Source organism: Streptomyces sp. NPDC033845 (genome assembly GCF_055576225.1).
This window is the reverse complement of record NZ_JBVIRI010000005.1, coordinates 215,364-270,328: the sequence shown is the minus strand read 5'-3', so window position 1 is coordinate 270,328 and position 54,965 is coordinate 215,364. Positions and strand designations below refer to the sequence as shown.

The window sequence follows — 54,965 nt, the reverse complement described above, 5'->3', positions numbered from 1 at the left end:
GACCCAGCTGGAGAACACCCAGACCATCGTCGCCACCGAGGCCACGGACCTGGCGCTGGTGGTCCGCAGCGCCGAGGTGTTCCCGCCCGCCGACCGGGCCCGCATCGAGAAGGCCGTCGGCGACTACGCGCACGCCGTGGTCGACGTCCAGTGGCCCCTGATGCGGGCCGGCCGCCCCAGCTACGAGGCCACCGCCCCGCAGACCGAGGCCATGTACGCGGCCCTCCAGGCCTACGAGCCCACCACCGCCCGCGCCCAGACCTTCTACGAGGAGGCCGCCGCCCGGCTCAACGACGTGGCCGCCCAACGGCGGGCCCGCGTCACCATGGCGGAGACCGCCCTGCCGGTCCTCCTCCAGGTCCTCGTCTACGGCGGCGCGCTGGTGATCCTCCCGCTCACCTTCCTGTTCGGGCTGCGGAGCCTGAAGATGCAGCTGCTGTTCGTCTCGGCGGTGGCCGGCCTGATCGGCTTCAGCCTGCTGCTGGTCATGGCCCTGGACCGGCCCTTCGCGGGCGACCTGAGCGTCAGCCCGGCCCCGTACAAGGAGGCCGCCCTGGCGAAGTTCTGGCCCGCCGACCGACCGCACCCCACCGGCCACCGGATGTGACGCAGGTCACCCCCGCCGTGTCCGCCCGGACCGATGACTTCCCCGCCCACCCCCGGTCTTCACTACGTAGGTCAACGGGACGACGAGGACGACGAGAAGGAGCGGGTTCACATGCGCATCGTCATCAGTGAGTTCATCAGCCTGGATGGTGTCGTGCAGGCGCCCGGCGGTGCCGACGAGGACCGCGACGGCGGATTCGCGCACGGCGGCTGGTCGCACCCGTTCTTCGACCCGGAGGTCGTCGGCGGCGCCATCCAGGAGGCCTCCGAGAAGACCGGCGCCCTGCTCTTCGGCCGCCGCACCTGGAAGGTCATGGCCGACGCCTGGCCGGAGCGGGCCGGCGACCCGTTCGCCGACCGGATGAACTCCTTCGAGAAGTACGTGGTCTCCGACAGCCTCCGCGAGGAGGACCTGACCTGGAACACCCGCCTGATCCGCGGGGAGAAGGCCGTCGAGGAGATCCGCGCACTGCGCGAGGCCGAGGGCGGCGACCTGTCCGTGATGGGCAGCCCCACCCTCTCCCGGACCCTGCTGGCGGAAGGGCTGGTGGACGAACTCCGCCTCCTCACCATGCCGGTCCTGCTCGGCGGCGGAAAGTCCATCTTCCCCACCGACGGAACCAAGCACACCTTCGACCTGGTCTCCTCCACCGCCGGCCCGCTGGGCACGGTCGTCTCGATCTACCGCCCGAAGCCCTGACGCGGGGGCGGGCGGAGGCTCAGAGGGCGGGGGCGCGTCGCGACGCGGCCACGCCTCCGGCCCGTACCCCGCGGGTGTACGGGCCGGAGGCGGCTGCGGTCAGGTGCCCGCCTTGCACTTGAGCGTGAAGCTGAGGGTGTCGGAGGCGTCACCCGCGGTCAGGGAGACGGACACGGTCGGAGCCGGGTTCGCCGGCGCCGCCTTGGCCGGGGCCCGCACGGTGAAGGGAGCCGTGGCCGTCGAGGGTTCGGCGAACTTGACCGTGGGGGTGCTGGTCTTGCCCGCACCGGACCACCTGTACTTCACGTTCCCCGTGCCCGATCCGGTCAACTTCCCCTGGAAGGTGACGTTCTGCGGAACCGAGCAGTCGACATCGGTCGCGGGGGTGGTGGCCGCGCCCGTGACCTCCGCATCGGAGATGTCGGCGACCGGGGTGGCAGGAGTCCTGGGCGGCTTCCCACAGCCGACCGGTCCACCTCCGCCGCCTCCGCCCCCACCGCCTCCACCGGCCCTCGCGGTGTAGGAACCCTTCTTGACGTCCTCCTCGGTGAAGGCCCCCTGCTGGTTGACCGTGCGGGTGAAGTTCTCCGGCCCGGTGACCCGGACCTGCTGCCCCGGTTTGAAGTCGGTCAGGACGAGGTCGAATTCCACGGGATTGGTCCCGGGAGCCGCGACGAGCTTGCAGGTGGCCTGCGGAACCACGGTGGGCGCCGCCCCGGTCACGGCGTGCGCCGCCATCACGGGCGTCAGCGCGACCGCGGAGACCACGAGCGGGGTGAGCAGTGCGATACGAGCGTGCCGTTTCATGCGTTCCCTCCTAGCCGGGAAAGCATTGAAGAAGAGTTGAGTCCGGCCCACACGGGCCGACCGGACGACGCCCACGGCGACTCAGCGGGACCATGCTCCCCATGCCGCACACACACGCCCGTCCTCCTCCACCGTAACCCCACCCCTCCACCACGTCGCGCCGAACAAAACCCCAGGTGGCGGCCGGGATACGGCTCACCGGGAGGCGCGCAGCCGGCGGCCGTCGTGGCTGCGGACGTGCGGGCCGTTTCCGTCGAGGGCGTCCAGCAGCCTGATCGCGTAGACCTCGGACATCAGCTCCGACACCTCCTCGGGTGTGAGCCAACGGATCGCCTCGGTCTCCTCGGACGTACGCTCCGTGCCGCCCGAGGGCTCGCAGCGGAACACCAGCGCGACCACGCCCGCGGCGAGGTTCTTGTAGACGCCGGTCAGCCCGCCCACCTCGACGTGGATTCCGGTCTCTTCCAGAACCTCCCGCCGGACCCCGTCCGCGGGTGTCTCCGACAACTCCAGCACTCCGCCGGGCAACTCCCATGTCCCGTTGTCCGCCCGCCGGATCGCCAGCAGCCGTCCATCCTCCCGCACCACCACCCCGGCCACCGACACGGAGTGCCTGGGCGTGGCTTCCCGGCTCAACGGACGACGGGCCCGGCAGCAGCCCGCCAGTCGGCGAGGCGTTTGCGAATGCCGGCCACCATCGGCAGGGCGTCGATCTGGTCCGGGGTGAACCAGGCGACCTCCACGGACTCTTCGGAGACGCGCGGTGTCCCGCCGGTGGGGCGGGCGAGGAGACAGACGGAGAACTCCTGCCGGACTTCGCCGTCGTCGTAGGCGAAGACGTGACGCGGGTTGGTGTAGGTCCCGACGATGCCGGTGATCTCGACGGTGACGCCGGTCTCCTCGAACGTCTCCCGGACGGCGCAATCCCCGATGGACTCGCCCAGTTCCATCCTCCCGCCGGGCAGCGCCCACATCCCGTTGTCCGCCCGCCGTTGCAGCAGCACCCGGCCGGAGTCGTCCACGACGACCGCCGAAGCGGCCGGCACCAGACTGTTGGCGGCGGGCGCGGCCGGGTCGTCCTCGTAGTCGCGCCTAGGCATCGAACTCGTACTCCAGGACGTACGAGGCGGAGTCCAGGGTCATCTCGTTCACCTCGACGGCCAGTCCTTCGGCGGTGAACGCGGTGCGGACGATCCGGATGACGGGGGTGCCCAGCGCGAGCGCGAGCCGGTCGGCCTCGCCGGCCGACGGCATCCCCGAGCGGACCTCCTCCCGGAAACGCGCCGGCCCGTGGCCCAGTTCGGCCAGCCGCGCGTACGTCCCGCCGGGGCCCGTGCCGGGCCGGGTGATCGGGGAGTCCGCGACGAGGGCGGACGGCAGGCACGAGGTCGCGACCGCCACCGGCTTCCCGTCGAGCACGAACCGCCGCTCCCGGACCCAGACGCCCGAACCGGCTTCGATGCCGAGGGCGTCGGCGATCCGCCCGTCCGCCTCCGCCTCCGCCTCCCGGACCTCGACCTGGTCGACGACCAGCTCCCGTCCGTCGGTATCGGCGTCCCAGACGGACCGCCCCGCTCCCCACCCCTCACGCGCCAACCGCCGCACACCATGCCGCCGCAGCGGCTCGAAGTCACTTCCCGCACCGTCCACCGAACAGGGTCCTCCTCGCCGAGTCACGCGCACGGGCGGCCGTCGGCCGGGTTCAGTCCAGCGGAATGGCCTGGTGCGCGGCCACGATCTCGTCGATCCGGCGCGCGAGGTCGAAGTCCGCGAGGGTCAGGCGGTGGCCGGCGTCGTGGGTGGTGATGCTGGCCCGCAGGTGATCGATGCGCAGGTCCAGGTCGGCGTGGTGCTGGACCCGCCGGGACCGGTCGGCGATCGTCACGATCGCGGCCACCGCCGCGTGGTAGCGGATCGGGTACACGCGGGTGATCGCATCGCCCTCACGCACCCACCCCGGCAGCCCCGCCAGCGCCCGCGCGACGTCCTCGTCGCCCATCGGTTCAGGTACGCCCACGGTCAGGTCCCCTCGTGTACAGGCGCCAGCACCTCGGCAAGATCCCGGCCTACCGGGGCATCGTGCCACGGCCTCATGGCCTGCTCCAGATGGCCGAGTTCGCGGAGCAAGCGTGCGGAGCGGGTCTCCGAGGCGATGACGCAGGCTTCCCGAGCGATCTGCAGGGCCTGATCCGGTTCGCGCGCGGCTGCCGATGCGGTGGCGTGCCGTGCGAGGTACACCCCGAGGTCCCGCCGGGCTGTCGCCGGTGTCGACGCGAGTACCTGGCTCCAGAGGTCGCCGGCCTCACGGCCAAGACCGAGTCGGCCGTAGCAGGTGGCTCGTTGTACTTCCAGGTAGCCGGGTGTGCGGCGGCAGGCGTTTCCCCACGGCAGGCCGTCGTCGACCAGGCCCAGCAACCCGTCCGCGCCGTCGAGCAGTCGATCGACGGCGGACCGGTCCCCCGTCAGGCTGGCGCCGTGTGCCTGCTGCTGCATCGCCATGACCCGCACCTTCGGCAGGAGGCGTTTGGAGTCCTCCAAGGTCGCCTCGCACAAGTCGATGGCGCCGTGGCCGTCACCGAGGTCCGTCCGTACCTGTGCCAGATTGACGAGGCTGTATCCGATGAGGTGCGGATTTCGGGAGCGCACGGCGATCTCCTGGGTGATGCCCCGCCAGAACGAGGCCGCTCCGAGGTCACCCGCGTCCTGGTAGAGCCAGCCGACGAGCGCCGCGTATGCGGCGCCCACGCGGAGCAGGCCACTCCGTGTCTCGCCCTTCGCCGACCGGATGAGCTTGTCGATGAGCTGGTACTGGGCTGCCACGGTGGCGATCAGGTCATGAGGGCCGAGGAACATGTCAGCCCGGTAGTGGCCTTCCAACTGTTGCTCGAAATAGTCGATGAGGGCGGGATCGACGTGCTGCGGGACAGTAGGTCCGGGCACGAGCGCGGCAGCGGTCACGGAAACGAACGTCCTGCGTCTCATACTGTCCTCTCGGTGCAGCTGGGGCCGGATCCATCCTGCCGGTGCGGTGAATCCCAGGTCTTCCGGCCACAGGCCGAACGCATCGTGCAGCACGATCGCGGTCTCCTCCGCCGGCCAGCCGGGCCGAGTTCCTTCCCAGCGTCGCCACGTACGCGGGGACACGGTGAAGTGGCGGTCATCCAGGAGCTGGCGTCCATGGCGGGTGAGCTGCATCGCGGAAGTTTCCGCGCTGCGCCAGCCCTTGCGGAGCCGGGCAGCCCTGAGCGCGTCGTTTCGGTGGCTCATGAGGACACTCTGACGGATCGAGGGGACCGCTCCTGCCCGTGGCCGCTCAGTGGCCGCCCTTGGCCGCGCGATGACCTATCCGCCGGTTCGCCCCCCTACGCATCATCTCCCCATGAGCACAGATCACGGGTGGATTCCACCCGCTCGGGGCGGACTGGGCCGGGGAGTTCGCCTGACGGTGGACGCAGGACGGAACAGTGTGGCGGACGGGGGCGGGGGCCGGACAGGGGGGTTGGCGGTACTGGGGGCGTGTACGGGTCGTTGTGGTGCCGTCGGGGGTGGGGGGTGCGGGAGCGTGGCGGCATGAACCTGAATAGTCAGCTTGACCGGGTGCCGGTGCGGACCTTCGCGCAGCAGTTCAGCTCCACCCGGCGGGGTGCTCGGCTCGCCCGGCATCTGGCGGTGATCCAACTCGCGGACTGGGCACTGCCGATCGGCAGTGAGAGGTCCGACGCGGCGGCGCTGCTGGTGTCCGAGATGGTGACCAACGCGGTGACCCACGGGCGGGTCGACGGGCGGGACTTCGAACTGCGGATGGTCCTGCTGGAGGGAGTGCTGAGGGTGGAGGTGTCGGACGCGCGGCGGGAGCGGCGGCCGCAGGTGCTGGAGTGGGGTGGGGAGGGCGGCTACGGGATGCGGATCGTGGACGCGCTCACCTCCGGGTGGGGGGTGCACGACCGGCAGGTCGGGAAGACCGTGTGGGCCGAGCTGGCCGTCGTCCCGACCTGAGGCCACCTGAGGCGACCTGAGGCGACCTGAGCGCCCGCCATGCCCGGCCCCGGCCGCGCCCGCCTCCCGCCGCGGCCCTCCCCGCCGCGCCCGCCCCCGTCAGGGCCAGGTGCGGGAGCTGAGGACCAGGTGGTAGCCGTCGGGGTCGGTGATGGTGACGCCGAACTTGTCCCAGTAGGGGTTGTGGGCCGGGACGCGGGTGCCGCCGTGTTCGGTCAGGCGCTCGACGAGGGAGTCGTCGGGCGCCTGACCGAGGTAGATCACGAAGAGGTCCTCCGGCGTGGGCGCGGGGGTGACCGGGGCCGCCGGGTCCAGGGCGAGCTCGATGTGCCAGGCGCCGTCCTTCGGGCCGACCATCAGCAGGTCGTACTCTCCGGGAACGCGCTCCGTGGTGCGCCACAGGACGTCGAGGCCGAGGCCGTCCACGTAGAAGCGTTCGGCGGCGGCCAGGTCCAGGGAGGGGCGGGCGATGCGGACATGGGCATGGGGATCGATCATGGTCGGATCCTATGGCGGACCCCCCCCCGTGGGCCCCGGTGGGCCCCGGTGGACCCCCGATCAACCCCGGTGGCGCACGCTCAGAGATATTGGGCGTACTCGTCCAGGGTGCGCAGGACCTCCGGTTCGGCGGCCGAGGGGAGTTGCACCACGACCTCCTCCACGCCCAGGTCCGCGTAGTGGGCGAGCTTCCCCGGGGTGGGGTGCACCGCGTACGGGATCACCCGGAGGGCCTTCGGGTCGCGGCCCGCCCGCTCCCAGGAGGCGCGCAGCACCGGCAGGGACTCGGTCAGGCCGCGCCCGCCGATCGGCATCCAGCCGTCCGCGTACTCGGCGATGTGCGCGAACAGCTTGGGACCGGCCGCCCCGCCGATCATGGTGCGCGGGCCGTGCAGCGGTGCGCCGCCCGCCAGCTCCCGGGTCGGCTGCACCGGCTTGGGGTGCGCGTGGCTGGCCCGGACCGACCCGAACTCCCCGATGTACGCCTCGGGTTGCGGTGCCCACAGGGCCCGCATCAGGGCCATCCGGTCCCGGACCAGTTCGCGGCGGGTCCGCCAGTCGACCCCGTGGTCGGCGGCCTCCTCCACGTTCCAGCCGTAGCCGATGCCCAGGGTGAAGCGGCCGCCGGACAGCAGGTCCAGGGTGGCGATCTGCTTGGCGAGGTCCACCGGGTCGTGCTGGGCGACCAGGGTGATGCCGGTGCCCAGATGCAGCCGCTCGGTGACGGCCGAGGCCTGTCCGAGGGCCACGAAGGGGTCCAGGGTGCGCCCGTACTCCGCCGGCAGGTCGCCGCCCATCGGGGCGGGGGACTCCCGGGAGACCGGGATGTGGGTGTGCTCGGGCAGGTACAGGCCGCTGAAACCGCGCTGCTCCAGGGTCCGGGCGAGCCGGACGGGGGACACGGTCCGGTCCGTCAGGAAGATGGTGGCGGCGATCCTCATGTGATGGCACCTCCGTCGAGTGGGGGACCCAAGGTACGGTCTGGGCCTCCAATTGCCGAGGGGGCGCAGGCGGTTGTCCGCGCCTCCCCACCGGACGGGTCCCGGTCAGCCGCGCGGGTAGCGGGCCAGCCAGCCGGAGGAGGGGACCGCGGGGCCGTGCAGGGACGGGCCCTGGGTCATCTCCAGCGCGAAGTCGTCGGACAGCTCCAGGATCGTCGCCCGGCCCTCCAGCTCGGCCAGCCAGGGCGCCGGCAGCGCGGTCTCCCCGTGCAGCGCCCCCAGCAGCGCACCGCAGAGGGCGCCGGTTGCGGTGGAGTCGCCGCCGTGGTTCACGGCGAGCCGGAGGCCGTGCCGGACGTCCTCGGCGACCAACGCGCAGTAGACGGCCACCGCGAGGGCGTCCTCGGCGTCCCGGCCGTCACCCGGGGACAGGGACTCCACCACCTTCGGGGAGGGCGGTCCGGAGGTCACGGCCTGAAGGGCGCGCTGGAGGGCGTCGGTCACCGGCTGCTGGCCGGGCCGGGAACCGAGCAGCCCCAGCGCCCGCTGGACGGCCGAGTCCAGGGAGTCGCCGCGGGTCAGCCCGTGCACGATCACCGCGAAGGCGCCCGCCGACAGATAGGCGATGGGGTGGCCGTGGCTCTGGGCCGCGCACTCCACGGCCAGCTGGAGCACCAGGGCGGGCTCCCAGCCGACGAGCAGCCCGAACGGGGAGGAGCGGACCGTGGCGGCGGCGTCGCGGGCGGTCGGGTTCTTCGGCTTGTCCAGGGTGCCGAGCATCTCGTCCCCGAACCCGGTCAGGCAGGCCCGGTCCGGGCCGCGCCGGGCGTAGAGCCATTCCTCGTGGGCAAGCCAGCCGTTGTCCTCGCGGCGCTCGTCCGGGCCCCAGTCGTGCTGGGTGGCGGCCCACCGCAGATAGGCGCGGTGGATGTCGGTCGGCGGGTGCCAGGCCCCGGTGTCCCGGCGGACATGGGCGCGTATCAGCCCGTCCACGGTGAACAGGGTGAGCTGGGTGGAGGCGGTGACGGAGCCCCGGCGGCCGTAGGCCGGGGCGGGTTCGACCAGGCCCTCCAGGCCGTGGGTCTCCCGGATCCCGTCGAGGGAGAGCCCGGCGACGGGGGCGCCGAGGGCGTCGCCGATGGCCGCGCCCAGCAGGGTGCCGCGGACCCGGCTGCGGAAGTCCTGCTGCTCGGAGCGGCCCCAGAGCGCGGCGCCCGGTCCGGGGGCGGGGGCGGGGCCGGCGGCCGCGCCCGCGGTGCCCGTGGCGCCCGTTCCCGCGCCCGTAACGCCACCCGCACCGGCGCCCGTCGTGTCCCCCGCCGATGCCGTGGTTTCTGCCACCAGGTCCATCCGTCTCCCCGCCCGCCCCTTGTTCTGGCGCGCACTGTAGTGGACATGTTCGGTCGAAAACGGAAGCCAGGCGTCAAGTAGCCCGTAAGTAACCGGAGAAAGGCCGGAAACCGAACAGTTCAGGCCGCCTCCGCCCGGTGGCACGTTTTGCCACTTGACTTCGGGGCGGCCGGTTTCGGCCACGTCTCGTTCATGCGCGGTTCTCCCCGGCCGCCCAGCCTCGGGGGCATGAAGAAGGCAACCCTCGCCGCGACCGCCGTCGCCGCCGCTCTCACCCTCTCCGCGACCGTCGCCCCCGCCGCCCTCGCCCACCCCCACGACCACGGCCGCGGCCACGGCTCCGCCCGGGCCGTCCCCTTCACCGAGGCCACCGTCACGGCCGGCGCCGACGGCTCGTACACCCTGGCCTGGAAGGCGCGGGGCACCGAGCGGGTCACGATCAAGGCGAACGGCAAGGTGGTCGCCCGGGGCGGCGCCACCGGCCGGGCCGTGGTCACCGGGCTGCCCGCAGCCGACCGCCAGTGGTTCGACTTCGACCCGAGCCGCGGCCAGGGGCTGCGACTGGCCGACCGGCTGATCAAGCTGGAGGGCACCGCCAACTTCCGTGACGCGGGCGGCTACCGCACCACCGGCGGCCAGTGGGTCAAGATGGGCGAGATCTACCGCTCGGACGCGCTGAACAAGCTCACCGAGGCCGACCTCGCCAAGCTCCAGCGGCTCCGGTTCAGGACCGTGTTCGACCTCCGCATGGAGGACGAGCGCACCAAGGACGCGGACAAGGTCCCGGCCGGCGCCCGCTACGTGGTCGCCGACGTCTTCGCCGGCTCCGGCTCCTTCCAGACCCTGCCCAGGACCCCCGAGGAAGCCGTCAACAGCATGATCGAGGCCGAGAAGGCCATGGTCGGCGGGGACGGCGGCAAGAAGGCCTACACCCGGGTCTTCGAGGGCATCCAACAGGACCGCGGCCGGTCCGTCCTGTTCCACTGCACCGCCGGGAAGGACCGCACGGGCTGGGCCAACGCCACCCTGCTGACCGCCCTCGGCGTCCCCCGGGAGACCGTGCTCGCCGACTACCTGGCCAGCAACGACTACCGCAAGGCCGCCAACGACGCGATCCTCTCCCACCTCCCGGCCGCCCAGGCCGCCGTGTACAAGCCGCTCCTCGACGTCCGCCCCGAGTACCTCAACTCCGGCTACGCCGAGGTCGAGGCCCGGTTCGGCAGCTTCGACCGCTACCTGAAGCAGGGCCTCGGCATCGACTCCCGCGAGCTGCGCCAGCTGAAGGACGACCTGCTCGTCGGCTGACCCGGCGAACCGGCCGGTCGGCCGGGCGACCGGGTCACCCGGCCGACCGGGCCGGTCAGTCCAGGACCGGCAGCAGCGGCGGCAGGTGCCCGTCCGAGGCGGCCGCCGCCCGCTGCCGCTCCTCGGGCACCTCCCCGTACAGGGTGGTCCGCGCCCGGGCCGGACGGCCGGCCGACTCGGCCACCGCCACCAGGTCGCGGACCGACTTGTACGAGCCGTAACCCGACCCAGCCATCCGGGAGATGGTCTCCTCCATCAGGGTGCCGCCCAGGTCGTTGGCCCCCGACCGCAGCATCTCCGCCGCACCCTCCGAGCCCAGCTTCACCCAGCTGGTCTGGATGTTGGTGATGTGCGGGTGCAGCAGCAGCCGGGCCATCGCCGTCACCGCCCGGTTGTCCCGCACCGTGGGGCCGGGCCGGGCGATGCCCGCCAGGTACACCGGCGCGTTGGTGTGGATGAACGGGAGCGTCACGAACTCCGTGAACCCGCCGGTCTCCTGCTGGATCCGGGACAGCGTCCGGAAGTGCCCGAGCCAGTGCCGGGGCTGGTCCACGTGCCCGTACATCATGGTGGACGAGGAGCGGATGCCCAGCCGGTGGGCGGTGGTGACCACCTCGATCCAGTCGGCGGCCGGGAGCTTGCCCTTGGTGAGGACCCAGCGGACCTCGTCGTCCAGGATCTCCGCCGCCGTGCCCGGGATGGAGTCCAGCCCGGCCTCCTTGGCGGCGGTCAGCCAGTCCCGTACCGACATCCCGGTACGGGTGGCCCCGTTGACCACCTCCATCGGCGAGAACGCGTGCACGTGGATGCCCGGCACCCGCTCCTTCACCGCCCGCGCGATGTCGAAGTACGCCGTCCCCGGCAGGTCCGGGTGGATCCCGCCCTGCATGCACACCTCCACCGCGCCGACCTCCCAGGCCTGCTCGGCCCGGTCGGCCACCTGGTCCAGGGAGAGGGTGTAGGCGTCGGCGTCGGTGCGACGCTGCGCGAAGGCGCAGAACCGGCAGCCGGTGTAGCAGACATTGGTGAAATTGATGTTCCGGGTGACCACATATGTCACCTCGTCGCCCACCACGTCCCGGCGCAGCTCGTCGGCGATCCGGCACAGGGCGTCCAGCGCCGGGCCGTCCGCGTGCAGCAGCGCCAGCGCCTCGGCGTCGGTGAGCCGGGTGGGGTCGTCGGCTGCGGTGGCCAGCGCCGAGCGCACGTCGGTGTCGATCCGCTGCGGCACCATCCCGGGGGCGGCGGCCTCGCGGAGCGCCTCCCAGTCCCCGTAGACGTGGTCGAAGTCCTCCCGGCGGTCCCCGGTGCGGCCCTCGGTGTCGACGGCGGTGTGCAGATCGGTCCGCCCGTACGCCGTGAACGCCTCGTCGGGCTCCTGCCAGGGGCGGCCCTCGACCACCGCCTCCTCGTCGGCCAGTCCGGTCTCCGGATCGGCCAGCGCGCGGACGTGCGGGAGCAGCCGGGGGTCCAGCCAGGGTTCGCCGCGGCGGAGGAACTCGGGGTAGATGGTGAGGCGTTCGCGGAGCGTGAAGCCGGCGGCCGCGGTGCGGGCCGACAGCTCCTCGATGTGCGGCCAGGGCCGCTCCGGGTTGACGTGGTCCGGGGTCAGCGGGGAGACCCCGCCCCAGTCGTCGATGCCCGCGCCGATGAGCAGCGCGTACTCCTCGTCCACCAGGTTCGGCGGCGCCTGGATACGGGCCGAGGGCCCCAGCAGGTGCCGGGCGACCGCGATGGCGGCGGCCAGCTCCTCCAGCTCCGCGTCCGGCATGCCGCGCATGGCGGTGTCCGGCTTGGCGCGGAAGTTCTGGACGATGACCTCCTGCACGCCCTGGTAGGCGCGCTGGATCCGGCGGAGTTCGAAGAAGGCCTCGGCCCGTTCCTCGTGGGTCTCGCCGATGCCGATCAGCACCCCGGTGGTGAAGGGGACGTTGGAGCGCCCGGCGTCCTCCAGCACCCGGAGGCGGACCGCCGGCTCCTTGTCGGGCGAGCCGTGGTGCGGGCCGCCCGGCTCCGACCACAGCCGGGTGGCGGTGGTCTCCAGCATCATGCCCATGCTCGGCGCCACCGGCTTGAGCCGCTGGAGCTCGGACCAGCTCATCACCCCCGGGTTCAGGTGCGGCAGCAGGCCGGTCTCCTCCAGCACCCGGACGGCCATGGCCCGGACATAGGCGAGGGTGTCGTCGTATCCGTGCGCGTCCAGCCATTCGCGGGCCTCGGGCCAGCGGTCCTCGGGGCGGTCGCCGAGGGTGAACAGGGCTTCCTTGCAGCCGAGCGCGGCACCCTTGCGGGCGATGTCGAGGACCTCGTCGGGGGACAGGTACATCCCGTGGCCGTCCCGCCGCAGCTTGCCGGGGACGGTGACGAAGGTGCAGTAGTGGCACTTGTCCCGGCAGAGCCGGGTCAGCGGGATGAACACCTTGCGCGAATAGGTGATGACGCCCGGCCGGCCGGCCGCCGCGAGCCCGGCGTCCCGGACCCGGGCGGCGGAGGCGGCGAGGTCCTTGAGGTCCTCGCCGCGGGCCCGGAGCAGCACCGCGGCCTCGGTCACATCGAGCGCGACACCGTCGCGGGCCCGCCGCAACGCTCGGCGCATGGCGTTCTCGGTCGGAGCGGCGGCACTACCCGTAGTGGTCATGAGGGGAGCATACGATCCGAAGTTCGGCCGTCGTCCGCCCTCATCGCATCAGTTCACCGGCGTTGACCAGCAGCGATTGGCCGGTTATCGCCCGTGCCCGGTCGGAGGCGAGGAAGGCGGCGGCATCCGCCACGTCCCCGTCGGTGGCCAGCTCCGGCAGCGCCATCCGTTCGGTGAGCCGGCCCAGCACCTCCTCCTCGCTGGTCTGCTCCCCGTGCGCGGTGAAGGTGACGAAGGCCTGCACCGGCGGACCCCACATCCAGCCGGGCAGCACGGTGTTGACCCGGATCCGGTCCGGGCCCAGTTCCCGGGCCATGGAGTACATGGCGGAGGTCAGCGCGCCCTTGGAGGCGGCGTAGGCGGCCTGCTGCACCTGGGAGGGGGCCGCCACCGCGGACTGGGTGCCGATGATGACCACCGAGCCGCCGCGTTCCCTGAGCGCGGGCAGACAGGCCCGGGTCATCCGCAGGGTGCCGAGCAGGTTGACGTCCATGATCTGCTGCCAGGTCCCGAAGTCGGCGTCCTGGAGGCCCCCGAAGTAGGAGTCCCAGGCCGCGACGTGCACCACCGCGTCGATCCCGCCGAACCGCTCCACGGCGAGGGCGGCCAGCGCCTCGCACTGCGCCTCGTCGGTGATGTCGGTGGTGCGGTGGGCGGTGTGGGCGCCGTCGGGGTCGATCTCGGCGGCGGACTTGGCCAGGTTGGCGGCGGTCCGCGCGCCGAGCACGGCGTTCCCGCCGTCCCGTACGACGGTGGCGGCGACCTGGTGGCCGAGTCCGGCGCCGACGCCGGAGACGATGACGGTCTTCCCTTGCAGCAGCATGAGCGTGGCCTCCCGGAGGGCACCGAATCCCGACGCAGGTTTCCCGGCACCGGTTTCTTGACGGTGCGTCAGATTAGGCGGCCGGGCCCGGGAAGGAAAGGGCCGTGCGCGGGCTCAGGCGGCGGTCCCGGGGGTCCCGGCGACCGCGGCGGCCAGCCGGCTCAGGCCTTCGGTGATCTCGGCGGGGGTGTGGGTGGTGAACGACAGCCGCAGGGTGCGGTGGTCGGGGGTGCCGGTGAAGAACGGCGCACCCGGCACGAAGGCCACGTCGTGGGCGACCGCGGACTTCAGCAGCGCCCCGGCGTCCGCGCCCTCGGGGAGCCGCGCCCAGACGAACATCCCGCCCTCCGGCCGGTTCCAGGAGGACCCCTCCGGCAGCGCCCCGGCCAGCCCGTCGAGGAGGGCGTCCCGGCGGATCCGGTAGGCCGCCCGTATCCGGTCCAGGTGCCCGTCGAGGTCGGCCGTCGTCAGGTAGTGCGCGGCGGCCAGCTGGTCCACGGTGGAGGTGTGCAGATCGGCCGCCTGCTTGGCCACCACGGCGGCCCGGCGCAGGGCGGCCGGCGCCCGCAGCCAGCCCAGCCGCAGCCCCGGGGCCATGGTCTTGGAGAAGCTGCCGAGCAGCGCGGTGCGGTCCGCCGCCGCCGGGTGCGCGGCGATCCAGGGGACTTCGGCGCCCTCGTAGCGGAGCTCCCCGTAGGGGTCGTCCTCCACCAGCCACAGACCCAGCCGGGCCGCTGTCCCGGCGACGGCCGCCCGGCGGTCGGCCGGCAGGGTCCGGCCGGTGGGGTTCTGGAAGGTCGGCACCGAATAGAAGAGTTTGGGCCGCTCGCGGATTACGGCCGCCTCCAGGGCCTCCGGGAGCACCCCGTCCGCGTCGCAGTCCACCGGGACCACCCGTGCCCCGGCGAGTCCGAAGCACTGGAGGGCGGCGAGGTAGGTGGGGTTCTCCACCAGCACCACGTCGCCGGGCTCCACCAGGGTGGCGGTGACCAGGGCGAGTGCCTGCTGGGAGCCGGTGGTCACCAGGAGGTCCTCGGGGCCGGTGGCCGGTCCGCGGGCGGCCACCCGGGCGGCCACCGCGGCGCGCAGCTCGGGTGCGCCCTCGGTGGTGGAGTACTGGAGGGCGCGGCGGGGCGTGGCGGTGAGGGCGGCCTGGTAGGCGGTGCGCAGGCCCTCGGTGTCGAACAGCTCGGGTGCGGGGAGGCCGCCGGCGAAGGAGATCACCCCGGGGCGTTCGGTGAGCGCCAGGATCTCGCGTACCGGCGAACCGCCGACGGTGGTCGCGCGGGCGGCGAACGAGGGTGGCGGCTGGGTGCGCATGGGGGCTCCTCGGTGACGGGTGGCCGCCACCCTAGTGAAGGAACATGTATCCGCCAACTAGTTTCCCGGAACTCGGACTCCCGTCCCGCGGGCCATGGTCGGGGCCGCCGACCCCTCCCCATCTGATGCGCCATCAGTTACACCGGTGCCATGACCACTGACGGACAAGAGGACACCAGGGCCGGGGACTACGCGGAGCTGGCGGCGGTCGGCCCCTACGGGGTCCGGCCCGGCCACGCCCTGATCACCATGGTGGAGCCGCACCCGGGCCACGAGTACGCCTACAACCGCTGGTACGAGGACGACCACTACTACGCCGGGGCCATGGCCATGCCGTGGATGTACGCCGGCCGCCGCTGGGTGGCCACCCGGGACCTCCAGGAGCTGCGCTACCCCGAGAAGTCGGCGGTGGCCCAGCCGGTCACCGCGGGCTGCTACCTCTCCACCTACTGGGTGACCCGGGGCCGCTACGACGAGCACATGAAGTGGACCGTCGGCATCAACAAGCGGCTCAACCGGGACGGCCGGGTCTACCAGGACCGCACCCACGTGTTCACGGCCTTCCAGGACCACCAGGCCACCGTCTACCGGGACGGGGCCGCCGGCCCCCGCGACTTCCACGCCCTCGACCACCCCTACGCCGGGCTGGTCCTGACCGTCATCGACGCCGAGGGCCCCGAGCGGCGGGCCGAGCTCCTGGAGTGGCTGCGGTCCCGGTGCCTGCCCCAGCGGCTGGCGGGCGGCCCGGCCGCGCTGGTGACGGTGTTCCGGCCGACCCCGCTGCCCGGGGACCGGATGACCTATGTGAAGCAGGTCGAGGGGGTCGACACCCGGCTGACCCTGCTGTGGTTCCTGGAGGCCGACCCCCGGGACTGCTGGGACCGCTTCCGGGGCCTCGACGAGGAGGTCGCCGGGACCGGACTGGGCCGGGTGGAGCTGGTCGCCCCGTTCGTCCCCACCGTCCCCGGCACCGACCGGTACGTGGACCAGTTGCGCTGACGGGCGTGGCCGAGCCCCCTCGGCCGGGACGGCGGACCAGTCGAGAGGGCTCTTTCGATGTGCGGAACGAAATCGGGGTGTGCGCCTCGTGGTTCAGACGAGGCGTCCCAGCCCACCCTCGGTGACTCCGTTGACGAAGGAGGTCCAGGAGGCCGGCGCGAAGGCGACGGACGGGCCGTCCTGCACCTTCGAGTCGCGGACCGCGACGGTCTCCATGACGGGGGACTTGACTTCGATGCACGCACCGTTGCCGGTGGAGTAGGAGGACTTGGTCCAGTTGGTCGTGGCGCCCTGGCGAATGGCCATTGTTCTCTCCGGTTCAGCGAGTCCTGTCGGCACGTCAGATTGGGGTGACGTGTCGCCGGCCTTCTCTCGACCGACGTGATCGACGCTACTCGCCCCGCCCGATGGGTGAAGAGGTCATTCACTCGACCGGGTGGCATATTCCATTCAGGCCTTCTACGGCCGGGAGGTGACGGTGTACCGTACCGGCCCCCCGGCCGCCGGGGCCGCGAATCAGGCCTTGTGTTGGTATTGGTCGATGATGTCGGAAATGAAGTCCCGGGTCTGTTCCACATTGAGGGCCTGGGCGCGCAGATGCTCGTACATCACGCTGTACTTCTGCACGTCGTTGGCCTTTTCCAGGTACAGGTCGCTCGTCACGCCCTCGATGTAGACCACGGTCGAATCGGAGGTGTCCGGGAATTCGAGAATGGCGTACTGCCCGTTCACCCCCGGGTGGGCGCCCATCGAGAACGGCATCACCTGGACCGTGACATGCGGCAGTTCCGACTGGTCTATCAGGTGCTCCAGCTGCCGGACCATCACCTCCCGGTCGCCCACCTCCCGGCGCAGCGCCGCCTCGTCGATGACCGCCCACAGCCGCAGCGGGCCGAGCTCAGGATTGCTGTTCACGGCCGCCGACAGCCGGTCCTGGCGCCGCATCCGCACCTGCATCCGCTTGTCGATGTCCACCGGGGCGGTCTCCGGAAGCGCGCCGCGGATGATGGCCTGCGCGTACTCCGGGGTCTGCAACAGCCCCGGCACCACCTGCGGTTCGTAGACCCGCAGACTGGCCGCGTCGGTCTCCAGGCCGATGTAGACGCTGTACGGGATGTCGCCGAAGGCGTGCCACCAGCCCTGCTGGCGGGAGTCCTTGGCCATCTGCATCAGCGAGTCCACCAGCCGGCGGTCGTCGACCTCGTACACCTCGCAGAGGTCGCGGACGTCCCGCTGGCTGATCGAGCGGCGGCCGTTCTCCAGCCTGCTGATCTTCGACTGGGAGACCAGCAGGCGCTCGGCGACCTGCTCGGCAGTCATGCCCTTGTCCTCGCGGAGCTTGCGCAGCTCCATGCCGAGTCGGCGCCGTCGGACGGTCGGGTTGACATTGGACGCCACGGGATCGGCACCTCCGCCTTCTGTCTGTCTCTGTGCGCTACGTGTCTGGTAGGGAGCAGAGTGCCACCGAACAGCGTGTCACCGCTGGTGAATGGCAGGGAAAACAGATGCGCGCGGGGTGCCGGGGCCGGCGGACCGGCCTCGGCACCCCGCGCGCACTGGCGGCGGTGACGCTGCGATGGATCTGATGGATCTGCTGGTGCTGGGGTTGCTACGCCCACCGCCGGGGGCGGCGGGTCAGTGTGCGACCCCCACGCCGGCTCCGGCGCGGGCCATCGGCGCACCGCGCCGCGGCTGCGAGGGAACCCCGCCCGCCGTGGGGCGGGCACCCGGTACCGGCGCGGACGCCGGTGCCGCGGCACGCTCCCGGCGCGGCTGTGCGGCCACACCGTTCTGGACGTCCATCACGGCGTGCGCCACGAGTCCGCCCATGGGGTCGTGCCGGATCAGGTCCCGCAGCCGGGACCTGGAGGAACGACCCTCGTTGCCGGGGTACAGGTGCTTGCCGAGTCCGACCGCGTGGGCCAGTGCGGCGAGCGCCGCGGTCCGCGGGTCCGGGGGTACCCCGGTGCGGATCGCACTGTCGAGCCGGGCACGGATCTCCCGGCTGATCGCCGTATCGGTCGCCTGGTAGCGAGTCGTCGGCAGCACCCCGCACATCTGGCCCGCGACGGCATGGACCATGCCGCAGCGCTCCAGGTGCGCGAGGTAGATCTGACGGAGCCCCAGCCGGGGTCCGCCTATCCAGTGGACGGCCCGGACCGGGCTGCCGCGACGGCGCAGCAGCTCCAGTGCGGAGTCCAGAGTCGGATCTCCTGTCGGCCGTGGCATCACCACGGCGATACGATCCCCGTCAGGGGCTATCCGTCCTGCCAGAGCCAGCTCCACTAGCTGTGCCCCGGCCAGGCCGAGGTCGAGCGACTGCGGCTGCGCCGTGGTACCCGTCGTCGGGTCCAAGGCGAGCAGCAGAAGCTCCTCCGGAATTGTTCTGCGGCTCTTGCCCATCCATGCCTCCCCGCGTGGATGAGTGACAGGGTGACCCCTCTCACATTCATCTGTCGAGAGTGCGTGTCTTCTTTGTGGGGGAACCGGCGGCTATGTCGTTCTCGTCTAGCACGGGGGCGATGCCCCCTAGACGGGACACTGGTAGACGGTTCGGACAGCGATGGAGGAGGAACTGGTGGCGGGCGAGTCCCCCGACAAGTCGGTAGAGCAGGGTTCGTCGGGGGCGGCGGCCCCCCTGGACGACGAGCGCGACCCCAAGGGTCCCTCCACCCCGCCTGAACGCGACCCCCGCCTATCGGTCCTCCGCCCGCGCGACCCCGAACCCCAGGACCCCCTCCGCGCGGCCGTAGCCGCCTGGGTGGCCACCTCCGACCCGGACAGTGCCCCGGACTCCGGCACGGGCTCCGGTACGGCTTCCGGCGGCGCGGCCTCCGCAGCGCCGGCCCCGGCCCCGACGGGCCGCGACTCCTCCGACGCCTCCGGCTCCGGTTCTGGTTCTGGTTCCGATGGCCCCGACGCGGGCGCCCCCGCGTCGGGTTCGAGCCGCGCGGGCGCGGGCGCCGCCGGGTCGTCGCCTAAGGCGGAGCCCGCCGGCTCCGACGACTCGGCCGCGTCTGGGCGGGAGCGGGGCTCCACCGAGCCCGCCGACCCCGAGCGCACCGCGGTCTTCCGCGCCATCCGCCCGCCGGCGGCCGACGCACCCGCCCCGGCGGAGCCGAAGGGCGACGCGGGGGCGGAGCCGGCCGGGGCCGAAGGCTCCGCCGACGCGGCGGTGCGGGAGCGGAGCTCCGCGGAGCCCGCCGCCCCGGCCGACGCGGAACGTACGGCGGTCTTCCGCGCCATCCGCCCGCCGGCGGCCGACGCACCCGCCCCGGCGGAGCCGAAGGGCGACGCGGGGGCGGAGCCCGGCACCGGCACCGGCACCGGTTCTGCTTCCGGTTCGGGTTCCGGTTCGGGTTCCCGTTCGAGCGGAGGCGAGGGTGGCGACCCGGAGCGGACGGCTGTCTTCCGGGCGGTCCGGCCGCCCGTGGAGGGCGACCGCCCGGAGTCCGGCAAGGCCGGTTCCGGCGCGGGCGAAGCCCGCCGCGGGGAGCCCGCCGAGCCCGACGCTTCCGAGCGCACCGCCGTGTTCCGCACGGTCAAGCCGCCCGTCGCCCCGGCCTCGGCCGATGGCGCGGGGGACACCGAGCGCACCGCGGTGTTCCGGGCCGTCAAGCCGGGCCGTCCGGACGGTGACCCCGCGCTTCGCGGTGCCGTTCAGCCGGGCATGCGCGAGGACTCCGCACCCACCCCGAAGGATTCCGCTTCCGACTCCGCTCCGGCCGCCGAGGACAGCGAGCGGACGGCCGTCTTCCGCGCCGTACGCGCCGATGTCCCGGCCGCCCCCGCCCCCGCCGGGGACAAGGGCTGGTTCGGCCCGGCCGCCGACCCGAAGCCCGCCCGCCCCACCCCCGAGCGCGCGACCCCGCCCCCCGCCGCCGACGCCGGCCCCGCCAGTCGCGGTACGGACTCCGCGCCCGGTACCGAGCGTGCCCAGGCCGGCCCCGCCGCCGACGCCAAGCCCGCCGCGTCCGCCGAAGGCAAGCCCGCCGGCGCCACGGCCCCGCGCGAGCGCGCCAGTACCTTCGTACCGCTGCGCACCGACGAGGACCTGCCCAGGTCCACCCCGGCCCCCCGGCCCGCGGCCGACACCCGGACGGCCGGGGCGGCGGCGGCCGCCGCCAAGCCCGCCGCCGGACCCGGCAAGGTCCACGCGAGCGGAACGCCCCAGGGCCAGGGCCAGGGCCAGGCCCAGGGCCAGGGCAATGCCCAGCCCCGGGACCCGGACCGTTCCGGTCCCGTGCTGGAGCGGACCACGCAGCAGCCGCTGCCGCCCCGCCCGCCGCTGGACATGCTCGCCGAGCTGACCAACAACCCGCCGCCCCCGCCGAGCGCGCTCCGCACCACGGTCCGCCGGGTCAAGATCTACGCGCCGCTGCTGGTGCTGCTCGCCGTGATCCTCGGGATCGTCCAGCTGGTCCGCCCGCTGCCCGATCCGCGGCTGGTGATGACGGCCGAGGGCTCCTACACCTTCCCCGGCGGGAAGCCGGAGCTGCCCACCCCCTCCGAGGGCCAGTCCTTCATGGCGGCCGCCGGCATCGGCCCGGTCGGCTCCTCGGGCGAGCAGAAGCCCGTGCCGATCGCCAGCGTGACCAAGGCCATGACGGCGTACATCATCCTGCGCGACCACCCCATGAAGAAGGGGGAGGAGGGCCCGATGATCCCCATCGACCGGCTCGCGGAGGAAGAGGGCGGCAAGGACAAGTCCGACAACGAGTCCACCCTGAACACGGTGAAGGAGGGCGAGCAGATCTCCCAGTACGACGCCATCGCCGCCCTCATGATCCCGTCCGCGAACAACATCGCGCGGCTGCTGGCCCGCTGGGACAGCGGCGGCGACCAGGCGGCGTTCGTCAAGAAGATGAACGACACCGCCAAGGAACTCGGCATGACCAACACCACGTACACCGACCCGTCGGGTCTGGACGCGACCACGGTCAGCACCGCCGAGGACCAGGTCAAGCTCGGCCTCAAGATCGTCGAGATGGAAGCCCTGATCGCGATCACCAAGCTGCCGGAGTGGGTCGACGACTCGGGCAAGAAGTGGCGCAACTGGAACGACCTCGTTCCCTTCAACGGCTCGCTCGGCATCAAGACCGGCTCCACCACCAAGGGCGGCGGCAACCTGCTCTTCGCCGCCGAGAAGAAGGTCGGCAAGACCAACCAGCTGATCGTCGGAGCCGTCCTTGGCCAGCACAAGACGCCGATCCTGGGCACCGCCATCGCGGCCAGCAAGAAGATGATGCTGGCCACCCAGAAGATGCTGACGGACGCGCCGGTGGTGAAGAAGGGCGATGTCGTCGGCCATGTGGACGACGGGCTCGGCGGCCGGACCCCGGTGGTGGCCACCGCCGACGTCCAGGCAATCGGCTGGCCTTCGGTGACGGTGGACGTCAAGCTGGAGGACGGCGGCACCCTGCCTCAGTCGGCGAAGGCCGGCACCGAGGTCGGCGTGCTGACCGTCGGTGAGGGGGCCAGCCAGGTGAAGGTGCCGGTGGCCCTTCAGAACGACCTGGTCGCGCCCGGTATCGGGAGCAAGCTCACCCGGGTCGGCTGACCGCCGGACGGGACGCATATGACGATCGCCGGCGCCCCGGGCAACCCCGGGGCGCCGGTGCGCGTCTTCGGGGCCAGCACCCGGGACGCAGGCATGGGGAGTAGCACGCAGTGACCACCGCCGAGCAGAAGCAGGGGCCGCAGCCGCCGGCCGGCCCGGGCGCACCCGCTGCCCCGGAGATACGTCCCCCCGCGCCCCCGGCCGTCCCGACCCCTCCGGCGGAGGACGGCCACGCGCACACGGGCGTGACCGCGCACGCGACCGCGCACGCGACCGCGCACGCGGACGGGGTCACGGACGTGGTCCGGTGGCGGCCGCTGGCCTTCGCCCACCGGCACCCCATCCCGGTGGCCACCGCCGTCGCCGCCGTCCTCCACCTCGTCTGGTTCTTCGTCTTCGCCAACAGCGGCGGGGACCTCGCCGCCCAGGACGCCTGGGCCGAGTTCGTCGGCCGCCACCCGGACTCCGCGTACAACCTCGCCTGGTTCGGCGGCATGCACCCGGTGTCCTACAGCGTGGTCTCCCCGTACCTGATGCACGTCCTCGGCGTCCGGACCACGATGATGATCGCCGGCACCGTCTCGGCGGCCCTGTTCGCGCTGATCCTGACCCGCTGCCGGAACACCGTCCGCCGCCCGCTGTGGCCCGCCCTCGCCGGGGTGTACGGCCTCTTCTGCAACGCCCTCTCCGGCCGGGTCACCTTCGGTCTCGGCGCGATGTTCGCCCTCTGCGCCATCGCCGCCGTCTTCTGCTGGCCCCGCAAGTGGGCCGCCCGGCGCTGGGCCAAGGCGGCCGCCGCCGCACCCCTGGCCGGGCTGGCCACGGCGTGCAGCCCGGTGGCCGGGCTGTTCCTGGGGGTGACCGCGGCCGCGCTGTTCCTGAGCCGCCGCCGCCCCGGCGCGTACGCCCTGGGCCTGGCCCCGGTGGCCGTGGTCGGACTCTCCTCCTGGCTGTTCCCGTTCTCCGGCACCCAGCCGATGAACCTGAGCTCCACCGTGCTGCCGCTCGGCGTGGGGCTCTCCGTCCTCTTCCTGGTCCCGAAGCGCTGGAAGACGGTCCGGATCGCCGCGGCCGTCTACTCCCTCGGTGTGATCCTGACCTGGGCCGTCGACTCCCAGGTCGGCTCGAACGTGACCCGGCTGCCGATGCTGTTCGGCGCCGCGGTGCTGCTCACCGTCCTCCCCTTCACCGTCGTGCGCTCCCGCCGCTGGTACGCGGTGCTCCTCGCCTTCCTCGGCACCATCGCCTGGATCACCTCCAACAGCGTCCTGGACATCGTCCGCACCACCCCGGTCGCCGCCTGGAACCGCGAGCTCGCCCCGCTGGTCGACCAGCTGCAGAAGGCGGGCGCGGACCGGGGCCGGGTCGAGGTCGTGCCGGCCAGCAGCCACCGCGAGTCCTCCGCCTTCCCGGCGTACGTGAACCTGGCGCGCGGCTGGAACCGGCAGGCCGACCTGGAGCGCAACCCGCTGTTCTACGACGACACCCTCACCGCCGAGAACTACCGGGAGTGGCTGGACCGCTGGTCCGTGCACTACGTGGTGCTGCCCGCCGACAAACCCGACTCGGGCGGTGAGGACGAGGCGGTCCTGGTCCGCGAGGGTCTGCCGTACCTCCAGCAGGTGTGGGGGGACGCGAACTGGCAGCTCTTCAAGGTGGACCGGCCGGCCCAGCTGGTCAGCGGCCCCGCCGAGGTGGTGCGGGCCGGCGCCGACCAGATGGTGATCGAGGTGAAGGCGGCCGGCCGGGTGCTGGTGAAGGTCCCGCACTCGCCCTGGCTGGGCCTGGTCGACACGGCCGGCGAGCCGGTGGAGAACCCGCGCGAGACGGAGCTGTCGAAGAGCGGCGGGACCGTGGCCGAGGAGTACGAGAACCCGTCCGGGTGCCTGTTCAAGTCCGAGCCCGACCTCCAGGGCGACGTCTGGACGGAACTGCTCGCCCCGGCCCCCGGCGAGTACCGGCTGGCCGCCAAGTACCAGCTGCCCCGCGGCACCCCGTGCCCCGAGGAACTGGTCCGGCAGACCCTCGGCACCCCGGACCGCGACCAGGACGCGGAACCTTCCCGTCCCTAGCGGGTGCGTTCATCCGGGTTGTCTGCTTACGATCCCAGTAGTCCGATTGGGTGCTTTCCCGAAGGAGTGACCACGGGATGAGTGAAGAGCAGAAGCGGCGCGACCTTCCGGCAGCCGTCCGGAGCGGCGGGGACCAGGGCCCCGTGCCCCGGATGCCGGTGCACGGGCACGGTTTCGAGGGTCCGGTACGGACCAAGATCAAGGGCGGAGCGCACACGAAGGCGGCCCTCAAGCGGGCCGGCACTCCACAGGGTGACCGCATCGGCGAACGCAGCCCGGGCCTCAGCTGACCTGGCCCGGCCGGCCCCGGCCCTCCCGGGACGGGTGAGCGGAACACGGGAGAGGGGCCCCGACCGGATCCGGTCGGGGCCCCTCTCGCGCACCGTGCCCTCGGCAGGATTCGAACCTGCGACACCGGCTTTAGGAGAGCCGTGCTCTATCCCCTGAGCTACGAAGGCGGGGGGCTGTCGGAGCAGCCCAGGACAGGGTAGCGGATCAGGGCGGGTCCGGGTCAGTGCCGGGTGCGGGGGAGGGGTGGGCTCAGCGGTCCAGGGGGTTGGCGCGGACGCGTTCGGCGAGGCCGCCGCGGACGGAGGCGGCGGGGGAGCTGTCCGGCTTGCGGGCGGCCTGGTCCAGGAAGCAGGCCAGGAACTCCTTCGCGAGGCCTTCGCGCGGGTGGCGGGCCAGGACCTCGGCCCGGAAGGCGGGGGTGAAGTCCTCCGCGTTGCGCCCGGAGATGTCCACGCCGGTGGCCCGCTCCAGCAGGTGCCCCTCCGGGTCCTCCGTCACGTCCACGGTGTCCCACATGTGCCGCACGATGACCTCGGACAGCCGACGGCGGCGTGCCTCGGGCCAGCCGGCCCCGGCCGCGAACACCCAGGCCACGTGCCCGCCGGCCAGGTCGAAGGGGACGGTGTGGCTGTCGAACTCCGGGACCAGGCCGATGTCGTGCAGCACCGCCGCCACGTAGAGGAGCTCGGCGTCGTAGGCGATCCCCTGCTGCTCGGCGTACCCGACGGCCCAGACGTAGGACCGCAGGGAATGGTTCAGCAGGGCCGGGGTGCAGTACGCGGTCGCCACTTCGAGGGCGGCGGCGCAGGCGGCCGTGTCGGGGGCGGCGGGTACGGCCGGCGTCTGGTGCGAGGCGGGGAGGGTCATGGGGACGAGTATGCCGAAACCCCCTGGTCCGGACGGGGGATGACCGACCTGCGGACGCGGGGCCGGGGAGGCCCGGCGCCCGCGGGGGCCGGGCTACCGGGCCGGGACGGGGGCGGGGGCGGGCAGTTCGCCGGTGACCAGGAAGCGTTCCACCCGCTCCCGGTAGGGGGCGATGTCGATGCCCTGCTCCGCCAGCCAGTCGTCGGAGTAGTACTTGTCCAGGTAGCGCTCGCCCGGGTCGCAGAGCAGGGTGACCACGCTGCCCCGCTCCCCGCGCGCCCGCAGCTCGGACACCAGCTTGAACGCGGCCCACACCCCGGTGCCGGTGGACGCCCCGCACTTGCGGCCCAGCAGCCGCTCCAGCACCCGGATCGTGGCGATGGAGGCCGCGTCCGGGACCCGCATCATGCGGTCCACCGCGCCCATGATGAAGCTCGGCTCCACCCGCTGCCGGCCGATGCCCTCGATCCGCGAGCCGGTGGCGGTGGTCAGCGCCGGGTCCTGCTGCCGCCAGCCCTCCAGGAACGCCGAGTTCTCCGGGTCGGCCACGCAGATGCCGGTGGCCCGCTGGGTGTAGTGCACGTACCGGGCCAGGGTCGCGGAGGTGCCGCCGGTGCCCGCGGTGGCCACGATCCAGGCCGGTTCGGGGTGCGGCTCCTGCGCCAGCTGCCGGAAGATCGAGTCGGCGATGTTGTTGTTGCCGCGCCAGTCGGTGGCCCGCTCGGCGTAGGTGAACTGGTCCATGTAGTGGCCGCCGGTCTCGGCCGCCAGCCGCGCCGACACCTCGTAGACCTCGCAGGGGTCGTCGACCAGGTGACAGGTGCCGCCGTGGAAGCTGATCAGGTCGATCTTCGAGCGGGCCGTGGAGCGGGCCATCACGGCGATGAAGGGCACCCCGATGAGCTGGGCGAAGTACGCCTCGGACACGGCGGTGGAGCCGGAGGAGGACTCGATCACCGGGCGGCCGGGCCGGATCCAGCCGTTGCACAGGGCGTACAGGAACAGGGACCGGGCGAGCCGGTGCTTGAGCGAGCCGGTGGGGTGGGTGGACTCGTCCTTCAGATAGAGGTCGATGCCCCACTCGCGCGGCAGCGGCACGGTCAGCAGGTGCGTGTCCGCGGACCGGTTGCCGTCCGCCTGCACCTTGCGGACGGCTTCCCGCAGCCAGGCCCGGTAGGCGGGGTCGTGCCGGTCGATGTCCGTTTCCGCCGCGGTGTCCATTCGCTTCCTTTTCCTTGAATTCCTTGGTTCCCCGTCCTCTCATGCTCACATATAAGCGTTTCCGCTATTTCCCTAAAGGAATTCTTTGATCCGGGTTCAGGGGCGGGTGATGCGGACCTGGTAACTGCCGTTGCGGAGTTCGCCGACCACCGAGATGCTCAGCCCGGCCTCCTCGTCGTCGAAGGTCTCGCCGGGCGCGAACGGCGCGTCCGAGAGCTCCGCGTGCACGTTGGGTCGCCGGGTGCAGCCGCCGCTGGCCCGGGTGCTGTCGGACACGGTGACCGGCCCCTGGCCGGTGTCCACGGCCGAGTCCACCTTGTAGATGAGCACGCCCGGTTTGCACACCGCCTCGTCGTTTCCGGCCGTGGTGCGGACCTCGACGGCGTATCCGGAGTTCTCCGACAGCGGGACGAAGGCCAGCTTGGTGCCGCCTTTCACGGCGAGCGGGGAGAGCGTGTGGTCGCTGGTGCCGGATGTGGAGGCGCAGCTGATCTGCGAACTGTCGAGCCAGCCGAGTTTCCATTTGTGCCAGCCGAGGAGGTCGTTGTTGGCTCCCCAGTCCTCGCTCATGATGTCCCAGTGGCCGACCGATCCGCCGCCGTCCGCGGTGTAGAGGTCGGGCAGCCCGAAGACGTGCCCGTTCTCGTGCGGCAGCACCCGGTAGCCGGTCTCCTGGTAGGTGCCCGAGCCGTCGTCCTGGCGGCTGTAGACGAACGAGGTGTTCGCCAGCGGCACCCCGTCGGCGACCGGGGCCTCGCCGTTGCCGGAGAAGGTGACGGACAGCACCGTGTCCAGCGCGGAGGGGCCGGCGTTCGGCGTGACCAGGATGTTGACCAGGTCGTAGCGGCTGAAGTCGACCTCGGCGTCGGCGGCCTTGGCGATGTGCTCGACCAGCTGCCGGTAGCCCGGGTCGTAGGCCGAGCCGCGTTCGATGCCGTACGCCGCGAACGGCATCGGCATCCGCAGCCAGGTCGCTATCGGGGCGTCCGCCTTGTAGTCGAGCCGTCCGTAGGAACTGGTGCGGAACCAGTTCGCGGTCTGCGGGAAGAACTCGGCCAGCCGGTCGCGGGCGGTGCCCTCGCCCTTGGCGTCCGGGAAGTCGATCATCAGGTTGAGGGCGCGGACCTGGCCGGTGCTGCGCGCGTACCCGGGTGCCGTCGGCAGCCCCTCCGACATCTGGACGCCCACGGCGCCGGCGATCCGGCAGGGCGCCAGCGCGGCCTCTCCGGCCGCCGCGGCCGAGGAGGCCGGGCCGGCCGCCGACTGGGTCCGGCTCACCATGCCGGCGCTGGCGGTCGCCGTCACGCCGAGGGCCAGCGCGGTGATGCCGATGTACGCGCGGGTGCGGCGGGGTGTGCGTATCCGCTGGCGGGTCCACTCCATGAGAGACGCCTTCGGGTCCGCGGCAGCCGGCCGGGCCCGGACTGCGCTCTGTGGGTTCACCCTCTGCCGGGCGCGTCGCGCCCGCGCGTCGGGAGCGTCCGAACGGGGCGGACCCACCCCTCGCCGGCCCTGTGATCCAGGTCACCTTCGAGCGGGAAATAAGCGGGGATCGAGTCCCCGTTTAGCCCTGTGTGCATCACAACCGGGGAGCTGGTCCCCGGTTGCGGCGGAAGCGGAAGAGGAGCGGGCGTGGAGACGGTGCGGACGGCGCGGGACGGCGGCCGGGCGGCGGAGGGGACCACCAGGGTCCCCAAGCCCCGGGCGGACGCCCAGCGCAACCGCGAGCGGATCCTGGCGGCCGCCCGGGAGACCCTCGTCGAGCACGGCGCGCACGCGCCCTTCGACGAGATCGCCCGCCGCGCCGGAGTCGGCAACGCCACGCTCTACCGGCACTTCCCGGACCGCGCCACCCTGGTGCACCACGTGGTCGTGTACGTCATGGACCGGGTCACCGCCGAGGCCGGGACGGCCCACGCGCAGGAGCCGGACGCCTTCGCCGCCCTCGTGCGCTTCACCCACGCCGCGGCCGACGAACGGATCGGGGCCCTGTGCCCCATGCTCTCCGGGGACTTCGACCACGAGCACCCCGAACTCCTCGCCGCCCGCACCACGCTGGAGGGGGCCGTCGACGTCATGGTGGCCGCCGCCCAGCGGGACGGGCTGCTGCGCACGGACGTGGCCGTGGGCGACCTGATGGTGGCCCTGGCCCAGCTCAGCCGGCCGCTGCCGGGCATCGGCTGCCCGGACGCGGACCGCTTCGTCCACCGCCACCTCCAGGTCTTCCTGGACGGGCTGCGGGCCCCGGCCCGCTCCGAACTGCCCGGCAGCGCGGCCACCCTCGACGACCTGAGGCGGAAAACCATGTGACGCCGCCGGGTCGCGCCCCCTAGCTTCGATTGCCGTACATCTCTCGCAAATCAGTATTTCTCGTACAACCGCACCGTGAAGTGGGTACCCCCATGTCCGAAACCGCCCCGCCGACGCTCGCGCAGCAGGCGGACCCCAGTCGCTGGAAGGCCCTGGTCTTCATAGCCCTGGCCCAGCTGATGGTGGTCCTCGACGCCACCATCGTGAACATCGCCCTGCCCTCGGCCCAGCAGGACCTCGGGATCTCCGACGGCAACCGGCAGTGGGTCATCACCGCCTACGCCCTGGCCTTCGGCGGTCTGCTCCTCTTCGGTGGCCGCATCGCCGACAAGTGGGGCCGCAAGCGCGCCTTCATCATCGGCCTGATCGGCTTCGCCGTGGCCTCCGCGCTCGGCGGTGCCGCCACCGGAGAGGCCACCATGCTGGGCGCCCGCGCCCTCCAGGGAGCCTTCGGCGCCCTGCTGGCCCCCGCCGCCCTCTCCCTGCTCGCGGTGATGTTCACCGACGGCAAGGAGCGGGCCAAGGCCTTCGGCATCTACGGCGCCATCGCCGGCGGTGGCGGTGCGGTCGGCCTGATCCTCGGCGGCTTCCTCACCGAGTACCTGAACTGGCGCTGGACCTTCTTCGTCAACATCCCGTTCGCGGTGGTCGCCGCCGTCGGCGCCTACCTGGTCATCCGCGAGCCGGCCGGCACCCGCAACCGCGCCCCGCTGGACATCCCCGGCGTGATCCTCTCCACCCTCGGCCTGGTCGCCCTGGTGTACGGCTTCACCCGCGCCGAGTCCGAGGGCTGGTCCGACCCGGTCACCATCGGCCTGTTCATCGGCTCCGTGGTGCTGCTCGGCGCCTTCGTCCTCACCGAGTCCAAGGTCCGCTCCCCGCTGCTGCCGCTGCGCGTCCTGCTGGAGCGCAACCGGGGCGGGGTCTACCTCTCCCTCGGTCTGGCCGTCATCTCCATGTTCGGCCTCTTCCTGTTCCTCACCTACTACCTCCAGATCGTCAAGGGCTACTCCCCGGTCATGACCGGGTTCGCCTTCCTCCCGATGATCGCGGGCATGATCACCGGCTCCACCCAGATCGGCGCCCGGCTGATGACCCGGGTGCCCCCGCGCCTGCTGATGGGCCCCGGCTTCCTGGTCGCCGCGACCGGCATGCTGCTGCTCACCCAGCTGGAGGTCGGCTCCTCCTACCCGGCGCTGATCCTGCCCGCCCAGCTCCTCCTGGGCCTCGGCATGGGCACCGCGTTCATGCCGGCCATGTCCCTGTCCACCCACGGGGTGAACCCGGCCGACGCCGGTGTGGCCTCCGCCATGGTCAACACCTCGCAGCAGGTCGGCGGCGCCATCGGCACCGCGCTGCTGAACACCATCGCCGCCTCGGCGACCACCTCGTACCTGACCTCGCACGCGGCGCAGGCCGCGGCGGGCGGCCCGGCCGCGAAGCTGGTCCAGGCCGAGGCCATGGTGCACGGCTACTCCTCCGCCATCTGGTGGGCGGTCGGCATCCTGGTGGCCAGTGCGGTGATCGCGCTGACCATGATCGACACGGGTCGGCCGGGCGGTCCGGCGGCCGGTGCCGAGGGCGCCGAGGAAGCCGAGTTCAAGATCCCGGTGGTCGCGCACTGACCCGCGCCACAGGGCGCTGACGAGCGACCCGCTTTCACGGCCGGACGGGCCGCCCCCACACCGCGGGGGCGGCCCGTCCGGCGTTTCCGGGCGTCCTGTGCGGCCGCCGAGGCAACCGGGAGGGCCCGGGTGCCGTCTTCCCGGGCGGAAGCCGGCAGGACACCGGGCTCACCGGGCTCACAGGGTGTGACACCGGTCTCACCGGGCAGACGCGGGAGCGGCCCCCGAGGCCCCCGGAGTGCCCTTCGGGGCCCGTCTGACCTGCGGCTCCATGGATCCGGCGGACCCGAACCCCTTCGGTGGCGGGGCAGGATACTGCAAGATCTCGAAATTCGGCGAGAGGTGTGGGAATTCTGTCCCGATTCCAGTCGTTGTTTCCTTCGGATGCAGCCACTCGGGAGAGTGTTCCGGCACCACCCGCAAGACCGCCACACCGCGACCGAACTCATCGCAAGGGAGCAAGCATGGCAACCCGCGCCGTCGCCCGTCGCCAGTCCACCGGCAGCAGTCGCGCCGCCGGCGGCGAGATCGCCGACCGCGACCTCGTCGGGATGTATCTGGACGAGATCGCGCGCACCCCGCTGCTCGACGCCGCCCGGGAAGTGGAGCTGTCGCAGATCATCGAGGCCGGGGTGTACGCCCAGCAGATCCTCGACGGCGCGATCCCCGACCACCAGGGCGCCGGGATCTCCCGCGAGGAGCTGGAGGCGGTCGCCGCCGAGGGCGAGCGGGCCAAGGAGATCTTCATCCGCTCCAACCTCCGGCTGGTCGTCGCCGTCGCCCGCCGCTACCCGCGCTCCGGGCTCCCGCTCCTCGACCTGATCCAGGAGGGGAACGCCGGCCTGGTCCGCGCGGTCGAGAAGTTCGACTACGCCAAGGGCTTCAAGTTCTCCACGTACGCCACCTGGTGGATCCGGCAGGCCATCACCCGCTCCATCGCCGACCAGTCCCGCACCATCCGCCTCCCCGTCCACCTGGTCGAGGAGCTCGGCCGGATCCGCCGGGTGCAGCGGGAGTTCAACCGGGAGAACGGCCGCGACCCGGAGCACGCCGAGATCGCCGCCGAGCTCGACTCCACCGAGCGCCGGGTGGGCGACGTCCTGGACTGGGCCCGAGACCCGGTCAGCCTGAACATGTCGGTGGACGACGAGGGCGACACCCAGTTCGGCGACCTCCTGGAGGACACCTCGGCGATCTCCCCCGAGCAGTCGGTGCTCTCGCTGCTCCGCAGCGAGGAGCTGGAGGACCTGATCGGCAAGCTCGACCAGCGGACCGCCTCGATCATCAAGATGCGCTACGGCATCGACGACGGCCGGGAGCGTACGCTGACAGAGGTGGGCAAGCAGCACGGCCTCACCCGCGAGCGGATCCGGCAGATCGAGAAGCACGCCCTGCTGGAACTGAAGCGGATGGCGCGCGACACCGGCTTCGACGCCGTAGCCTGAGCCGACCGGCCCCGTCCGGCGGACAGGACACGGCGGGCCGCACACGGCGTCCACGACACCGCGCGGTGGCCTCCACGGCGCAGTGGCCGCCCCGGCGGGCAGCACACCGCCCGGTGACACCGGGCCCCAGAACGCCCCGGCACCCAACCCCCCCCGGGTGCCGGGGCTCTCCCGTACCCCCTCAGCCCACCCCCGCCGCCGCCCGGGTCAGCGAGGCCCCCAGGGCGGCCGCGCTCGCCGCCAGCACGGCCGGCGCCCGCACCGTGAACTCCAGCCCGGTCAGCGCCAGCCGGGCCGCCAGCCACTCCGGGGCGTCCGCCGTCTCGAACCGCGCCCGGCAGCCGCCCCCCGGCTCCGGCTCCGCCGGGCCCAGCCAGGACGGCAGCTCCTCCGGGGCCGCCGCGAAGGCCACCTCCGCCAGATAGGCCGTCCCGCCCGCCAGCCCGTGTCGTACGAACGCGGCCGCGTCCCCCATCGGCAGCTCCCGGGCCGCGAACCGCACCCCGGTGGGGAACGGCTCCGCCACCCGGTCCACCCGGAAGGTCCGCCAGTCCTCCCGGTCCAGGTCGTACGCCACCAGGTACCAGCGCCGACCGGTGCTCACCAGCCGGTACGGCTCCACCAGCCGCCGCGAGTCGGCCCCGTCCCCCGCCCGGTAGCCGAACCGCAGCCGCTCCTGTCCCGCCACCGCCCCCGCGATCGCCGTCAGGGTCCGCGGATCGATCCGCGCGCCGTCCCCCCGGGTCAGCGCCTCGGTCGCCGACTGGAGGGCGTTCACCCGGTGCCGCAGCCGGGACGGCAGCACCTGTTCCAGCTTGGCGAGCGCCCGCACGGAGGCCTCCTCGACCCCGTCGATGGCGTGCCCGGCCCCGGCCCGCAGCCCGACCGCGATGGCCACCGCCTCCTCGTCGTCCAGCAGCAGCGGAGGCATCGCCGCCCCCGCCACCAGCCGGTACCCGCCCTCCGCGCCCAGCGTGGCCTCCACCGGGTAGCCGAGCTCCCGCAGCCGCTCGATGTCACGCCGGATGGTCCGCGCGCTGACCGCCAGCCGCGCCGCCAGTTCACGCCCCGGCCACTCGCGGGGGGTCTGGAGCAGGGACAGCAGGGTCAGCAGCCGGGCCGGGGTGTCGTTCATGATTCAAGACTGCCAGCCAAATAGGACACCATCTGACCTACATGCCGTCTAGGTTTCTCCTCATGAGCACCGAGACGTCGAAGACACCGCCCGCGAACGAGACCGGGCCCGCACCAGCCGGAGCGCCGGACGCTCCGCGGAACACCCCGCCGGACGCCCCGCTGGACACCGCCGCGGACCGGCGCCGCTGGCTGGCCCTGGCCATCGTGATGACCGCCGCCTTCATGGACCTGGTCGACGTCACCATCGTCAACATCGCCATCCCCAGCATGAAGGCCGACCTCGGCGCCTCCACCAGCGCCATCCAGTGGATATCCGCCGGCTACGCCCTCGCCTTCGCGGCGGGCCTCATCACCGGCGGCCGCCTCGGCGACATCTACGGCCGCAGGAAGCTGTTCCTCATCGGCATGACCGGCTTCACCGCCGCCTCGCTGCTCTGCGGGATCGCCGCCGACCCGGGCATGCTCGTCGCCTCCCGACTGCTCCAGGGCTCGATGGCCGCCATGATGGTCCCCCAGGTGCTGGCGATCATCCACGTGACCTTCCCGGCGCACGAGCGCGGCAAGGTCTTCGGGCTGTTCGGCGCGATCATCGGTCTCGGCGCGGTGATGGGCCCGCTGCTGGGCGCGCTGCTCACCGAGTGGAACCTCTTCGGTCTGGAATGGCGCCCGATCTTCCTGATCAACCTGCCGGTCGGCATCGCCGGGGTGATCCTCGGCCGCAAGTTCATCACCGAGTCCAAGGCCCCCCGGGCGCTGCGCCTGGACCTGGTCGGCGTGGTGCTCGCCACCCTCGCCATGGTGATGCTGATCTACCCGCTGACCCAGGGCCGGGAGAACGGCTGGCCGCTGTGGGGCTTCCTGTGCATGGGCGCGGTGCCGCTGGTGGCCGCCGGGTTCATCGCCTACGAGAAGTACAAGACCCGCAAGGACGGCTCCCCGCTGGTCGAGCTCTCGCTGTTCCGGATCAAGAGCTTCGCGGGCGGTATCGCGGTGCAGCTGACCTTCGGTCTGGCCAGCGGCATCTTCTTCATGGTGTGGACCCTGATGATGCAGATGGGTCTGGGCTGGGGCGCCCTGAAGTCGGGTCTCACCGGTATCCCGTTCTCCATCGCGGTCTCGGTGTCCGCGGGCATGTCCGTGCAGAAGCTGGTGCCCCGCTTCGGCCGCAAGGTGCTCCAGGCGGGCGCCCTGATCATGGCCACCGGTCTGCTGGTCTACATCTGGACCTCGCGCCACTACGGCATGGGGATCACCCCCTGGGAGATGATCCCGTCGCTGGTGCTGCTCGGTGTGGGCATGGGCCTGATCGTCGCCCCGCTGACCGACGCGGTGCTGTCGGAGGTGCCCCGGGAGGACGCCGGCTCGGCCTCCGGTCTGATCAACACCACCCAGCAGATGGGCAACGCGATCGGTCTGGGTCTGACCTCGGTGGTCTACTTCGGGGTGATCGAGGACGACCGGATCCTCGGTCCGGCCTATGTGGACGCGTTCCGGTTCGCCATGTGGTGGGTGATCGCGATCATGGTGGTGATCTTCGTGGTGATGTTCGCGCTGCCGCGCCGGCAGATCGTGGTGGGCGCCGGCCACGAGGCCGAGGCGGGGGCTTCGGCCGAACCCGGCCCCGCGCTGGAGAAGACCCCGGCGGTCTGATCCCACGAGCTCATCCCACGAGCTGATCCCACGAGCTGATCCACGGGCATGTCCGCTTCTCCGAGCGGACATGCCCGTTTCGTTTGTTATCGCCCGGATCTGGACGTATTCTCGGGGTGCACTGGCACGGTCGGGCCCCAAACGGAAGTAAACCCACATGTATGCACCGGAGCGTCAGCAGGAGATCCTGCGGCTCGCCCGCGAGGCGGGCCGGGTGGAGGTGCTCGCCCTGGCCGAGCGGTTCCAGGTGACCGCCGAGACCGTCCGCCGCGACCTCAAGGCACTGGACCGGGCCGGACTGGTCCGCCGGGTGCACGGCGGGGCCATGCCGGCCGGCCGGCTCGACTTCGAGCCCGACCTCACCGAACGCGAGGCCACCGCCGCCGACCAGAAGGACCGGATCGCCCGCGCCGCCCTCGCCGAACTCCCCGACGGCGGAAGCGTCATCCTGGACGCCGGCAGCACCGTCGCCCGGCTGGCCGCCGCCCTGCCGGTGGACAGCGACCTCACCGTGGTCACCCACGCCCTGCCGGTCGCCGCCCGGCTGGCCGGCCACGCCGGGATCGAGCTCCACCTGGCCGGCGGCCGGGTGCGCCACCGCACCCGGGCCGCCGTCGACGCCTGGGCCCTGCGCGCCTACGCGGAGGTCCGCGCCGATGTGGCCTTCCTCGCCGCCAACGGCTTCTCCGCCGACGCCGGCCTCAGCACCCCCGACCTCGCCGAGGCGGCCGTGAAGCGGGCCGTGGTCGCGGCCGCCCGCCGGGTGGTGCTGCTCGCCGACTCCGCGAAGGCGGGCCAGGAACACTTCGCCCGGTTCGCCTCCTTCGCCGAGGTGGACCTGCTCGTCACGGACAGCGGGCTCGGCCCGGCGGAACGGGCGGCCATCGAGGCCGCCGGTACGGAAGTCGTGCTCGTATGATCCTCACCGTCACCCCGAACCCCGCGCTGGACCGGACCTACGAGATCGGCTCCCTGGGCCGCGGCGAGCTGCTCCGGGCCTCCGGCGACCGGCTCGACCCCGGCGGCAAGGGGGTCAACGTCTCCCGTGCGGTGGCCGCGGCCGGGGTCCGCACCACCGCCGTGCTCCCGCTGGGCGGCTCGCCCGGTGCCCTGATCGCCGAACTCCTCGGCGCGCAGGGGGTGGACGTGACGGTGGTGGCCATCGCCGGCCTCACCCGCTCCAACGTCTCGCTCGCCGAACCGGACGGCACCCTCACGAAGATCAACTCGGCCGGGCCGGAACTCACCCCGGCCGAGGCCCTGCTGCTGCTCGACACCGTCCGCGAGCACCGCGGCGGCGCCGACTGGATCGCCTGCTGCGGCAGCCTGCCCCGGGGCCTGGACCCCGGCTGGTACGGCGAACTCGTCGCCGGGGCCCGCGCGGCCGACCACCGGACCGCCCTGGACACCACCGGACCGGCCCTGCTCGCCGCCCTGCCCGCCCGCCCCGACGTGGTCAAGCCGAACACCGCGGAGCTCGCCGAGGCGGTCTCCCGGCCGCTGACCACCCTGGGCGAGGTGGCGAAGGCCGCCGAGGAGCTCCGCGACCGCGGGGCCGGGGCCGTACTGGCCAGCCTGGGCGCCGACGGCCAGCTGCTGGTGGAGGAGTCCGGAATCCACTACGGCCGGGCCGCGGCCACCACGGTCCGCAGCACCGTGGGCGCCGGCGACGCCGCGCTGGCCGGATTCCTGATCGCCGGCGGCTCCGGCCCGGCCGCCCTCGCCTCGGCGCTGGCGCACGGGACGGCCGCCGTCGCCCTGGCCGGCAGCCGGATGCCCACCCCCGCCGACCTCCGGCCCGACACGGTCACGGTGACCGGGGACATCCCCGTGGACTTGCCGCTGTCCGCCCCGGGCGTCCCGGCCGGCTGACCGGGCCCGGACCGGGGCTCAGCGGACCCGCGAGCGGAACTCCATGGCCGCCCGGGCCGCGGCCTCGCTCTCGTACACCTCGCACATGTGCCGGCCGTCCGGGGTGGCCGTGTGCTCGACCTCCCAGAGGCTGAGCTCGCCCCCGTCCAGCAGCACGAAGGCGTGCTCGTAGAGGCTGAACCCGGCGTTCCGCCCGTCCGTGCCGCAGGGCCGGCCGCCGAAGGCCTGGGTGATCCGGTGCGCGTACGCCGACCGCAGCCGCAGCGCCGTCGCCTCGCCCGGCCGGTCCGGGTTCTCCGCCCGGCGCAGCACCCGGCGCGCGTGGTCGGCCGACTCCTCCACCGCGTACTCCCGGTGCTGCCGGAGCGGGCCGTCGGAGGACCCGGAGAACAGCACGCTCAGCAGGGCCGCCTCGGCCGGCTCCGGCACCGCGCCGTCCGGATCCTCCGGCGGCGGGGTGTACTCCACGCGCTCCGCCCCCTCCGTGGCGCCGAACAGCCGGTCCACCGCGAGCATCATCCGGCCCCGGTCGGCGAACAGTTCATGACGCACCACCCGGTCCGGATCCCGCCGGTAGACCAGCTCCCACAGGGACACCGAGGAGCCGTCGGCCAGCAGACAGGTGTGCCGGTGGGTCTCCCGCCACCGGTCCGAGGACGGGCCGTGGTGCGTGGTGTGCAGCGAAGAGCTGTGGGCGATCGCCGTGCGCAGGCGCTCCACCAGCGGGTCGGGCAGCTCGAAGGAGTTGAGGGCGCGGCCCAGGAGTCGGTCGAGGTGGGCCTCGGTTGTCTCGTACGGATCGCTCAAGGTGGGTCTCCAGGCCGTTGCAGCTTGTCACTTCGCGGGAGCTCAACGTAACCCCTGGGTCTGACATCACGTCCGGGGTTCGGTAAAACGTCCGGGAAGCGTCAGGGGTTCCCGCCACACCTTCAGGTCAACTTCCCTATGGATAGGCATGGTTCGGCACCCTCTGGGAGGGATCGGTGGAGTATGGGCCGCATGGCAACGAATACCGCGAACACCGTGGGCCTCCCCCGCCAGCAGGGCCCCGACCTGCCCCGGCAGGACCCCGAAACCCCAGGAGCATCAAAGGCGTTGGCCTGGCTCCTGGCACTCACCGGCGCCGCCGGGGTGCTGGCCTCCTGGGTGATCGTCCTGGACAAGTTCCACCTGCTGGAGGACCCGTCCTTCAAGCCGGCCTGCAGCCTCAACCCGGTCGTCTCCTGCGGCAGCGTGATGAAGAGCGACCAGGCCGCCGTCTTCGGCTTCCCCAACCCGATGCTGGGGCTGGCCGCCTACGCGGTGGTGGTGTGCGTCGGCGCGGGCCTGCTGGCCGGCGCCCGCTACCGGGGCTGGTTCTGGCTGGGACTGAACGCCGGGACCGCCTTCGGCACCGCCTTCTGCGCCTGGCTGATGGTCCAGTCCCTCTACGAGATCAACGCGCTCTGCCTCTGGTGCTGCCTCGCCTGGGTGGCGACCCTGCTGATGTTCTGGGCGGTCACCGCGCACAACGTCCGCACCGGGGTGCTGCCCGCGCCCGCGCCCCTGAAGGTCTTCTTCACCGAGTTCGGCTGGGCCCCGCCCGCCCTGCACATCGGGGTGATCGGGATGCTGGTCCTCACCCGCTGGTGGGAGTTCTGGACCGGGTGACCGTCCGGCGGCGGACACCGCGCGAGGGCCCCGGCAGCTGGTGGCTGCCGGGGCCCTCGTCACATCACCGCATCGCTCCACGGGCGTCGGGGGCCCGGACCGGAAGGGGGGAGCGGGATCAGCTGCCGGCGGAGACGTTGCCGGAGAGGACCGGGATGTTGCTGAGGATGTGCGACAGCGGCTCGTCACCCTTGGCCTGGGTGGAGTTCTCGGCGCACTGCTGGTTCTGCGGGTTGGACAGGACGTTGATGTCCTGGACACCGACGTTGACCAGGGCGACCAGCGACTGGGCGTTGATCTTCGCGGGCAGGCCGATGCAGGGCTTGTTGGCGGTGCCCTGGACCAGGCTGAGCTGCGGGCTCATGTCACCGGCGGTCTTCTGGTTGCCGTAGATCTGCTGGGCGCCGTTGCCGTTGACGGTGTTGATGCCGTTGTCGTTGCCGATGGCCATCGCCGGGGCGGCGATGGCGGCACCCGCGCCGACCACGGCGGCGGTGGCGGCGGCGGTGGCCATGATCTTCTTGAGCATTTCGGTCCTTTGATTAGCACGGGTGCCCGCTGATGGAGCGCCCTGGTCAACTGCCCGGTCCGGGGGTTGGTTCCGCTGCTTCACTCAAACGGCCTGCCGGACCGGGCCTTTTCGCCGCACCGGGTGAGCCCGCCCCGGACGCCTGCCCGAAGCCCGTACGCAGCGCCCAGCGTCCGGCGGGGCCCCGCCGGGGGTCCTCGGGGCCGCCGGGTTCCTGTTGCACTCCGTACAAGGTGTTCGCACGGTGGGTGAGGAGACGGATCGCCGTGGTCCGCCGCCGCACGTTCACGAGAAGGAACGCCCATGCACCTCAAGAAGGCGACTCGCGCACTCGTCCCCTCGGCCCTCGCCGCCGCCATACTCTTCGGCGCGTCCGCCCCCGCGAGCGCCCTCGACTCCGAGCGGGCCGCGGCCCCCCGGGCGGCCGCGGCCGCCGGCCCGGTGGACGACCTGCTGAACGGCATCCTGGCGGCGCTCAAGGGCCTGCTGCCGGCCGGGGTGGCACTGCCGCCGATCAGCATCCCAGACATCAAGCTCCCCGAGATCAAGCTGCCGGACCTGAAGCTGCCGGAGATCAAGCTGCCGGAGATCCCCGGGGTCGAACTGCCGGAGCTGCCGCCGCTGACCCCGCCGGCGCTGCCCGAACTGCCCGCCCCGGCGGTCCCGGCGGTGCCCGCGCTGCCGCCCGCCCCGGAACTCCCCGCGAACCCCGCGCTGCCGCCCGCCCCGGAGCTCCCGGCGGCCCCGGAGCTCCCGGCCGCGCCGGAACTCCCGGCGGTGCCCGGGGGAGCGGTGCCCGACCTGCCGGTGGCGGTGCCGGAGCTCCCGGCCCCGGCCGCCCCGGCGCTCCCCGCGGCCCCGGCCCTGCCGGTCAAGGGGAGCGGCACTCCGTAACGTCCGGGACCCGGGCTCCGGTTACGACTATTGGGCTGAACAGGTCGGATCGGGGCCCGGGCCGTGTCGTCCCGGGTGCTGGGACGTTTCGCTCGGTGTGAGCCCCGGAAGGGGCGGCCCGAAAGAAACACAGAACGAAGGTGCACTTCCCATGAACACTGCCAAGAAGGCCGCCGTAGCCCTGGCCGGTGCCGGTCTCGCTGTCGCGGGTGCCGCGGGTGCCGCTGTCGCCGACTCCTCCGCCGAGGGTGCGGCCGTCGGTTCTCCCGGTGTCCTCTCGGGCAACCTGGGACAGGTCCCGGTCCACGTGCCGGTCAACGTCTGCGGCAACTCCGTGAACGTCATCGGCGCCCTGAACCCGGCGTTCGGCAACGTCTGCGTCAACGACTGATCTTCTTCACACACACTGTGGGCGCCCCCGGCATCGCCGGGGGCGCCCACAGTCGTTTCGGGGGTCCGGGCGGCGGGTCAGCCCTGACCGCCGTTGACGTTGATCCCGCCGAGCATCGGGGCGACCTGGCCGGCCAGGTTGGTGGTCTCCAGGGCCTTGCCGGGGAGGTCGTTGCGGGCCTTGTTCAGCTGCTGCACGGTGCCGACCACCTTGTCGCCCTCCTGGCCGATGCCGTTGCCCACGTGCATGGGGAGCTCCTGGACCACCGGGTTGGCGGCGTTGATGGTCTCGGTCACCCCGCCGGTCAGGCTCATCGGGGGCATCGCGGGGGCGTCGGCGGCGAAGGCGGAACCGGCGGCTGACGCGGTGAGCGCGGCGACGGATCCGGCGAGCACGGCGGCGACCTTTGAATACTTCATTATCGGAATCCTTTTCCCGTGACGGCTGTCGCGTCACTATCGCCCTGGCTAACGATCCCGTGCGGCTCCGGAAACTCGTACGGCCGGAGAATCCCCGGGGGGCGTTCTCCGGCCGTACGAGTTCTTCCGCTTTTCCGACGGGCCGGCGGAATCAGCCGACGCGCGACCTCCGGTAGAGGATCGAACCGCCGAGCAGCAGCGCGGTGGCCAGCGCGGCCAGGGCCTCCGGGGACCCGGCACCGGTCTCGGCCAGGGTGGGCACGTCGGTCACCGGGGCCGGCATCGGAGTGGGCGCGGGCGCCGCCTCCGGTCCGGGCGCGGGCGCCGGGGCTTCGGGGGCCGGGGCGGGCGCCGGAGCCGGCGCCGGGGCCGGGGCCGGGGGAAGGTGGACCGGGAGGTCCCCGGCGGGGGCGGCCGGCGGCTGGTCGGCGGGCGGAGCGACCGGCGGGGCCGCGGGGGGCGCCACGGGCGGGGCGACCGGCGGTGCCACGGGCGGGGCCGGCGGGTGCTCGATCAGCTGGCTGCCGTGCGGCGGCATGGGCGCGGGGTTCTCGGGCTGCGGGGCCGGCGCGGGCAGCGGCTGCGGCGCCGGGTACAGCACCTCGGGCGCCGGGACCGGCTCGGGCTTCGGCTCCGGCACGGGTTCCGGCTTCGGCTCGGGCCTGGGCTCGGGCTTGGACTCCGGGGCCGGGGGCGCCGGCGGCACGGGCGGTGCCGGGGGAGTGTTCTGCCACTGCGGCGGGGGCGCCGGGTGGTCCTCGTCGCACTCCTCCTCGGCGGGCCCGCCGTAGCCGCCCTGCCGGGGCTCCTCGTGCTCCCCGTAGCCTCCGTGCCGGGGGCCCTGGTGTTCGCCGTAGCCCTCGTGGACGCGGTCGCGCTCCTGCAGGTACCGCTCGACGGCCTCGGCCTGCTCGGGGCTCAGATAGCGCGCGTACCCGGGGGCGGAGTCCCCGCCCGTGTCGGTGACGCAGTTGTTGCCGAAGGCCGGGTTCATGGCCCCGGCCGGATCCACCGTGTTGCCGCAGACGTTCGGCGAGAAGGTGATCGGTACCGAGACGCTGTTGCCCGCCAGCACCCCCGGTGAATGGGAGGCCTCGGCGGTCGCTCCCGGGTACGCGTACGCCGCGCCGCCCGCGAGCGACAGCAGACCGGAGGCGGCCGCGGCCGTGAGCACGCCCTTGCCGAGTACCTGTCGGCTCAGTACCTGTCGCATGGGTCCTTCCCTGTCTACCGGCGCTGCGCCGGTGCTGAATCGAAGGTGGCCCCGGAGTGCACCGCCGTGCACTCCGAGGCCACCTTCGAGGAGGTCCGCCCTGGCGGGCGCGGGCGCTGTGCGCGCGCCGGGTCAGGCGTTGACGCAGGTGTTGCCGAAGGCGGGGTTCAGCAGGGCGATCACGTTCACGGTGTTGCCGCAGACGTTGACCGGGACGTTGACCGGGACCTGGAGGAGGTTGCCGGAGGCGACACCGGGGGAGTGGGCGGCGCTGCCGGCGGCGTCGGCGTCGGCCATCGCGGGGGCGGCGGAACCGGCGGCCATCAGGATGCCCGCACCGACGACCACTGCCTTCTTGTACTTCATTTTGATTTCGTTCCTTCCCGCAGTGGCCTTTGCCGCTGCAGAAATAACAACGAGCTGTGCCCGGAAAAGAAACCGAGCATTTCCGCGTTAATTCGCAATTACGCGGCGAGGCCGCCGCGCCCGGGGGGTGCGGCGGCCTCGACCGTGGTGCGCGATCAGCTGCCGACGGAGCCGTTGCCGGAGAGCACCGGGATGTTGTTGAGGATGTGCGACAGGGCCTCGTCGCCCTTGGCCTGGGTGGAGTTCTCGGTGCACTGCTGGTTCTGCGGGCTGGACAGGACCGGGATGTCCTGGACACCGACGTTGACCAGCGCCAGCACCGACTGCACGTTGGCCTTGGCGGGCAGGGCGACACAGGGCTTGTTCAGGGAGCCCTGGATCAGCGCCATCTGCGGGCTCATGTTGCCGTAGGTGGCCTGGTTGCCGTAGATCTGCGAGGCGCCGTTGCCGTTCACGGTGTTGATGCCGTTGTCGTTGCCGATAGCCATCGCCTGGGCGGAGCCCAAGCCCACGACGCTGGCTGCGACTGCTGCGGTGGCCATCATCTTCTTGATCACTGTCGTCCCTTTTCTGCAGGATTGCCCGGTACAAGAGCAACCGGATCAACTGCCCGGACACGGTTTGGGTTGCGTGCCTTCACCCGGATGCCGCTATCGCGGGTCCTCGTTGACGGCCGGGTGTTCCAGCGGCTCGAACGCCCGCCGGATGGTCCCGGGTCCGGTGGTGTGAACCCCGTAACGACTTCGGGCCGCAGAGGATACGCACCGTCCCCCAAAAGGCCGTACGAGCGAGTCCGACGTGATTTCGAGCGCGATTTCTGACAAAGTGCGGAACCGGTTTCCTCCCAATGATCGAAAATGGTGACGGGGTCATGGGTTCCTCCCGCAGAATCCTCTGCGCTCTCGGTCTTGTATCGTCCCTCGGTCTTTCCCTGAGCGTGTCGCCGACCAGTGCGGCAGTCACCCCCGGGTCGAAGGAATTGGCCCGCATCCCGTTCACCCAGCGTTATCAGGCGGTGCAGCACGGAGGGCTGGTCCGGGCCTCGAACTCGGGGATCGGATGCCGTCGGGTGGAGACGGAGGGGGCCGCGCCCTGTGCGGAGATCGCCAAGGGGGCCGCAGGGGTCAACGGCGACTACGAGATGTTCTACAGCGAGGTCGACAAGGACCCGGACACCTACAACTCCACCCGGGCCGAGCTGCGGATCCCGGAGGGTGCCAAGGTCTCCTACGCGCGGCTCTACTGGGGCGGGAACCTCCGGGTCGGCGAGCAGAAGCCGCCGGAGGACAACGGCCGGGTGCTGGTCGCCGAACCGGGCGGCGCGTACAAGGCCGTACTGGCCGACACCGTGATCGGGCACCGCACCGACCGGGGCAGCGACGCCTACCAGGCCTCGGCGGACATCACCCCGCTGGTCCGCAGGGCCGGGGCCGGGATGTGGACGGTCGCCCAGCTGAACATCGCCATGGGGCACTCCGAGGTGGGTGCCTGGGGCGGCTGGACGCTGGTGGCCGCCTACGAGCACCCGGACGAGCCGCTGCGCCGGGTCTCGCTCTGGGACGGGTTCGAGGCCCCGGCGGCCGGGGCCCCGGAGGCGGCCCTGCCCACCGTGCAGATCGAGGGCCTGGACGTGCCGGCCCGGGGGGCCGGGAAGGTCGGGGTGGTCGGCTACGACGGGGACCGCGGGGTCCTGGGGGACTCACTCACCGTCACGGCCGACAGTGGTCGCCGGGTGGATCTCAGTGATCAGGAAAACCCCTTCAACGATGTGATGAATTCTACGATCACGGAATTCGGACGTCCCCCGTTCGGGCGACAGCCCGAACATATGAATAACCTTGGATATGACGCGGATGTGTTCGATCTGAGCCCCGCACTGTCCAGTGGCGCCCGTAGCCTGAGGTTCTCCTTCGCGGGCGAAAGCCAGGGCCATTTCCTCGGCGTGCTCTTCGTGCAGACGGACGCCCGCCGCTGAAACGTACGAAAGCCACGGAGGCCTCTTCGTCGTGTTGACCGTCTTCCATCTCGTCCAGCCCGTCGAGGGCGGCGTCGCCCGGGTCGTCACCGACCTGGTCCGCGCCCAGACCGCCGCCGGACACCGCACCGTCGTGGCCTGCCCCCGGGAGGGCCGGCTCACCGAGGACGCCCGAGCCGCCGGAGCCGAGGTACTGCCCTGGCGGGCGGGCCGCGCACCCGGCCCCGGGCTGGCCCTCGAAACCCTCACCGCCGCCCGGCTGATCCGCCGGACCGGCCCCGACGTCCTGCACGCGCACAGCGCCAAGGCCGGGCTGGCCGGCCGGCTCGCCGTCCGCGGCACCCTGCCCACCGTCTTCCAGCCGCACGCCTGGTCCTTCGACGCCGTCGGCGGCACCACCGCCGCACTCGCCCTCAGATGGGAGCGGTTCGGGGCCCGTTGGGCCGACCGGGTGCTCTGCGTCAGCGAGGCCGAACGGCAGGCCGGGGACTCCGCCGGGATCCGCGCCCCCTGGACCGTCATCCGCAACGGCGTGGACCTGGAGCACTTCCGGCCCCACAGCCCCGACCCGGCGGCCGACCGGGCCGCCGCCCGCGCCGAACTCCCGCTGCCCGAAGGCTTCCCCGGCGACGGACCGCTCGCCGTCTGCCTGGGCCGGCTCTGCCAGCAGAAGGGCCAGGACGTGCTGCTGCGGGCCTGGCCGGAGGTCCTCGGCACGGTCCCCGGCGCCCGCCTCGCCCTGGTCGGCGACGGCCCCGACACCGACCGGCTGCGCCGCACCGCACCCCCCGGGGTGCACTTCGCCGGAGCGGCCGCCGACGCCCGGCCGTGGCTTCGGGCCGCCGATCTCGTTGTACTGCCGTCGCGGTGGGAAGGCATGGCGCTCGCCCCCCTCGAAGCCATGGCCTGTGGCCGGCCGGTCCTGGTCTCCGATGTCAGCGGGGCCCGGGAAAGCCTGCCGCCCGGCCAGGGACGGCACTGCCTGGTACCGCCGGAGCAGCCGACGGCCCTGGCCAAGGCCCTGGGCCGGCTGCTCGCCGACCCGGACCTCCTCGACGAACTGGGGCGCCAGGCCGGACAGCACGCCCGGACCGACCTCGACGTGCGGCGGACCACGGACGCGGTCACCGGCCTGTACCACGAACTGCTGGGCAGGCCCCGGCCCTTGAACCAGGAGCGCAACAGCCGATGACGATGGACAGCGCACACGCACCGCACTCGGGGCGTGGCGGGACACGACCCGCCACCGCCGTCCGCCGGTCGGTGACCGCCATCCACCCGCCGCGCGGGCCCGAGGCCGACCGCGACCGGGCCCGCCCGGCCGTCCGGCCCCGACGGGTCCGCCGGCACGACGGGGTCGCCCCGCTGCTCACCGCCGACGCGCTGACCGCCGCCCTGACCGCCCTCGCGGTCCCCGGGCCGGTGCTGCCCGCCGGAACCGCCCTCCCGCTCGCGCTGCTGGCCGCCGTCTCGGCCGCCGCCCTCAACGCCCAGGCCGGCCTCTACCGCCCGCGGCTCGCTCCCTCCGCACTCCTGGAACTGCCCGCGCTGGCCGGCCGGACCGCGGTGCTCTGGTGCGCCGTCGGGGCCGCCGTCGCCGCCGCCGAGCCGGGCACCGCCATCGGCTGGCCCGCGCTGCTCACCGCCGTGTGCCTGCAGACCGTACTGGCCTGTGCCGCCCGCGGCACCGTGCACCGGCTGCGCCGCCGCACCGCCCTGCGCCGCCCGGCCTCCACCCTGGTGGTCGGACCGGGCGAGGGGGCCGGCGCGATCGCGGCCGCCCTGCACGGCCGCCCCGAGTACGGGCTCCTCCCGGTCGGCCTCGCCGACACCGCGGCCCTCCCCGCCGAGGACGAGACCACCGGGGCCCTGCCCCGGCTCGCCACCCACGAGGACATCCGGCGCGCCGTCATCCAGAACTCCGTCCGGCACGCGGTGTTCACCCGGCCCCCGGAGGCCGACGAGCGCACCGCCTCACTGGTCCGGCTGTTCCACGACCACGGCTGCCGGCTCTGGCTCGCCGACCCGGCCGGCACCGCCAAGCTCACCGGCATGCGGGTGGCCCAGCCCGCCGACCAGCTCTGGGGCCACGCCGTGCAGCCGCTGCTGCCGCGCCCGTCCCGCCCGGTGGAACGCTGGGTCAAGCGGGCCGTGGACACCGCCCTCGCCGCCCTCGCCCTGCTCGCCGCCGCACCCGTGATGGGGCTCTGCGCCCTCGCCGTCCGGCTCTCCGACGGCCCCGGGGTCATCTTCCGGCAGGAGCGGGTCGGCCTCTACGGCCGCTCCTTCACCCTGCTCAAGTTCCGCACGCTGCGCGCCGACGCCCACGAGTCCGCCACCCGCTGGACGGTGGCCGGCGACGTCCGGATGAGCCCGGTCGGCTCCTTCCTCCGCAAGTCCTCCCTGGACGAGCTGCCGCAGCTGTGGAACGTGGTCCGGGGCGATATGAGCCTGGTCGGCCCGCGCCCCGAACGCCCCTTCTTCGTCGCCAAGTTCTCCTCCCTGCACCCCGGATACGAGGCCCGGCACCGGATGCCCGTCGGGATCACCGGACTGGCCCAGATCAACGGGCTGCGCGGGGACACCTCCATCGAGGACCGGGCCCGCTTCGACAACCACTACATCGACACCTGGTCGCTGTGGCAGGACCTGTGGATCCTCGCCCGCACCGCCGCCTCGTTCTTCCGCTTCCGGCTGGGGGGAAGTTGACCATGAGTATCGCGCTGAGAGCCGGCCGGTCCGGGCCCGCGCTGCCGGGCCTGCTGCACCGCCACTGGCCGCTGCTGCCGCTGGCCGCCACCGTCCTGCTGCTCGCCGTCCCGCTGCCCGCCGGGGACGCCACCGCCTCCGGCAAGGTCACCCCCGCCGACGCCGCCTCGCTGCTGCTGGTCGCCGTGTGCGCGGTAAGGGCCCTGCGCGGCGAGACCAACCGGATCAGCCGGACCGCCGCCCTGGTGCTGGGCCTGCCCGCCGCGGGTCTGGCCGTCGCCACCGTCACGGCCGGCGACCCCTACGCCGCGCTCCCCGGGTTCGTCCGGTACCTCCAGGTGTTCGTGCTGGTGCCGGCCGCCGTGGTGCTGCTGGTCCGGGACGCCCGGGAGTTCCGGCTGGCGGCCGGCTGCTTCGTGATGCTGGCCCTGGTCCAGGGAACCGTCGGCGTCGTCCAGTACGCCACCCACACCGGCGCCTCCTACCAGGGCGAGGACATCCGGGCCGTCGGCACCTTCGGCCCGGGCGACGTCATGGGCATGGCCACCGTGGTGGCCTACGGGCTGGTCATCGCCACCGCCGTCGCCCTGGGGAGCGCCCCCGGCACCGGGCGGCGGACCCGCCGGGCCGCCGCCGCGGCCGCCCTGCTGCTGGTGGTCCCGCTGGTGCTGTCCTTCAGCCGCGGCGCCTGGATCGCCACCACCGCCGCCGCCCTGGTCGTGATGCTGCTCGCCGGGATCCGCCGGGCCCTGAAGGTCCTCACCGCGCTGACCGCCGCCGCGGTGGTGCTGGTCGGCGGCCTCGGCGTCGGCACCGAGATGGTCGGCGAACGCCTCGCCTCCATCACCCAGGTCTCCAGCGCCCCCGACCAGTCCGTCACCGACCGGTACACCATGTGGGCCGCCGCCACCTCCATGTGGCGGGAGAGCCCGGCCACCGGGGTCGGCCTCAAGGGCTTCCCCGCCCACCGGGACGGCCACTCCAGCCTCGGACTCTCCTCCGGCAGCGACACCGCCGGGGCCGGCCAGGGATACGTCCGCCAGCCGCTGCTCTCCCCGCACAACATGTACCTGCTGATCCTCAGCGAGCAGGGCCTGATCGGGCTGACCGCGCTGGTCGGCGGCTGGGCGGCACTGCTGGTGGCCGGCATCCGCCGGGTCGCCGCCCCCGACCCGGCGGCCCGCCGGATCCGGGACTGCGGACTCGTCGCCGTCGGCCTCTTCGTCTGGCAGACCACCGACTTCCTCTACGCCGACATCGGCGGCCCGTCCACCGTGCTCACCGGAGTGATCATCGGTCTCGCCGCCTGGTGGGCCCTGGGCACGGCGGGCACCCTGTCCCGCGCGGGTGCGGCCGGCCGGTGACGGATACCACGCCCTGGCGGCCCGCGGCCGCGGCGACCGACCTCGCCGCGGCCGCGGGCCGTCCGCCGCACCCGGGCAGCGCGGTGGACGCCCCGGCCCGGGCGGCACGGGCGGCCGGCCCCGACCGGCCCGGGGTCCCCGGCGGCCCGGACACCCCCGGCGGGACGGACTCCGCGGGCGGGACGGACGGCCCGGACGGCCGCACCGACGCACCGGAGGACCCGCAGCGGCCCGCGCCGCTCGGCCGTTTCCTCGCCAAGGCCGCCGCGGTCACCGCCGGACTCACCGCCGCCGGAGCCGTCCTCGGCCTCCTCCGCGACCAGACCATCGCCCACCTCTTCGGGGCCGGCCCGGACAGCGACGCCTTCCTGATCGCCTGGACCGTCCCCGAGATGGCCTCCACGCTCCTCATCGAGGACGCCATGGCCCTGCTGATGGTGCCCGCCTTCAGCCACGCCCTGGCCCGCCGGTCGGCCAGCCGGGCCGGGCTCACCCGCAAGGAGGCCCGCGCCCAGGACCCGGTGCGGCTGCTCGTCGCGGCCACCCTGCCGCGGCTGGTGGTCTTCCTCGCCGCCATCGCCTCCCTGATGATCGTGGCCGCCCCCCTGGTGGTGGGGATCCTCGCCCCCGGCCTGCCCGACCCCGGACTCGCCGTGGAGTGCACCCGGCTGACCGCCCTGACGGTCCTCACCTTCGGGGTCGCCGGATACTTCAGCGCCGCCCTGCGCGCCCACCGGTCCTTCCTGCCACCGGCCGCGATCTACGTCTCGTACAACATCGGGATCATCGCCGCCATGCTCGCCCTGCACCGGTTCTGGGGCGTCCGGGCCGCCGCCCTCGGGGTGGCCTGCGGCGGACTGCTGATGGTCCTCGTCCAACTCCCCGCATTCATCCGGAACGTGGGCTTCCGGCCGTCCCGGGCCAAGCGCGCCAGCCGCGCCCAACGGGACCGCGACCGGCCCACCCTGATCGCCTTCGGGATGATCGCCCCGGTCGTCTTCTTCGCCGTCTTCCGGCAGTCCCAGGTCCTCGTCGAACGCTTCCTCGCCGCCTCCCTCCCGGCCGGCGCCATCTCGCACCTCAACTACGCGCAGAAGGTCGCGCAGATGCCGATGGTGCTCTCCCTGATGATCTGCACCGTCACCTTCCCGGTGGTCGCCCAGGCGATGGCCGGCGGCGAACGGGAGAAGGCCCGCCGCCGGGTCGAACAGGACCTCGCCCTCGCCTCCCTCGTGGTCCTCATGGGCACCGCCCTGGTCATCGGCTACGCCCCGCAGATCATCCAGGTGCTCTTCGAACGCGGCGCGTTCACCCACCAGGACACCCTCGCCACCGCCTCCGTGATGCGGGTCTACGGACTCGGCCTGCTCGGCCACTGCCTGGTCGGCGCCCTCTCCCGGCCCTTCTTCTCGGCCGCCCGGCCCACCTGGTTCCCGGCCCTGGCCATGGCCGCCGGACTGGCCGTCAACATCGTCGCCGGGATCTTCACCGCCGGCTGGTGGGGCACCTACGGCATCGCCGCCGCCAACGCCGCCGGCATCTCCACCACCGCCGCGCTCCTCCTCACCGGCCTCGGCTCCCGGATCATCTCCATCCAGGTCCGCCGGGTCGCCATCAGCCTCGGCCGGCTCTCGGTGGCCGCCGGAGCCGCCTGCGGCACCGGCTGGCTGGCCGGCCCGATGATCCCCGACCCACTGGTCAGCGCCGCCCTCGGCTGCCTGCTGATCCCCGCCATGTTCGCCGCCACCGGCACCGCCATACGGGCACTCGAAGTGACCACCCTGTCCGCCCAGCTCGCCCAGTTCTCCCAGAGGTTCCGTCATGTCCGCTGATACCGACACGGCCGCCCTCGCCGCGCCGGACCGCCCCGGCCGCCGCACCGCCGCGCCCTGGGTGCTGATGTACCACTCGGTCGCCGAGTTCACCGACCCGGCCGAGGACCCGTACGGCATCACCGTCAACCCCGCTGCCCTGGACGCCCAGCTGCGCTGGCTGCGCGCCCGCGGTCTGCGCGGGGTGTCCGTCGGCGAACTCCGGCGGGCCCGGGCCGCCGGCCGGGGCGCCGGGCTCGTCGGACTCACCTTCGACGACGGCTACACCGACTTCCTCACCCACGCCCTGCCGCTGCTCCGCCGGCACGAGTGCACGGCCACCCTGTTCGTCCTCCCCGGCCGCCTCGGCTCCGACAACGAGTGGGACCCGCTGGGCCCCCGCAAGACCCTGCTGTCCGCCGAGGGGATCCGCGCGGTCGCCGAGGCCGGCCAGGAGATCGGCTCGCACGGACTCCTCCACCAGCACCTGACGGAATGCTCCGACGAGGCCCTCGGACACGAACTGCGCGGCAGCCGCGAACGCCTGCGGGACCTCACCGGCACCCTCCCCGAAGGGTTCTGCTACCCCTACGGCTCCCTCGACCCCCGGGTGCTCGCCGCCACCCGGGCGGCCGGATACGCCTACGCCTGCGCCATCGGCCCCGGCCGGCTCGCCGGCCCGCACGCCATGCCCCGCACCCACGTCAGCCAGGCGGACGGCCCAGGCCGGCTGCGGATCAAACGGCTCCGGCACCAGGTCCGCGAACTGCGCCGGGCGGTGCTCCGGTGACCCCCGCCCCGCCGGTCCTCCCGGCCCAGGCCGCCCGCCCCGCCAAGGTGCTGCACATCATCACCGGACTCGGCATCGGCGGCGCCGAACAGCAGCTGCGGCTGCTGCTGCGCCACCTCCCCCTGCACTGCGAGGTCCTCACCCTCACCAATCCCGGCCCGGTCGCCGAGGGCCTGCGCGCCGACGGCGTCCGGGTCGTCCACCTGGGCATGAGCGGCAACCGGGACCTGGCGACCCTGCCCCGGCTCGTCCGGTTCATCCGGCGCGGCCGCTACGACCTGGTGCACACCCACCTCTACCGGGCCTGCCTCTACGGCCGGCTGGCCGCCCGGCTCGCCGGAACCCCGGCCACCGTCGCCACCGAGCACTCGCTGGGCGACGCCGAGATCGAGGGCCGCCCGCTGTCCCGCGGGGTCCGGGGGCTCTACCTGGCCGGCGAACGCCTCGGCGACGCCACCGTCGCCGTCTCCGACACCGTCGCGGACCGGCTGCGCGCCTGGGGGGTGCCCGCCGACCGGGTCCACGTGGTGCCCAACGGCATCGAGGCGGCCCGCTTCCGCTTCGACCCGGCCGTCCGCCGGACCACCCGGGCCCGCACCGGCCTCCCCGAACGGGCCTTCGTGATCGGCGGGGTGGGCCGGCTGGTGCCCGGCAAACGCTTCGACGCACTGGTCCGCGCGGTGGCCGCGCTGCCCGGCGCCCATCTGCTGCTGGTCGGCGACGGCCCCGAACGCCCCGCCCTGCGCCGGCTCGCGGCCGAACTCGGCGCCCAGGGCCGGGTCCACCTCCTCGGCGAACGCGACCCCCTCGGCGACAGCTCCGACGGCCGCACCCCCGGCATCCCGGCCCTCCTCGCCGCCATGGACGTGTTCGTCTCCCCGTCCCGCGAGGAGGCCTTCGGACTGGCCGTGGTCGAGGCGCTCGCCGCCGGACTGCGGGTGCTCCACGTGACCTGCCCGGCCATCGACGACCTGCCCGCCGCCGAGGCCCCCGGCGCCCGCCGGATCGGCACCGGGGCCGAGGAACTCCTCGCCGCCCTCCGCGGCCACATGGAGGCCGGCGCCACCCGCCTCCCGGCGCCTCCGGTGGTCCGCCGCTACGACATCAGCCGCACCGCGGAGCAGCTCCTCGCGGTCTACACCCGGGCCCTGCGCCGCCCGGCGGCCCCCGCCCCGCTGCCGGCGGGCGGCCCGGAACCGGCCCGGCCCGGCACCGGACCGGGCGTCCCCGTCCCCGGCCCGGCCGGAACACGGGTCCCGCCCGGCGGCACCGGGCCCGGCTGAGACCGACACCGAACCCCACGTACGTACGCCCGAAACCCCTCCACGAGGAAGCGAGCACGCAGATGGCCGACACCTCCGACCACAAGAAGGCCGACCCGCAGGCCGAGGCCGGGCCCGGCTCCCGGGCAGAGCGGCGCGGCGGGCGCGCCGAATCCCCCCAGCCCAAGGCCGGCGGTCCGCGGCGGCCGCGCGGCCGCCGCGGACCGCTGCCCCGCTGGTGGCCGCTGCCCGCCTGCGCCCTGATCGGACTCGCCGCCGGAGGCGCGTACGGGCTGCTGAAGACCCCCGAGTACGTGGCCACCAGCTTCGTCGTCGCCGTCCCCGACGAGAGCACCGAACCGGCCACCGCCCTCGGCTTCGCCCAGGCCTACGCCCGGATCGCCACCAGCAACGCCACCCTCGCCTACGCCCAGCCGAGGGCCGGGCTGACCGCCCGCGAGCTCCGCTCCCAGGTCCGCGCGGAGACCTCCCCGGAATCCCCGATGATCGCCATCACCGGCAGCTCGCACAGCCCCGCCGAGGCCGCCGACATCGCCAACGCCGTCGCGGACGCGCTGTCCCTCAGCAGCAACCAGGCCGCCAAGAACACCGGCGTCCAGCTGCTGCTGTTCAACCAGGCCGTGGCCCCCACCGAGGCGGCCTCCCCGTCCGCCGCGATCAGCGCCGCCGTCGGCCTCTGCGCCGGCGGACTGCTCGGCGGGCTGGGTCTGCTGGCCCGCCCGGCCGGCCGGCGCCGGGCCGAGGGCGCACCGGAGGCGGGCGGCCCCGCCGGACCGGACTCCCCCGAGGTCTACGTGACCTCGCTGCCCGCCCAGGGCGAGGCCGCCGACCCGGTCGCCGGCCCGGTGAAGGAGAAGGAGTCCGCCCGATGAGCGAGGGCTCCACCGGGGGCCTGACGGTGACGCTGTGCCGTGACCCGCGGCAGTTCGCCGCCCTGGAACAGCCCTGGAACCGGCTTGTCCGGAACTGCCCCACCGCCACCCCCTTCCAGAGCCACGCCTGGCTGCACTCCTGGTGGCTCTCCTACGGGCGGGACGGCCGGCTGCGCACCCTGCTGGTCCGGCGGGACGGCGAACTGGTCGGCGCCGCCGCGCTGATGCTCGTCCACCGGCCGCTGCCGCTGCTGGTGCCGCTCGGCGGCGGCATCACCGACTACTCGGACGTCCTGGTGCACGCCGCGCACACCGCGGAGGTGCTGCCCGCGCTCGCCCGGGGTCTGCACCGGGCGGCCCGCGGGGCGGTGGTGGACCTCCGGGAGGTCCGGCCGGGGGCCGCCGCCGAGCAGCTGTTCGACCAGTGGGCGGGGGCGCGGAGCCGGCTGTCCGACTCGGCCTGCATGGAACTGCCCGTGCTGCCCTTCGACGAGCTGGTGAAGCGGATGCCGACCGCGGGGGCGCAGCGGGTCCGGGCCAAGCTGCGGAAGGTGGACGCGGCCGGCATCGAGGAGCACGAGGTCACCGAGCAGGAGGTGCCCCGGGCCGTACGGTCCCTGCTGCGGCTGCACGAGAAGCAGTGGCGCGGCCGCGGCGTGACCCCGGAGCACCTGCGGCCCCGGTTCGCCGAGCACCTCACCCGGGCGACCCGGCGGATGGTGCGCAGCGGCCACGGCCGGCTCACCGAGTTCCGGCTGGACGGGAAGGTGGTCGCGGCCAATGTGACCCTGCTGTCCGCGGGGTTCAGCGGCGGCTACCTCTACGGGGCCGATCCCGAACTCCGGGTGCGGAAGGTGGACGTGGGCACGCTGCTGCTGCGCCACGAGGCGCGCCGGGCGCTGGCGGACGGCCGGGAGGTGGTCAGCTTCCTGCGCGGCACCGAGCCGTACAAGAACCACTGGCGGCCGGAGGTGGTGGTCAACCAGCGGCTGCTGCTGGCCACCGCGCCGCTGGCGCCCCTGCTGCGGCTGCACGAGTCGCAGGTGACGGGGCGCGAGCGGGCGGTGGACGCGCTGCGGGAGGCGCTGCCGGCCGCCCGGGACTGGCGGGCCCGGCTGAACGAGCTCCGGGTCCGGTGACGGTGACGCTAGAAGGGCCAGCGCCAGTCCACCTTCACACAGACGCTCTGCTTGCCGACCAGCTTGCCCAGCCACTCGCCGAAGTTCAGCGGTACGCACCACTGCTTGCTGTTGAGGGGCGGCGGGGGCGGGGTGGGCGGGGCGACGGGCGAGGGCACCGGCGAGGGCGAGGCCGGCACCGGCACGGGCACCGGCCCGACGGGGCTGGGCGCGACAGGGCTGGGTGCGACCGGGCTGGGTGCCACGGGGCTCGGGACGACCGGGCTGGGTGCCACGGGGCTGGGTGCGACCGGGCTGGGGGCCACCGGGCCGGGCTCGGGGAGCTCGGGGACCTCCGGGCTGGGTGCCACCGGCGACGGCTCCGGGCTCGGCGCGACGGGGCTCGGCTCGACCGGGCTCGGCACCTCCGGGCCCGGCTCGACCGGGGAGGGCTTCGGGCTTGGGAGTTCCGGGCCGGGGCCGACCGGGGAGGGCTTGGGGCTCGGCACCTCGGGCGTGGGCACGGGCAGTGTGGGCAGGGGCGGGGTGGGCACCGGCGGGGTGGGCACCTGGGGCGTGGGGACCTGCGGGCTGGGCGGGACCGGGGTCGGCACCTGCGGGCTCGGCACCTGTGGGGTCGGGACCACCGGGGTCGGGACCACGGGCGGCGTGGGCACCACCGGGGTCGGCACCGGGCCCGGACGCTGGGCCATCAGCTCCCGGAACACCTTGCTGGCCTTCGGGTTGTCCTTGCACTGCCACACGCCGTGCGGGCAGTAGTCGGTGATCGTGTGGTAGACCGGTTTCTGCTCCTCGATCCACTCCAGCATCCGCCGCATGTAGTCCGGGTTGTCCCCGTGACGGAACAGCCCCCACTCCGGGAACGAGATCGGTTTCCCGTGTGCCTTCGCGAAGTCCACGTGCTGCTGGAGTCCGTACGGCTGGCTGATGTGCTCGTCGAAGGTGCGGCCCGGACCCTGGTCGTAGGTGTCCATGCCGATGATGTCCACGTACGCGTCGCCCGGGTAGCAGCGGGTCCATGCGATGGCGTCGGTGCCCCGGTTCGGGTTGAAGTCGAACCGGAACTTCTGGCCGGGCACCGACCGCATCGCGGTCACCACCCGCCGCCAGTACACCTTCCAGTTCTCCGGGTCGGGGGCGCACCGGTGGGTGTAGGTGATGCCGTTCATCTCCCAGCCGGGCACGATCACCGTGTCCGGCACGCCCAGGTCCACCAGCCGGCGCGCCAGCTTCTCGAAGTGCCGGTCGAACTCGCCCTGGGCGCCCGCCCGGATCAGCCGGGCGACCTCGCGGTCCGGAACCCGGCCCTCGTTGCGCTCCTGCATGGGCACGTTGAGGACGAACATCCGGCGGGGATCGGCGCGCCGCCACTGCGCCCAGGACTCCAGGAAGCTGGGCGCGCCCTCGATGTTCGACCAGACGTCCCCGGGCAGGTAGGTGTGACCGACCCGGATGTCCCGGCCGCCCAGCCAGAGCGACAGGTTCCGGATCCGCTGCACCCCGGAGGGCCCGTAGTCCAGGTAGGCG

Annotated in this window: 51 protein-coding genes, 1 tRNA gene and 1 pseudogene (2 of these 53 cut by a window edge); 26 read left to right on the top strand and 27 right to left on the bottom strand. The window is 73.2% G+C overall.

Going from position 1 to position 54,965, the window contains the following annotated elements; all coding sequences use genetic code 11:
- On the top strand, positions 1-607 hold the 3' portion of the coding sequence (locus ACZ50K_RS13520; RefSeq protein ID WP_468901774.1) for a bestrophin-like domain. 215 nt of this gene lie to the left of the window's left edge; only the last 607 of its 822 coding nucleotides appear in the window; its start codon lies beyond the left edge, outside the window; it ends in the stop codon at positions 605-607.
- A gap of 111 nt (positions 608-718) precedes the next feature.
- Positions 719-1,306, top strand: a complete 588-nt coding sequence (locus ACZ50K_RS13515; protein ID WP_468901772.1) for a dihydrofolate reductase family protein — start codon at positions 719-721, stop codon at positions 1,304-1,306.
- 99 nt (positions 1,307-1,405) lie between these two features.
- Here the strand turns inward: ACZ50K_RS13515 and ACZ50K_RS13510 are convergent, their stop codons facing one another.
- The 6 genes and pseudogenes from ACZ50K_RS13510 to ACZ50K_RS13485 form a co-directional block, all read right to left on the bottom strand.
- Positions 1,406-2,113 carry a hypothetical protein gene (locus tag ACZ50K_RS13510; protein ID WP_468901769.1) on the bottom strand — a complete coding sequence of 236 codons (708 nt, stop codon included), beginning with the start codon at positions 2,111-2,113 and terminating at the stop codon, positions 1,406-1,408.
- Between the two features lie 195 nt (positions 2,114-2,308).
- On the bottom strand, positions 2,309-2,749 hold the full coding sequence (locus tag ACZ50K_RS13505; protein ID WP_468901766.1) for an NUDIX hydrolase: 441 nt from the start codon (positions 2,747-2,749) through the stop codon (positions 2,309-2,311).
- On the bottom strand, positions 2,746-3,213 hold the full coding sequence (locus ACZ50K_RS13500) for an NUDIX hydrolase (RefSeq protein WP_468901763.1): 468 nt from the start codon (positions 3,211-3,213) through the stop codon (positions 2,746-2,748). The genes ACZ50K_RS13505 and ACZ50K_RS13500 overlap by 4 nt, the downstream gene beginning before the upstream one ends.
- Positions 3,206-3,757 (bottom strand): annotated as a pseudogene (locus ACZ50K_RS13495) (GntR family transcriptional regulator); the annotation flags it as partial. The gene ACZ50K_RS13500 and the pseudogene ACZ50K_RS13495, both read right to left, overlap by 8 nt.
- 58 nt (positions 3,758-3,815) lie before the next feature.
- On the bottom strand, positions 3,816-4,112 hold the full coding sequence (locus ACZ50K_RS13490) for a 4a-hydroxytetrahydrobiopterin dehydratase (RefSeq protein ID WP_468901760.1): 297 nt from the start codon (positions 4,110-4,112) through the stop codon (positions 3,816-3,818).
- Positions 4,113-4,132: 20 nt separating this feature from the next.
- The gene (locus ACZ50K_RS13485) at positions 4,133-5,380 is read right to left on the bottom strand and encodes a Twin-arginine translocation pathway signal (protein ID WP_468901758.1); all 1,248 of its coding nucleotides are present in this window, start codon (positions 5,378-5,380) and stop codon (positions 4,133-4,135) included.
- Between the two features lie 303 nt (positions 5,381-5,683).
- Here ACZ50K_RS13485 and ACZ50K_RS13480 point away from each other — a divergent pair, with 303 nt between their 5' ends.
- Positions 5,684-6,109 (top strand): ATP-binding protein, encoded by a 426-nt coding sequence (locus ACZ50K_RS13480; protein WP_468901756.1) that lies wholly within the window; start codon positions 5,684-5,686, stop codon positions 6,107-6,109.
- A gap of 99 nt (positions 6,110-6,208) precedes the next feature.
- On the opposite strand, the gene ACZ50K_RS13475 is transcribed toward ACZ50K_RS13480, so the two are convergent.
- The 3 genes from ACZ50K_RS13475 to ACZ50K_RS13465 form a co-directional block, all read right to left on the bottom strand.
- Positions 6,209-6,607 (bottom strand): VOC family protein, encoded by a 399-nt coding sequence (locus ACZ50K_RS13475; protein WP_468901753.1) that lies wholly within the window; start codon positions 6,605-6,607, stop codon positions 6,209-6,211.
- A gap of 80 nt (positions 6,608-6,687) precedes the next feature.
- Entirely contained in the window at positions 6,688-7,548 is an 861-nt protein-coding gene (locus ACZ50K_RS13470) for a TIGR03619 family F420-dependent LLM class oxidoreductase (protein WP_468901750.1), read from the bottom strand.
- 105 nt (positions 7,549-7,653) lie between these two features.
- Positions 7,654-8,703, bottom strand: coding sequence for an ADP-ribosylglycohydrolase family protein (locus tag ACZ50K_RS13465; protein ID WP_468902415.1), 1,050 nt, complete (start codon positions 8,701-8,703; stop codon positions 7,654-7,656).
- A gap of 423 nt (positions 8,704-9,126) precedes the next feature.
- On the opposite strand from ACZ50K_RS13465, the gene ACZ50K_RS13460 reads away from it, so the two are divergent.
- Positions 9,127-10,203 (top strand): tyrosine-protein phosphatase, encoded by a 1,077-nt coding sequence (locus ACZ50K_RS13460; protein ID WP_468901747.1) that lies wholly within the window; start codon positions 9,127-9,129, stop codon positions 10,201-10,203.
- A 55-nt stretch (positions 10,204-10,258) separates the two neighbouring features.
- On the opposite strand, the gene ACZ50K_RS13455 is transcribed toward ACZ50K_RS13460, so the two are convergent.
- The 3 genes from ACZ50K_RS13455 to ACZ50K_RS13445 form a co-directional block, all read right to left on the bottom strand.
- Positions 10,259-12,841 (bottom strand): bifunctional FO biosynthesis protein CofGH, encoded by a 2,583-nt coding sequence (locus ACZ50K_RS13455; protein WP_468901744.1) that lies wholly within the window; start codon positions 12,839-12,841, stop codon positions 10,259-10,261.
- A gap of 40 nt (positions 12,842-12,881) precedes the next feature.
- A complete protein-coding gene (locus tag ACZ50K_RS13450; RefSeq protein ID WP_468901742.1) occupies positions 12,882-13,664 on the bottom strand; it encodes an SDR family oxidoreductase in 783 nt (260 codons plus the stop codon).
- A gap of 114 nt (positions 13,665-13,778) precedes the next feature.
- Positions 13,779-14,984: an aminotransferase-like domain-containing protein gene (locus tag ACZ50K_RS13445; protein ID WP_468901739.1), complete on the bottom strand. Its 1,206-nt coding sequence runs from the start codon at positions 14,982-14,984 to the stop codon at positions 13,779-13,781.
- A gap of 150 nt (positions 14,985-15,134) precedes the next feature.
- Here ACZ50K_RS13445 and ACZ50K_RS13440 point away from each other — a divergent pair, with 150 nt between their 5' ends.
- Positions 15,135-15,983 (top strand): hypothetical protein, encoded by an 849-nt coding sequence (locus ACZ50K_RS13440; RefSeq protein WP_468901736.1) that lies wholly within the window; start codon positions 15,135-15,137, stop codon positions 15,981-15,983.
- Between the two features lie 93 nt (positions 15,984-16,076).
- Here ACZ50K_RS13440 and ACZ50K_RS13435 read toward each other — a convergent pair whose 3' ends face one another.
- From ACZ50K_RS13435 to ACZ50K_RS13425, 3 genes are all read right to left on the bottom strand, one after another.
- The gene (locus ACZ50K_RS13435; protein ID WP_468901734.1) at positions 16,077-16,289 is read right to left on the bottom strand and encodes a DUF397 domain-containing protein; all 213 of its coding nucleotides are present in this window, start codon (positions 16,287-16,289) and stop codon (positions 16,077-16,079) included.
- Positions 16,290-16,499: 210 nt separating this feature from the next.
- A complete protein-coding gene (locus tag ACZ50K_RS13430; protein ID WP_468901732.1) occupies positions 16,500-17,381 on the bottom strand; it encodes a helix-turn-helix domain-containing protein in 882 nt (293 codons plus the stop codon).
- A 237-nt stretch (positions 17,382-17,618) separates the two neighbouring features.
- Complete coding sequence (locus ACZ50K_RS13425; protein ID WP_468901729.1) at positions 17,619-18,386, bottom strand: GOLPH3/VPS74 family protein; 768 nt, start codon at positions 18,384-18,386, stop codon at positions 17,619-17,621.
- Positions 18,387-18,546: 160 nt separating this feature from the next.
- Between ACZ50K_RS13425 and ACZ50K_RS13420 the strand changes: the two genes are divergently transcribed.
- From ACZ50K_RS13420 to ACZ50K_RS13410, 3 genes are all read left to right on the top strand, one after another.
- A complete protein-coding gene (locus tag ACZ50K_RS13420; RefSeq protein ID WP_468901727.1) occupies positions 18,547-21,543 on the top strand; it encodes a hypothetical protein in 2,997 nt (998 codons plus the stop codon).
- Positions 21,544-21,653: 110 nt separating this feature from the next.
- Positions 21,654-23,615, top strand: a complete 1,962-nt coding sequence (locus ACZ50K_RS13415) for an MFS transporter (RefSeq protein ID WP_468901725.1) — start codon at positions 21,654-21,656, stop codon at positions 23,613-23,615.
- Between the two features lie 77 nt (positions 23,616-23,692).
- Positions 23,693-23,905: a hypothetical protein gene (locus ACZ50K_RS13410; RefSeq protein WP_468901723.1), complete on the top strand. Its 213-nt coding sequence runs from the start codon at positions 23,693-23,695 to the stop codon at positions 23,903-23,905.
- A gap of 95 nt (positions 23,906-24,000) precedes the next feature.
- On the opposite strand, the gene ACZ50K_RS13405 is transcribed toward ACZ50K_RS13410, so the two are convergent.
- The 4 genes from ACZ50K_RS13405 to ACZ50K_RS13390 all read right to left on the bottom strand — a co-directional run bounded on the left by ACZ50K_RS13405 (position 24,001) and on the right by ACZ50K_RS13390 (position 27,377).
- Positions 24,001-24,073, bottom strand: a tRNA-Arg gene (locus ACZ50K_RS13405).
- A gap of 82 nt (positions 24,074-24,155) precedes the next feature.
- Positions 24,156-24,773, bottom strand: coding sequence for an HD domain-containing protein (locus tag ACZ50K_RS13400; protein ID WP_468901720.1), 618 nt, complete (start codon positions 24,771-24,773; stop codon positions 24,156-24,158).
- Between the two features lie 93 nt (positions 24,774-24,866).
- Positions 24,867-25,994, bottom strand: a complete 1,128-nt coding sequence (locus ACZ50K_RS13395) for a PLP-dependent cysteine synthase family protein (RefSeq protein WP_468901717.1) — start codon at positions 25,992-25,994, stop codon at positions 24,867-24,869.
- A gap of 96 nt (positions 25,995-26,090) precedes the next feature.
- Entirely contained in the window at positions 26,091-27,377 is a 1,287-nt protein-coding gene (locus ACZ50K_RS13390; RefSeq protein WP_468901715.1) for a M6 family metalloprotease domain-containing protein, read from the bottom strand.
- 249 nt (positions 27,378-27,626) lie between these two features.
- On the opposite strand from ACZ50K_RS13390, the gene ACZ50K_RS13385 reads away from it, so the two are divergent.
- From ACZ50K_RS13385 to ACZ50K_RS13375, 3 genes are all read left to right on the top strand, one after another.
- Complete coding sequence (locus ACZ50K_RS13385; protein ID WP_468901712.1) at positions 27,627-28,304, top strand: TetR/AcrR family transcriptional regulator; 678 nt, start codon at positions 27,627-27,629, stop codon at positions 28,302-28,304.
- A 92-nt stretch (positions 28,305-28,396) separates the two neighbouring features.
- The gene (locus tag ACZ50K_RS13380; RefSeq protein ID WP_468901710.1) at positions 28,397-29,929 is read left to right on the top strand and encodes an MFS transporter; all 1,533 of its coding nucleotides are present in this window, start codon (positions 28,397-28,399) and stop codon (positions 29,927-29,929) included.
- A 464-nt stretch (positions 29,930-30,393) separates the two neighbouring features.
- On the top strand, positions 30,394-31,374 hold the full coding sequence (locus ACZ50K_RS13375) for a sigma-70 family RNA polymerase sigma factor (protein WP_468901707.1): 981 nt from the start codon (positions 30,394-30,396) through the stop codon (positions 31,372-31,374).
- Between the two features lie 181 nt (positions 31,375-31,555).
- Here the strand turns inward: ACZ50K_RS13375 and ACZ50K_RS13370 are convergent, their stop codons facing one another.
- Complete coding sequence (locus ACZ50K_RS13370) at positions 31,556-32,509, bottom strand: helix-turn-helix transcriptional regulator (protein ID WP_468901705.1); 954 nt, start codon at positions 32,507-32,509, stop codon at positions 31,556-31,558.
- Positions 32,510-32,571: 62 nt separating this feature from the next.
- Here ACZ50K_RS13370 and ACZ50K_RS13365 point away from each other — a divergent pair, with 62 nt between their 5' ends.
- The 3 genes from ACZ50K_RS13365 to pfkB all read left to right on the top strand — a co-directional run bounded on the left by ACZ50K_RS13365 (position 32,572) and on the right by pfkB (position 36,033).
- Positions 32,572-34,161, top strand: a complete 1,590-nt coding sequence (locus ACZ50K_RS13365) for an MFS transporter (protein ID WP_468901702.1) — start codon at positions 32,572-32,574, stop codon at positions 34,159-34,161.
- A 157-nt stretch (positions 34,162-34,318) separates the two neighbouring features.
- Positions 34,319-35,080 (top strand): DeoR/GlpR family DNA-binding transcription regulator, encoded by a 762-nt coding sequence (locus ACZ50K_RS13360; RefSeq protein ID WP_468901700.1) that lies wholly within the window; start codon positions 34,319-34,321, stop codon positions 35,078-35,080.
- A complete protein-coding gene (gene pfkB, locus ACZ50K_RS13355; protein WP_468901698.1) occupies positions 35,077-36,033 on the top strand; it encodes a 1-phosphofructokinase in 957 nt (318 codons plus the stop codon). Before ACZ50K_RS13360 ends, pfkB begins: the two co-directional genes overlap by 4 nt.
- Before the next feature lie 18 nt (positions 36,034-36,051).
- Here the strand turns inward: pfkB and ACZ50K_RS13350 are convergent, their stop codons facing one another.
- Complete coding sequence (locus ACZ50K_RS13350) at positions 36,052-36,840, bottom strand: DUF6227 family protein (protein WP_468901695.1); 789 nt, start codon at positions 36,838-36,840, stop codon at positions 36,052-36,054.
- Positions 36,841-37,032: 192 nt separating this feature from the next.
- On the opposite strand from ACZ50K_RS13350, the gene ACZ50K_RS13345 reads away from it, so the two are divergent.
- Positions 37,033-37,683 (top strand): vitamin K epoxide reductase family protein, encoded by a 651-nt coding sequence (locus tag ACZ50K_RS13345; protein WP_468901692.1) that lies wholly within the window; start codon positions 37,033-37,035, stop codon positions 37,681-37,683.
- A 118-nt stretch (positions 37,684-37,801) separates the two neighbouring features.
- Here ACZ50K_RS13345 and ACZ50K_RS13340 read toward each other — a convergent pair whose 3' ends face one another.
- A complete protein-coding gene (locus tag ACZ50K_RS13340; RefSeq protein ID WP_468901690.1) occupies positions 37,802-38,212 on the bottom strand; it encodes a rodlin in 411 nt (136 codons plus the stop codon).
- 303 nt (positions 38,213-38,515) lie between these two features.
- On the opposite strand from ACZ50K_RS13340, the gene ACZ50K_RS13335 reads away from it, so the two are divergent.
- Positions 38,516-39,106: a hypothetical protein gene (locus ACZ50K_RS13335; protein WP_468901687.1), complete on the top strand. Its 591-nt coding sequence runs from the start codon at positions 38,516-38,518 to the stop codon at positions 39,104-39,106.
- A gap of 151 nt (positions 39,107-39,257) precedes the next feature.
- On the top strand, positions 39,258-39,497 hold the full coding sequence (locus tag ACZ50K_RS13330) for a chaplin (protein WP_468901684.1): 240 nt from the start codon (positions 39,258-39,260) through the stop codon (positions 39,495-39,497).
- A gap of 77 nt (positions 39,498-39,574) precedes the next feature.
- On the opposite strand, the gene ACZ50K_RS13325 is transcribed toward ACZ50K_RS13330, so the two are convergent.
- The 4 genes from ACZ50K_RS13325 to ACZ50K_RS13310 all read right to left on the bottom strand — a co-directional run bounded on the left by ACZ50K_RS13325 (position 39,575) and on the right by ACZ50K_RS13310 (position 42,052).
- Positions 39,575-39,916, bottom strand: coding sequence for a hypothetical protein (locus tag ACZ50K_RS13325; RefSeq protein ID WP_468901682.1), 342 nt, complete (start codon positions 39,914-39,916; stop codon positions 39,575-39,577).
- 151 nt (positions 39,917-40,067) lie between these two features.
- The gene (locus ACZ50K_RS13320; RefSeq protein ID WP_468901679.1) at positions 40,068-41,129 is read right to left on the bottom strand and encodes a chaplin; all 1,062 of its coding nucleotides are present in this window, start codon (positions 41,127-41,129) and stop codon (positions 40,068-40,070) included.
- A 132-nt stretch (positions 41,130-41,261) separates the two neighbouring features.
- A complete protein-coding gene (locus tag ACZ50K_RS13315; protein WP_468901677.1) occupies positions 41,262-41,495 on the bottom strand; it encodes a chaplin in 234 nt (77 codons plus the stop codon).
- A 155-nt stretch (positions 41,496-41,650) separates the two neighbouring features.
- Positions 41,651-42,052: a rodlin gene (locus tag ACZ50K_RS13310; RefSeq protein ID WP_468901674.1), complete on the bottom strand. Its 402-nt coding sequence runs from the start codon at positions 42,050-42,052 to the stop codon at positions 41,651-41,653.
- A gap of 314 nt (positions 42,053-42,366) precedes the next feature.
- Between ACZ50K_RS13310 and ACZ50K_RS13305 the strand changes: the two genes are divergently transcribed.
- The 9 genes from ACZ50K_RS13305 (at position 42,367) to ACZ50K_RS13265 (ending at position 53,438) form a co-directional block, all read left to right on the top strand.
- Positions 42,367-43,470: a DUF3344 domain-containing protein gene (locus ACZ50K_RS13305; protein WP_468901671.1), complete on the top strand. Its 1,104-nt coding sequence runs from the start codon at positions 42,367-42,369 to the stop codon at positions 43,468-43,470.
- Positions 43,471-43,501: 31 nt separating this feature from the next.
- Positions 43,502-44,662: a glycosyltransferase gene (locus ACZ50K_RS13300; protein WP_468901669.1), complete on the top strand. Its 1,161-nt coding sequence runs from the start codon at positions 43,502-43,504 to the stop codon at positions 44,660-44,662.
- Entirely contained in the window at positions 44,659-46,179 is a 1,521-nt protein-coding gene (locus tag ACZ50K_RS13295) for an exopolysaccharide biosynthesis polyprenyl glycosylphosphotransferase (RefSeq protein ID WP_468901667.1), read from the top strand. Before ACZ50K_RS13300 ends, ACZ50K_RS13295 begins: the two co-directional genes overlap by 4 nt.
- 2 nt (positions 46,180-46,181) lie before the next feature.
- Positions 46,182-47,543, top strand: coding sequence for an O-antigen ligase family protein (locus ACZ50K_RS13290; protein WP_468901664.1), 1,362 nt, complete (start codon positions 46,182-46,184; stop codon positions 47,541-47,543).
- A gap of 83 nt (positions 47,544-47,626) precedes the next feature.
- Entirely contained in the window at positions 47,627-49,375 is a 1,749-nt protein-coding gene (gene murJ / locus ACZ50K_RS13285) for a murein biosynthesis integral membrane protein MurJ (RefSeq protein ID WP_468902413.1), read from the top strand.
- Positions 49,365-50,144, top strand: coding sequence for a polysaccharide deacetylase family protein (locus ACZ50K_RS13280; protein WP_468901661.1), 780 nt, complete (start codon positions 49,365-49,367; stop codon positions 50,142-50,144). The genes murJ and ACZ50K_RS13280 overlap by 11 nt, the downstream gene beginning before the upstream one ends.
- Positions 50,141-51,427, top strand: coding sequence for a glycosyltransferase (locus ACZ50K_RS13275; RefSeq protein WP_468901658.1), 1,287 nt, complete (start codon positions 50,141-50,143; stop codon positions 51,425-51,427). Before ACZ50K_RS13280 ends, ACZ50K_RS13275 begins: the two co-directional genes overlap by 4 nt.
- A 62-nt stretch (positions 51,428-51,489) precedes the next feature.
- Entirely contained in the window at positions 51,490-52,299 is an 810-nt protein-coding gene (locus tag ACZ50K_RS13270) for a YveK family protein (RefSeq protein WP_468901656.1), read from the top strand.
- Positions 52,296-53,438, top strand: a complete 1,143-nt coding sequence (locus ACZ50K_RS13265; protein WP_468901654.1) for a GNAT family N-acetyltransferase — start codon at positions 52,296-52,298, stop codon at positions 53,436-53,438. The genes ACZ50K_RS13270 and ACZ50K_RS13265 overlap by 4 nt, the downstream gene beginning before the upstream one ends.
- A gap of 8 nt (positions 53,439-53,446) precedes the next feature.
- Here ACZ50K_RS13265 and ACZ50K_RS13260 read toward each other — a convergent pair whose 3' ends face one another.
- A protein-coding gene (locus ACZ50K_RS13260; protein ID WP_468901651.1) for a glycoside hydrolase family 26 protein crosses the window boundary here: on the bottom strand, positions 53,447-54,965 show its 3' portion. The gene runs 128 nt beyond the window's last position; 1,519 of the gene's 1,647 nt are visible here — the last part of the coding sequence; its start codon lies beyond the right edge, outside the window — the gene reads right to left on this strand; it ends in the stop codon at positions 53,447-53,449.

What these genes read in the sequence shown, in the direction of transcription:
- ACZ50K_RS13490 (WP_468901760.1), bottom strand. Translation starts at nt 4,112, where the DNA reads ATGGGCGACGAGGACGTCGCGCGGGCGCTGGCGGGGCTGCCGGGGTGG.
- pfkB (WP_468901698.1), top strand. Translation starts at nt 35,077, where the DNA reads ATGATCCTCACCGTCACCCCGAACCCCGCGCTGGACCGGACCTACGAG.
- ACZ50K_RS13435 (WP_468901734.1), bottom strand. Translation starts at nt 16,289, where the DNA reads ATGGCCATTCGCCAGGGCGCCACGACCAACTGGACCAAGTCCTCCTAC.
- ACZ50K_RS13315 (WP_468901677.1), bottom strand. Translation starts at nt 41,495, where the DNA reads ATGAAGTACAAGAAGGCAGTGGTCGTCGGTGCGGGCATCCTGATGGCC.
- ACZ50K_RS13390 (WP_468901715.1), bottom strand. Translation starts at nt 27,377, where the DNA reads ATGGAGTGGACCCGCCAGCGGATACGCACACCCCGCCGCACCCGCGCG.
- ACZ50K_RS13515 (WP_468901772.1), top strand. Translation starts at nt 719, where the DNA reads ATGCGCATCGTCATCAGTGAGTTCATCAGCCTGGATGGTGTCGTGCAG.
- ACZ50K_RS13475 (WP_468901753.1), bottom strand. Translation starts at nt 6,607, where the DNA reads ATGATCGATCCCCATGCCCATGTCCGCATCGCCCGCCCCTCCCTGGAC.
- ACZ50K_RS13280 (WP_468901661.1), top strand. Translation starts at nt 49,365, where the DNA reads ATGTCCGCTGATACCGACACGGCCGCCCTCGCCGCGCCGGACCGCCCC.
- ACZ50K_RS13510 (WP_468901769.1), bottom strand. Translation starts at nt 2,113, where the DNA reads ATGAAACGGCACGCTCGTATCGCACTGCTCACCCCGCTCGTGGTCTCC.
- ACZ50K_RS13340 (WP_468901690.1), bottom strand. Translation starts at nt 38,212, where the DNA reads ATGCTCAAGAAGATCATGGCCACCGCCGCCGCCACCGCCGCCGTGGTC.
- ACZ50K_RS13305 (WP_468901671.1), top strand. Translation starts at nt 42,367, where the DNA reads ATGGGTTCCTCCCGCAGAATCCTCTGCGCTCTCGGTCTTGTATCGTCC.
- ACZ50K_RS13400 (WP_468901720.1), bottom strand. Translation starts at nt 24,773, where the DNA reads ATGACCCTCCCCGCCTCGCACCAGACGCCGGCCGTACCCGCCGCCCCC.
- ACZ50K_RS13360 (WP_468901700.1), top strand. Translation starts at nt 34,319, where the DNA reads ATGTATGCACCGGAGCGTCAGCAGGAGATCCTGCGGCTCGCCCGCGAG.
- ACZ50K_RS13265 (WP_468901654.1), top strand. Translation starts at nt 52,296, where the DNA reads ATGAGCGAGGGCTCCACCGGGGGCCTGACGGTGACGCTGTGCCGTGAC.
- ACZ50K_RS13290 (WP_468901664.1), top strand. Translation starts at nt 46,182, where the DNA reads ATGAGTATCGCGCTGAGAGCCGGCCGGTCCGGGCCCGCGCTGCCGGGC.
- ACZ50K_RS13325 (WP_468901682.1), bottom strand. Translation starts at nt 39,916, where the DNA reads ATGAAGTATTCAAAGGTCGCCGCCGTGCTCGCCGGATCCGTCGCCGCG.
- ACZ50K_RS13375 (WP_468901707.1), top strand. Translation starts at nt 30,394, where the DNA reads ATGGCAACCCGCGCCGTCGCCCGTCGCCAGTCCACCGGCAGCAGTCGC.
- ACZ50K_RS13440 (WP_468901736.1), top strand. Translation starts at nt 15,135, where the DNA reads ATGACCACTGACGGACAAGAGGACACCAGGGCCGGGGACTACGCGGAG.
- ACZ50K_RS13445 (WP_468901739.1), bottom strand. Translation starts at nt 14,984, where the DNA reads ATGCGCACCCAGCCGCCACCCTCGTTCGCCGCCCGCGCGACCACCGTC.
- ACZ50K_RS13335 (WP_468901687.1), top strand. Translation starts at nt 38,516, where the DNA reads ATGCACCTCAAGAAGGCGACTCGCGCACTCGTCCCCTCGGCCCTCGCC.
- ACZ50K_RS13455 (WP_468901744.1), bottom strand. Translation starts at nt 12,841, where the DNA reads ATGACCACTACGGGTAGTGCCGCCGCTCCGACCGAGAACGCCATGCGC.
- ACZ50K_RS13270 (WP_468901656.1), top strand. Translation starts at nt 51,490, where the DNA reads ATGGCCGACACCTCCGACCACAAGAAGGCCGACCCGCAGGCCGAGGCC.
- ACZ50K_RS13485 (WP_468901758.1), bottom strand. Translation starts at nt 5,380, where the DNA reads ATGAGCCACCGAAACGACGCGCTCAGGGCTGCCCGGCTCCGCAAGGGC.
- ACZ50K_RS13365 (WP_468901702.1), top strand. Translation starts at nt 32,572, where the DNA reads ATGAGCACCGAGACGTCGAAGACACCGCCCGCGAACGAGACCGGGCCC.
- ACZ50K_RS13460 (WP_468901747.1), top strand. Translation starts at nt 9,127, where the DNA reads ATGAAGAAGGCAACCCTCGCCGCGACCGCCGTCGCCGCCGCTCTCACC.
- ACZ50K_RS13330 (WP_468901684.1), top strand. Translation starts at nt 39,258, where the DNA reads ATGAACACTGCCAAGAAGGCCGCCGTAGCCCTGGCCGGTGCCGGTCTC.
- ACZ50K_RS13410 (WP_468901723.1), top strand. Translation starts at nt 23,693, where the DNA reads ATGAGTGAAGAGCAGAAGCGGCGCGACCTTCCGGCAGCCGTCCGGAGC.
- ACZ50K_RS13320 (WP_468901679.1), bottom strand. Translation starts at nt 41,129, where the DNA reads ATGCGACAGGTACTGAGCCGACAGGTACTCGGCAAGGGCGTGCTCACG.
- ACZ50K_RS13450 (WP_468901742.1), bottom strand. Translation starts at nt 13,664, where the DNA reads ATGCTGCTGCAAGGGAAGACCGTCATCGTCTCCGGCGTCGGCGCCGGA.
- ACZ50K_RS13420 (WP_468901727.1), top strand. Translation starts at nt 18,547, where the DNA reads ATGGAGGAGGAACTGGTGGCGGGCGAGTCCCCCGACAAGTCGGTAGAG.
- ACZ50K_RS13480 (WP_468901756.1), top strand. Translation starts at nt 5,684, where the DNA reads ATGAACCTGAATAGTCAGCTTGACCGGGTGCCGGTGCGGACCTTCGCG.
- ACZ50K_RS13500 (WP_468901763.1), bottom strand. Translation starts at nt 3,213, where the DNA reads ATGCCTAGGCGCGACTACGAGGACGACCCGGCCGCGCCCGCCGCCAAC.
- ACZ50K_RS13380 (WP_468901710.1), top strand. Translation starts at nt 28,397, where the DNA reads ATGTCCGAAACCGCCCCGCCGACGCTCGCGCAGCAGGCGGACCCCAGT.
- ACZ50K_RS13370 (WP_468901705.1), bottom strand. Translation starts at nt 32,509, where the DNA reads ATGAACGACACCCCGGCCCGGCTGCTGACCCTGCTGTCCCTGCTCCAG.
- ACZ50K_RS13470 (WP_468901750.1), bottom strand. Translation starts at nt 7,548, where the DNA reads ATGAGGATCGCCGCCACCATCTTCCTGACGGACCGGACCGTGTCCCCC.
- ACZ50K_RS13345 (WP_468901692.1), top strand. Translation starts at nt 37,033, where the DNA reads ATGGCAACGAATACCGCGAACACCGTGGGCCTCCCCCGCCAGCAGGGC.
- ACZ50K_RS13295 (WP_468901667.1), top strand. Translation starts at nt 44,659, where the DNA reads ATGACGATGGACAGCGCACACGCACCGCACTCGGGGCGTGGCGGGACA.
- ACZ50K_RS13395 (WP_468901717.1), bottom strand. Translation starts at nt 25,994, where the DNA reads ATGGACACCGCGGCGGAAACGGACATCGACCGGCACGACCCCGCCTAC.
- ACZ50K_RS13425 (WP_468901729.1), bottom strand. Translation starts at nt 18,386, where the DNA reads ATGGGCAAGAGCCGCAGAACAATTCCGGAGGAGCTTCTGCTGCTCGCC.